This is a genomic window from Methylobacterium phyllosphaerae (assembly GCF_001936175.1).
GTDB classification, from domain to species: domain Bacteria; phylum Pseudomonadota; class Alphaproteobacteria; order Rhizobiales; family Beijerinckiaceae; genus Methylobacterium; species Methylobacterium fujisawaense.
Genome location: NZ_CP015367.1, coordinates 56743 through 112714 on the forward strand (window position 1 = coordinate 56743; position 55972 = coordinate 112714).

At 69.4% G+C, this 55972-nt stretch carries 54 protein-coding genes, 1 tRNA gene and 1 riboswitch (2 of these 56 running past the window's edge); of the genes, 22 read left to right on the top strand and 33 right to left on the bottom strand.

Annotated elements, in window-relative coordinates; translation table 11 throughout:
- A protein-coding gene (locus MCBMB27_RS00260) for a hypothetical protein (protein ID WP_075379605.1) crosses the window boundary here: on the bottom strand, positions 1-270 show its 5' portion. It extends 72 nt beyond the left edge of the window; 270 of the gene's 342 nt are visible here — the first part of the coding sequence; its start codon is at positions 268-270; the stop codon falls past the left edge of the window.
- A gap of 215 nt (positions 271-485) precedes the next feature.
- Here MCBMB27_RS00260 and MCBMB27_RS00265 point away from each other — a divergent pair, with 215 nt between their 5' ends.
- A complete protein-coding gene (locus tag MCBMB27_RS00265; protein WP_043383208.1) occupies positions 486-1379 on the top strand; it encodes an HpcH/HpaI aldolase/citrate lyase family protein in 894 nt (297 codons plus the stop codon).
- 92 nt (positions 1380-1471) lie between these two features.
- Here MCBMB27_RS00265 and MCBMB27_RS00270 read toward each other — a convergent pair whose 3' ends face one another.
- From MCBMB27_RS00270 to MCBMB27_RS00285, 4 genes are all read right to left on the bottom strand, one after another.
- Positions 1472-1747, bottom strand: a complete 276-nt coding sequence (locus MCBMB27_RS00270; protein WP_043351746.1) for a hypothetical protein — start codon at positions 1745-1747, stop codon at positions 1472-1474.
- Positions 1744-4041, bottom strand: a complete 2298-nt coding sequence (locus tag MCBMB27_RS00275; protein ID WP_075379606.1) for an FdhF/YdeP family oxidoreductase — start codon at positions 4039-4041, stop codon at positions 1744-1746. The genes MCBMB27_RS00270 and MCBMB27_RS00275 overlap by 4 nt, the downstream gene beginning before the upstream one ends.
- A 157-nt stretch (positions 4042-4198) precedes the next feature.
- Positions 4199-5275: a quinone-dependent dihydroorotate dehydrogenase gene (locus MCBMB27_RS00280; RefSeq protein WP_075379607.1), complete on the bottom strand. Its 1077-nt coding sequence runs from the start codon at positions 5273-5275 to the stop codon at positions 4199-4201.
- The gene (locus tag MCBMB27_RS00285) at positions 5272-5622 is read right to left on the bottom strand and encodes a DUF952 domain-containing protein (protein WP_043755651.1); all 351 of its coding nucleotides are present in this window, start codon (positions 5620-5622) and stop codon (positions 5272-5274) included. The genes MCBMB27_RS00280 and MCBMB27_RS00285 overlap by 4 nt, the downstream gene beginning before the upstream one ends.
- Positions 5623-5937: 315 nt before the next feature.
- Between MCBMB27_RS00285 and MCBMB27_RS00290 the strand changes: the two genes are divergently transcribed.
- From MCBMB27_RS00290 to MCBMB27_RS00300, 3 genes are all read left to right on the top strand, one after another.
- Positions 5938-6570, top strand: a complete 633-nt coding sequence (locus MCBMB27_RS00290) for a S24 family peptidase (RefSeq protein ID WP_043355978.1) — start codon at positions 5938-5940, stop codon at positions 6568-6570.
- A 96-nt stretch (positions 6571-6666) separates the two neighbouring features.
- The gene (locus tag MCBMB27_RS00295) at positions 6667-7764 is read left to right on the top strand and encodes a two-component system sensor histidine kinase NtrB (protein WP_043355979.1); all 1098 of its coding nucleotides are present in this window, start codon (positions 6667-6669) and stop codon (positions 7762-7764) included.
- Positions 7765-7984: 220 nt separating this feature from the next.
- Entirely contained in the window at positions 7985-8956 is a 972-nt protein-coding gene (locus MCBMB27_RS00300; protein WP_043383225.1) for a TIM44-like domain-containing protein, read from the top strand.
- Between the two features lie 47 nt (positions 8957-9003).
- Here the strand turns inward: MCBMB27_RS00300 and rsmA are convergent, their stop codons facing one another.
- From rsmA to lptF, 5 genes are all read right to left on the bottom strand, one after another.
- Positions 9004-9882 (bottom strand): 16S rRNA (adenine(1518)-N(6)/adenine(1519)-N(6))-dimethyltransferase RsmA, encoded by an 879-nt coding sequence (gene rsmA, locus MCBMB27_RS00305; protein WP_075379608.1) that lies wholly within the window; start codon positions 9880-9882, stop codon positions 9004-9006.
- A gap of 10 nt (positions 9883-9892) precedes the next feature.
- Complete coding sequence (gene pdxA, locus MCBMB27_RS00310) at positions 9893-11008, bottom strand: 4-hydroxythreonine-4-phosphate dehydrogenase PdxA (RefSeq protein ID WP_075379609.1); 1116 nt, start codon at positions 11006-11008, stop codon at positions 9893-9895.
- 120 nt (positions 11009-11128) lie between these two features.
- Positions 11129-13708, bottom strand: a complete 2580-nt coding sequence (locus tag MCBMB27_RS00315) for an LPS-assembly protein LptD (protein WP_051976088.1) — start codon at positions 13706-13708, stop codon at positions 11129-11131.
- 77 nt (positions 13709-13785) lie between these two features.
- Positions 13786-14874 carry an LPS export ABC transporter permease LptG gene (gene lptG / locus MCBMB27_RS00320; protein ID WP_043760753.1) on the bottom strand — a complete coding sequence of 363 codons (1089 nt, stop codon included), beginning with the start codon at positions 14872-14874 and terminating at the stop codon, positions 13786-13788.
- An 8-nt stretch (positions 14875-14882) separates the two neighbouring features.
- A complete protein-coding gene (gene lptF / locus MCBMB27_RS00325) occupies positions 14883-16043 on the bottom strand; it encodes an LPS export ABC transporter permease LptF (RefSeq protein ID WP_043383234.1) in 1161 nt (386 codons plus the stop codon).
- 287 nt (positions 16044-16330) lie between these two features.
- On the opposite strand from lptF, the gene MCBMB27_RS00330 reads away from it, so the two are divergent.
- From MCBMB27_RS00330 to msrP, 4 genes are all read left to right on the top strand, one after another.
- Complete coding sequence (locus tag MCBMB27_RS00330) at positions 16331-17842, top strand: leucyl aminopeptidase (RefSeq protein ID WP_075379610.1); 1512 nt, start codon at positions 16331-16333, stop codon at positions 17840-17842.
- 49 nt (positions 17843-17891) lie between these two features.
- Positions 17892-18626 (top strand): hypothetical protein, encoded by a 735-nt coding sequence (locus MCBMB27_RS00335; protein WP_075379611.1) that lies wholly within the window; start codon positions 17892-17894, stop codon positions 18624-18626.
- Positions 18627-18725: 99 nt separating this feature from the next.
- Positions 18726-20480, top strand: coding sequence for an AMP-binding protein (locus MCBMB27_RS00340; protein ID WP_170861836.1), 1755 nt, complete (start codon positions 18726-18728; stop codon positions 20478-20480).
- A 161-nt stretch (positions 20481-20641) separates the two neighbouring features.
- The gene (gene msrP, locus MCBMB27_RS00345) at positions 20642-21595 is read left to right on the top strand and encodes a protein-methionine-sulfoxide reductase catalytic subunit MsrP (RefSeq protein WP_043755665.1); all 954 of its coding nucleotides are present in this window, start codon (positions 20642-20644) and stop codon (positions 21593-21595) included.
- 124 nt (positions 21596-21719) lie between these two features.
- Here msrP and MCBMB27_RS00350 read toward each other — a convergent pair whose 3' ends face one another.
- From MCBMB27_RS00350 to carB, 11 genes are all read right to left on the bottom strand, one after another.
- Positions 21720-21980 (bottom strand): YARHG domain-containing protein, encoded by a 261-nt coding sequence (locus MCBMB27_RS00350; protein ID WP_043356002.1) that lies wholly within the window; start codon positions 21978-21980, stop codon positions 21720-21722.
- A gap of 42 nt (positions 21981-22022) precedes the next feature.
- A complete protein-coding gene (locus MCBMB27_RS00355) occupies positions 22023-22913 on the bottom strand; it encodes a LysR family transcriptional regulator (protein WP_043356004.1) in 891 nt (296 codons plus the stop codon).
- Between the two features lie 429 nt (positions 22914-23342).
- Complete coding sequence (locus MCBMB27_RS00360; protein WP_075379612.1) at positions 23343-24158, bottom strand: oxidoreductase; 816 nt, start codon at positions 24156-24158, stop codon at positions 23343-23345.
- Positions 24159-24268: 110 nt separating this feature from the next.
- A complete protein-coding gene (locus tag MCBMB27_RS00365; RefSeq protein WP_075379613.1) occupies positions 24269-24856 on the bottom strand; it encodes a TetR/AcrR family transcriptional regulator in 588 nt (195 codons plus the stop codon).
- Positions 24857-24957: 101 nt separating this feature from the next.
- The gene (locus MCBMB27_RS30790) at positions 24958-25083 is read right to left on the bottom strand and encodes a hypothetical protein (protein ID WP_257787397.1); all 126 of its coding nucleotides are present in this window, start codon (positions 25081-25083) and stop codon (positions 24958-24960) included.
- 402 nt (positions 25084-25485) lie between these two features.
- On the bottom strand, positions 25486-26490 hold the full coding sequence (gene trxB, locus MCBMB27_RS00370; protein WP_075379614.1) for a thioredoxin-disulfide reductase: 1005 nt from the start codon (positions 26488-26490) through the stop codon (positions 25486-25488).
- A 46-nt stretch (positions 26491-26536) separates the two neighbouring features.
- Positions 26537-26851 (bottom strand): hypothetical protein, encoded by a 315-nt coding sequence (locus tag MCBMB27_RS00375; protein ID WP_053610011.1) that lies wholly within the window; start codon positions 26849-26851, stop codon positions 26537-26539.
- 14 nt (positions 26852-26865) lie between these two features.
- Complete coding sequence (locus MCBMB27_RS00380; protein ID WP_053610010.1) at positions 26866-27915, bottom strand: mitochondrial fission ELM1 family protein; 1050 nt, start codon at positions 27913-27915, stop codon at positions 26866-26868.
- A 51-nt stretch (positions 27916-27966) separates the two neighbouring features.
- Positions 27967-28467 (bottom strand): hypothetical protein, encoded by a 501-nt coding sequence (locus MCBMB27_RS00385; RefSeq protein WP_075379615.1) that lies wholly within the window; start codon positions 28465-28467, stop codon positions 27967-27969.
- 3 nt (positions 28468-28470) lie between these two features.
- Positions 28471-28947 carry a transcription elongation factor GreA gene (gene greA / locus MCBMB27_RS00390; protein ID WP_170861838.1) on the bottom strand — a complete coding sequence of 159 codons (477 nt, stop codon included), beginning with the start codon at positions 28945-28947 and terminating at the stop codon, positions 28471-28473.
- Positions 28948-29037: 90 nt separating this feature from the next.
- Positions 29038-32511, bottom strand: a complete 3474-nt coding sequence (gene carB, locus MCBMB27_RS00395; RefSeq protein ID WP_053610009.1) for a carbamoyl-phosphate synthase large subunit — start codon at positions 32509-32511, stop codon at positions 29038-29040.
- A 307-nt stretch (positions 32512-32818) separates the two neighbouring features.
- On the opposite strand from carB, the gene MCBMB27_RS00400 reads away from it, so the two are divergent.
- Entirely contained in the window at positions 32819-33253 is a 435-nt protein-coding gene (locus MCBMB27_RS00400) for a pseudoazurin (RefSeq protein WP_043356028.1), read from the top strand.
- 35 nt (positions 33254-33288) lie between these two features.
- Here the strand turns inward: MCBMB27_RS00400 and MCBMB27_RS00405 are convergent, their stop codons facing one another.
- Both MCBMB27_RS00405 and carA read right to left on the bottom strand, forming a co-directional pair.
- Entirely contained in the window at positions 33289-33666 is a 378-nt protein-coding gene (locus MCBMB27_RS00405) for a hypothetical protein (protein ID WP_043356030.1), read from the bottom strand.
- A 162-nt stretch (positions 33667-33828) separates the two neighbouring features.
- Positions 33829-35061, bottom strand: a complete 1233-nt coding sequence (gene carA, locus MCBMB27_RS00410) for a glutamine-hydrolyzing carbamoyl-phosphate synthase small subunit (RefSeq protein ID WP_043383260.1) — start codon at positions 35059-35061, stop codon at positions 33829-33831.
- A gap of 192 nt (positions 35062-35253) precedes the next feature.
- Here carA and MCBMB27_RS00415 point away from each other — a divergent pair, with 192 nt between their 5' ends.
- The 4 genes from MCBMB27_RS00415 to MCBMB27_RS00430 all read left to right on the top strand — a co-directional run bounded on the left by MCBMB27_RS00415 (position 35254) and on the right by MCBMB27_RS00430 (position 41225).
- On the top strand, positions 35254-35715 hold the full coding sequence (locus MCBMB27_RS00415; RefSeq protein WP_043356034.1) for a GatB/YqeY domain-containing protein: 462 nt from the start codon (positions 35254-35256) through the stop codon (positions 35713-35715).
- Between the two features lie 100 nt (positions 35716-35815).
- Positions 35816-37708: a DNA primase gene (gene dnaG / locus MCBMB27_RS00420; RefSeq protein ID WP_075379616.1), complete on the top strand. Its 1893-nt coding sequence runs from the start codon at positions 35816-35818 to the stop codon at positions 37706-37708.
- Positions 37709-37906: 198 nt separating this feature from the next.
- Complete coding sequence (gene rpoD, locus MCBMB27_RS00425) at positions 37907-39889, top strand: RNA polymerase sigma factor RpoD (RefSeq protein WP_043356038.1); 1983 nt, start codon at positions 37907-37909, stop codon at positions 39887-39889.
- 76 nt (positions 39890-39965) lie between these two features.
- Entirely contained in the window at positions 39966-41225 is a 1260-nt protein-coding gene (locus MCBMB27_RS00430; protein WP_075379617.1) for an adenylate/guanylate cyclase domain-containing protein, read from the top strand.
- Positions 41226-41328: 103 nt separating this feature from the next.
- On the opposite strand, the gene MCBMB27_RS00435 is transcribed toward MCBMB27_RS00430, so the two are convergent.
- The gene (locus MCBMB27_RS00435; protein ID WP_236952858.1) at positions 41329-42450 is read right to left on the bottom strand and encodes a glycosyltransferase; all 1122 of its coding nucleotides are present in this window, start codon (positions 42448-42450) and stop codon (positions 41329-41331) included.
- 416 nt (positions 42451-42866) lie between these two features.
- Positions 42867-43376, bottom strand: coding sequence for a TIGR02281 family clan AA aspartic protease (locus MCBMB27_RS00440; protein WP_075379619.1), 510 nt, complete (start codon positions 43374-43376; stop codon positions 42867-42869).
- A gap of 233 nt (positions 43377-43609) precedes the next feature.
- Positions 43610-43738, top strand: a riboswitch (TPP riboswitch).
- 64 nt (positions 43739-43802) lie between these two features.
- On the opposite strand from MCBMB27_RS00440, the gene thiO reads away from it, so the two are divergent.
- From thiO to MCBMB27_RS00460, 4 genes are read left to right on the top strand one after another with little or no spacing between them, the layout of a single operon-like run.
- The gene (gene thiO, locus MCBMB27_RS00445) at positions 43803-45026 is read left to right on the top strand and encodes a glycine oxidase ThiO (protein ID WP_075379620.1); all 1224 of its coding nucleotides are present in this window, start codon (positions 43803-43805) and stop codon (positions 45024-45026) included.
- Positions 45023-45235 (top strand): sulfur carrier protein ThiS, encoded by a 213-nt coding sequence (thiS, locus tag MCBMB27_RS00450; protein WP_043356047.1) that lies wholly within the window; start codon positions 45023-45025, stop codon positions 45233-45235. The genes thiO and thiS overlap by 4 nt, the downstream gene beginning before the upstream one ends.
- A 2-nt stretch (positions 45236-45237) precedes the next feature.
- Complete coding sequence (gene thiG, locus MCBMB27_RS00455; RefSeq protein ID WP_043356050.1) at positions 45238-46041, top strand: thiazole synthase; 804 nt, start codon at positions 45238-45240, stop codon at positions 46039-46041.
- Complete coding sequence (locus MCBMB27_RS00460; RefSeq protein WP_075379621.1) at positions 46038-46682, top strand: thiamine phosphate synthase; 645 nt, start codon at positions 46038-46040, stop codon at positions 46680-46682. The genes thiG and MCBMB27_RS00460 overlap by 4 nt, the downstream gene beginning before the upstream one ends.
- A 153-nt stretch (positions 46683-46835) precedes the next feature.
- On the opposite strand, the gene MCBMB27_RS00465 is transcribed toward MCBMB27_RS00460, so the two are convergent.
- From MCBMB27_RS00465 to map, 6 genes are all read right to left on the bottom strand, one after another.
- The gene (locus MCBMB27_RS00465; RefSeq protein WP_075379622.1) at positions 46836-47588 is read right to left on the bottom strand and encodes a proteasome-type protease; all 753 of its coding nucleotides are present in this window, start codon (positions 47586-47588) and stop codon (positions 46836-46838) included.
- Positions 47589-47632: 44 nt separating this feature from the next.
- Positions 47633-48460 carry a transglutaminase family protein gene (locus MCBMB27_RS00470; RefSeq protein ID WP_043356055.1) on the bottom strand — a complete coding sequence of 276 codons (828 nt, stop codon included), beginning with the start codon at positions 48458-48460 and terminating at the stop codon, positions 47633-47635.
- A 21-nt stretch (positions 48461-48481) separates the two neighbouring features.
- Entirely contained in the window at positions 48482-49429 is a 948-nt protein-coding gene (locus MCBMB27_RS00475; RefSeq protein ID WP_043356057.1) for an alpha-E domain-containing protein, read from the bottom strand.
- A 65-nt stretch (positions 49430-49494) separates the two neighbouring features.
- Positions 49495-50928 (bottom strand): circularly permuted type 2 ATP-grasp protein, encoded by a 1434-nt coding sequence (locus MCBMB27_RS00480; protein WP_043383289.1) that lies wholly within the window; start codon positions 50926-50928, stop codon positions 49495-49497.
- A 96-nt stretch (positions 50929-51024) separates the two neighbouring features.
- Complete coding sequence (gene radC / locus MCBMB27_RS00485) at positions 51025-51738, bottom strand: RadC family protein (protein ID WP_051045073.1); 714 nt, start codon at positions 51736-51738, stop codon at positions 51025-51027.
- Positions 51739-51777: 39 nt separating this feature from the next.
- The gene (gene map, locus MCBMB27_RS00490) at positions 51778-52605 is read right to left on the bottom strand and encodes a type I methionyl aminopeptidase (RefSeq protein WP_043356063.1); all 828 of its coding nucleotides are present in this window, start codon (positions 52603-52605) and stop codon (positions 51778-51780) included.
- A 199-nt stretch (positions 52606-52804) separates the two neighbouring features.
- Here map and MCBMB27_RS00495 point away from each other — a divergent pair, with 199 nt between their 5' ends.
- The 5 genes from MCBMB27_RS00495 to MCBMB27_RS00510 all read left to right on the top strand — a co-directional run bounded on the left by MCBMB27_RS00495 (position 52805) and on the right by MCBMB27_RS00510 (position 55011).
- Complete coding sequence (locus MCBMB27_RS00495) at positions 52805-53062, top strand: zinc-finger domain-containing protein (protein WP_043356067.1); 258 nt, start codon at positions 52805-52807, stop codon at positions 53060-53062.
- 12 nt (positions 53063-53074) lie between these two features.
- Entirely contained in the window at positions 53075-54268 is a 1194-nt protein-coding gene (locus MCBMB27_RS00500) for an FAD-dependent monooxygenase (protein WP_075379623.1), read from the top strand.
- A gap of 33 nt (positions 54269-54301) precedes the next feature.
- Positions 54302-54388, top strand: a tRNA-Leu gene (locus MCBMB27_RS00505).
- Positions 54389-54440: 52 nt separating this feature from the next.
- Entirely contained in the window at positions 54441-54659 is a 219-nt protein-coding gene (locus MCBMB27_RS29340; RefSeq protein ID WP_124263037.1) for a hypothetical protein, read from the top strand.
- Positions 54660-54762: 103 nt separating this feature from the next.
- Positions 54763-55011, top strand: coding sequence for a flagellar protein (locus tag MCBMB27_RS00510; RefSeq protein WP_075379624.1), 249 nt, complete (start codon positions 54763-54765; stop codon positions 55009-55011).
- Here the strand turns inward: MCBMB27_RS00510 and MCBMB27_RS00515 are convergent.
- Both MCBMB27_RS00515 and MCBMB27_RS00520 read right to left on the bottom strand, forming a co-directional pair.
- Positions 55001-55699 carry a YoaK family protein gene (locus MCBMB27_RS00515; protein ID WP_075379625.1) on the bottom strand — a complete coding sequence of 233 codons (699 nt, stop codon included), beginning with the start codon at positions 55697-55699 and terminating at the stop codon, positions 55001-55003. The genes MCBMB27_RS00510 and MCBMB27_RS00515 overlap by 11 nt on opposite strands.
- Before the next feature lie 111 nt (positions 55700-55810).
- Positions 55811-55972 carry the end of a hypothetical protein gene (locus MCBMB27_RS00520; protein ID WP_043755691.1) on the bottom strand. It continues 210 nt past the right edge of the window, so 162 of the gene's 372 nt are visible here — the last part of the coding sequence; its start codon lies beyond the right edge, outside the window; it ends in the stop codon at positions 55811-55813.

The window sequence follows — 55972 nt, forward strand, 5'->3', positions numbered from 1 at the left end:
CATGACGGCCTCCGCCCGACGCGGGTAGGACCGGCGCGGCGCCGCGGAGCCGTAGCGGCGGCCCCGGCGGACATGGCGGCGCCCGCGCTCCGTCGAGTTCCCCACGAAGCCGCCGACCACGGCGCCCGCGACGGCACCGATCGGCCCGCCGACCAGCGCCCCCGCGACCGCGCCGGAGCCGACGCCGAGGGTGGTCCGGCTCTGGGCCCGGGCCGCCTCGGGTGCCGCCAATGTCCCGAGCAAGGCCAAGGTGACCAAGACTTTGCGCATCGTCGAGTTTCCGGTTTCCAAGAATTGGTTTCGTCCGGCCTTTAAGCGGCGGAACATGACCAAACCGCGGCTTCGATCTGCGCAGAGAGGCCGCGGTATCAAACCGCCCGGGAACTCACCGGCCCCGATCGTCAGGGTGTGGCGCGGCCGGTTTCGTGCTTTAGGGTGCAGTGCAACGACAGGAGGCCGCGCGACGGCCCAGGAGGGAGAAGCCGATGGCCACAACGACCGATCTGCGCCTGCGCCGGAGCGTGCTCTACATGCCCGGCTCGAACCAGCGGGCGCTCGACAAGGCCAAGACCCTGCCGGTGGACAGCATCATTCTCGACCTCGAGGATGCCGTCGGTCCGGAGGAAAAGGAGATCGCCCGGGAGCAGGTCTGCGCCGCCGTGAAGAGCGGCGCTTACGGCAGCCGCGAGCTGATCATCCGGGTCAACGCCCCGCAGACCCCCTGGGGTGAGGCCGATCTCCACGCCGCCATCGAAGCCAAGCCCGACGCGATCCTGATGCCGAAGGTCTCGTCGCCGGCGGTGCTAGAGAGCATCGCCGACCGGCTCGAATCCCTCGACGCCCCGGAGGGCATCGCGATCTGGGCGATGATCGAGACGCCGGCCTCGATCCTCAACATCCAGGAGATCGCACGGGCCAAGCGCGATCCGCGCAACCGCCTGACTTGCCTTGTGCTGGGCACCAACGACCTCGCCAAGGACACCTGGGCCAAGATCGTGCCCGGCCGCGTGCCGATGCTGCCCTGGATGATGATGGCGCTGGCCGCGGCCCGGTCGGAGGGCTTGGCCATCCTCGATGGCGTGTACAACGACATCGCCGATACCGAAGGCTGTCGCGAAGAGTGCCGTCAGGCCCGCGACCTGGGCTTCGACGGCAAGACGCTGATCCACCCGACGCAGCTGGAGCCCGCCAACACGTCCTTCGCCCCCACCGAGGAGGAGGTGCGCCGGGCCAAGCTGGTGATCGAGGCGTTCGAGCGCCCGGAATATGCCAAGCGCGGCGCGATCAAGCTGGAGGGTCGGCTCTACGAGCGGCAGCACCTCGGCGTGAACCGCCGGGCGGTCACCTGGGCCGAGGCGATCAAGGCGAAGGGGTTCTGAACCGTCTTCCAGCCCGCAGCGCCACCCTCTGCCGTGTCGCGCGGGCCTGGGTCATCGCGCGACCCTCGTGATGACGGGTCCGCACTTGTTCATCACGTGGCGCACCCGGCGGATTCGTAGCGCGTCCGCTGGGTGCGCCCGTCGCGCGCCGTGACCACGACGAGCCCCGCCTCCTCCAGGCCGACCAGCGACCGCAGCACGAGGGCGTGCTCCACCCCGAAGGTGCGGGCGAAGGCGCGGCTGTCGCCCGGCAGGCCGAGATCCAGCGCCGCCAGGAGACCCGCCGACAGCGGGTCGAGGCCGGGATGAGCGGCCGAAACCCGGTCGAGGGCGGCGACGAACGCCGCCTCGTCGGGGCCCTGGCTCACGCGGCCACGGGCGCCTGCAGGGTCACCAGCACGGATTTGGAGGTCGGCGTGTCGCTCTTCTCGCCGAAGGTCGAGAGGGGCACCAGCACGTTCAGCTCCGGATAGTAGCCGGCCAGCGATCCCCGCGGCATGTCGAAGGGCACGAGGCGGAAATTCTCCGCGCGGCGGGTGATGCCGTCGTCGTGCGTGCCCACGATGTCGACGCGCTCGCCGAGCCGGTCGCGGATCGCCGCGAGGTCGTCCGGATGGGCGAACAGGACGCGGCGCTCGCCGTAGACGCCGCGGTAGCGGTCATCCATCCCGTAGATCGTGGTGTTGTACTGGTCGTGGCTGCGGAACGTCTGCAGCACGAACGTGTCGCGGGCCTTCCGGGCGGCCTGATGTTCGGTTTCGGCCGGTAGGGCATCCGCCGAGAAATTGGCCCGGCCGGTGGCCGTCTCGAATACCCGCTCGGCGGCGAGGTTGCGCAGCATGAAGCCGCGGGGCTTGCGCACGCGGGTGTTGTAGCCGGTGAAGCCCGGGATCGTGGCGGCGATCGCCTCGCGGATCCGGTCGTAATCCGCGGCGAAGCCGGCCCAGTCGATGGCGGAGGCGCCGAGAGTCGCCTGCGCCATCCCGGCGATGATGGCGATCTCGGACCGCAGCTCCTTCGAGGCCGGCTTGTTGATGCCGCCCGACCCGTGGACCATGCTCATCGAATCTTCGACGGTCACGATCTGGATCTTGCCCACTTCGGTCCGGTCGATCTCGGTGCGGCCGAGGCAGGGCAGCAGGTAGCCGACCGCGCCGGGCACCAGATGGGCGTGGTTGAGTTTCGTGGCGATGTGGACGGTGAGCCGGCACGACGCCAGCGCCTGCGCCACCACCGGCGTGTCGGGCGTCGCCCGCAGGAAGTTGCCGCCGAGCCCGATGAAGGCCTTGGACGTGCCGTCCCGCATGGCGCGGATCGCCGCGAGCACGTTGTGGCCGTGCCGGCGCGGCATGGCGAGGCCGAAATGCTGCTCCAGGGCGTCCAGGAAGGACGCGGAGGGGCGCTCGTTGATGCCGACCGTGCGGTCGCCCTGCACGTTCGAGTGGCCTCGGACCGGGCACAGGCCCGCGCCGGGGCGGCCGATATGGCCGCGCAGGAACAGGAGGTTGGCGATCTCCCGGATCGTCGCCACCGAGTGCCGATGCTGGGTCACGCCCATCGCCCAGGTGGCGATGACCCGCTGCGCGCCGAGATAGACGTCCGCCATGGCGGCGATCTCGTCCATCGTGAGGCCGGACTGGTCGAGGATCGCGTCCCAGGAGGTCGCCTCAACGGCGGACCGATAGGCGTCGAGACCGGCGGTGTGGTGCTCCAGGAAGGCCTGGTCGAGGAGCGACGGCCGGCCGGCCGCCAGGGCCTCGGCGTCGCGGGCGAACACGATCTTGGCGATGCCCCGGAAGGCCGCCATGTCGCCGCCCGAGCGCGGCTGCAGATAGTGGCTGGCGATGGGGCGGCTCGAGCCGCGGAGCATCTCGACGGTGTTCTGCGGATCGGCGAACCGCTCCAGGCCGCGCTCGCGCACCGGATTGAGCACCACGACCTGGGCGCCGCGCTCGGCCGCCCGGCGCAGGTCGCCGAGCATCCGCGGATGGTTGGTCCCGGGATTCTGGCCGACGCAGAAGATCGCGTCCGCCTTCTCGAAATCCTCCAGCAGGACCGTGCCCTTGCCGATGCCGATCGCATCGATCAGCGCCACGCCGCTCGCCTCGTGGCACATGTTCGAGCAGTCGGGGAAATTGTTGGTCCCGTAGGCCCGGGCGAAGAGCTGGTACAGGTAGGCGGCCTCGTTGGAGGCGCGGCCCGAGGTGTAGAACTCGGACTGGTCCGGATGGTCGAGCCCGCGCAGGGTCGCGCCGATCTCCGCGAAGGCCGCGTCCCAGCTCACCGGCAGGTAGCGGTCGCTCGCCGCGTCGTAGCGCATCGGATGCGTCAGGCGGCCCTGGCCCTCGAGGGCGTAGTCGCTCCAGTCCCGCAGCTCGGTCAGCGTGTGCTTGGCGAAGAAGGACGGCTTCGTGCGCTTGTCGGTGGCCTCCCAGGAGACCGCCTTCACGCCGTTCTCGCAGAACTCGAAGGACGAGCCGTGCTCCGGGTCGCCCCAGGCGCAGCCGGGGCAGTCGAACCCGTCGGGCTGGTTGGCCTTCAACAGCGCGCGGGCGCCGGTGAGGGGCGCGCGGCTGCCGAGCAGGTGCTTGCCGCAGCTCTTCAGAGCACCCCAGCCGCCGGCGGCGGATGAGCGCTTGGAAGACCCTTCAGATTGGGCCATGAACCGTCCTGGATTGGCTGACGCGACGTGTCTCGCAGACGCGAGATAAGCGGCTCTCCAGGTCCCTCACAATGGCGTGCGGGCGCAGGCCCCTCATGCATGGGGCACAGGCTAAGCTCCCACTCCGCAAAGCCTTTCTAAACTGGCGCGTCCCCTCTCACGCGGTGCGGGCGAGTTCCGCGGCGTCCCGTCCGACCACCGTGGCGAGGCTGGTGACGCCGGCTCGGTCCATCTGCGCCAGCAGGCCCGCCTTGATGCGCTCGACCAGTCCCGGGCCCTCGTACACGAGCGCGGAGTAGAGCTGCACGAGACTGGCCCCGGCCCGGATCTTGGCCCAGGCGGCCTCCGCCGAATCTACGCCGCCGACGCCGATCAGCGGAATCGTGTCTCCGACCCGCAGGCGCGTCTGGGCCAGCATCCGGGTCGCCGGGCCGAAGAGCGGCCGGCCCGACAGCCCGCCGGTCTCCCGGGCGAGCCCCTGCTCGCGGAGGCTCGCCGGACGGGCCACGGTGGTGTTGGACACGACGAGGGCCTGAACGCCGCGCCGTTGCGCCGTTGCGCAGACCGCGTCGAGGGCGTCCAACGCCATGTCGGGGGCGATCTTCAGGAGGATCGCCGCGTCGGCACCCGCCGCGTCGCGGGCCTCGACCGTCCGGGCGAGCAGTTCGTCGAGGAAGGCCTCGCCCTGGAGGTCGCGCAGGCCCGGGGTGTTGGGCGAGGAGACATTGACGGTGACGAAATCGACCAGCGGCGCGAGGGCGGCGGTGCAGGCCGCGTAGTCGGCGAGGCGGTCGGTGGACTCCTTGTTGGCGCCGATGTTGACGCCGACGATCCCGGAGCGGCCTTTCCGGGCACGCAACCGGCCGGCCACCACCGACACCCCCTCGCTGTTGAGGCCGAAGCGGTTGATCACCGCCCGGTCGGCGGTCAGGCGGAACACCCGCGGCCGCGGGTTGCCGGGCTGCGGTCGCGGCACCACCCCACCCACCTCGACGAAGCCGAAGCCGAGGCTCAGCAACGCGTCGGGAACGCGCGCGCCCTTGTCGAAGCCGGCGGCGAGGCCGACCGGGTTGGGGAAACGGCGCCCGAGCAGGTCGACGGCGAGCCGCGGGTCGTCCGTCGGCGGGCCAGCCGCCGGAAGGAGCGCCAGGGCGCGCAGCGTCAGGTCGTGCGCGCGCTCCGCGTCAAGGCGATGGAGGAGCGGCCGGACGAGCGGGAAGGCGGCGTCGATCATGCCGGCAGGATCCCGGCCGGAAATGCGTGCCGCCCGTCGCCGTCCAGCGGCATTTCGTCCACCGCGACCACGGCCGAGAGCGGCAGCGGACCGTAGAGGTGCGGGAACAGGTCGCCCCCCCGGGAGGGCTCGTAGCGCAGGCCGTCGCCGAGCGCCTCGGCCTCGACCGCAACGAGGAGCAGGTCGTCCTGTCCGGCGAAGTGTCGGGCGGCCGTCTCGGCGACCTGGGCGGCCGTCGAGAAATGGATGAAGCCGTCCTGGCGATCGATCGGCGCCCCCGTGAATTGGCCCGCGGCCTCGGCCTCGCGCCACAGGGCACGCGGACAGATCTTGTAGATGAGCGGCATCGAAGCTCCCCGGAACCGACGCGTCGATAGAGGCGCCGGGCGCCGGCGGCAACACCGATGCGCTCTGCCGATTCGAGGAGCGATTGCAATCTGACGCCCGTAGTTCTACTTTCCTACAACTAGGCTGGACGTCACACAGCCCTGTCCGGACCGGCAGAGCGGATCCGGAAAGTAAATTGTCAAGTATCTCCGCGCGTACCCGGCGGGTTTTGAACGGACCCGGCGGACTAACCGTCTCCGTGCCCCCGAGGCAGCCGGATCCCGGCTGGTGAGACGGGGGTGCCGGCCCGCTGAGGGTGAGCCTCCGAGTCCGCGATGCTGTCGCACGAGCAGATCTGGAACGCCATCGACCGGCTCGCCGAGCGCCACGGCTACTCGGCCTCCGGGCTCGCCCGCCGCGCCGGCCTCGACGCCACGAGCTTCAACCGCTCGAAGCGCGTGGGCGCCGACGGCCGCAAGCGCTGGCCCTCCACGGAATCGGTGTCCAAGGTCCTGGCTGCGACCGGATCGAGCCTCGACGAGTTCCTGCGGCTCATCGAGGCGCGGGAGATTCCCGCCCGCACCATGGTTCCGCTGATCGGCCTGACGCAGGCCGGCGCCGGACGCCTGTTCACCGACGAGGGCATGCCCACCGGCGGCGCGGGCTGGGAGGAGATCGAGTTTCCGGATCTCGGCGAGGAGCGGGCCTTCGCGCTGGAGATCCAGGGCGATTCCATGCTGCCGCTGTTCCGGGACGGCGACGTGCTGATCGTGTCGCCCACGGCCAGCGTCCGCAAGGGCGACCGCGTCGTGGTCCGCCTGCATGGCGGCGAGGTCCTGGCCAAGGAGCTGAAGCGGCGCACGGCCCGGACCGTGGAGCTGGCCTCCCTGAACCCCGAACACGAGGACCGGGTCCTGAATCTCGGCGAGATCGCCTGGATGGCGCGGGTCATGTGGGTGCGCCAGTAGCTGGTGCTCGCGGCGGCCGGCGCTTGGCCGTGACGCCGTTCATCGCTATCGCTGGCCCGTCGCGGACCTTCCGCATCCGCTGAGCGCGAACGCAGCATGGTGCAGCCCGGGACGGATCACAGTGCGGCCAGGGGGGAGCCGCTCGGCGGCGAGGCCCGCTCGCTCCTCGACGCGCTGCCGACGCCCAGCCTCCTGCTCGATCCGCAGGGCCGTGTCCTCCACGCCAACCCGGCCCTGGAGCATCTCGCCGGGTATCCGGCCGAGCGGCTCGCCGCGCAGGGTCTGGACCTTATGCTGGCCCATCGCACGACGGCGCTCGATCCCGCCGGCCCCGCGAGTCAGGAATTCCTGGCCGCACGCGCGGACGGGACCACCTTCTGGGCCCATCTGGACACGGCGCCGCTTCCCGGCACCCGCAACCGCATCGGCCAGATCCTCGACGTCACGGCGCGCCGCGAGGCCGAGGGGGCGCTCGCCCTCTCCCGCCAGCGCGAGGCACTGGGGCTGCTGACCAACAGCGTGGCGCACGAGTTCAACAACTTCCTGCAGATCCTGATCGGCTACATCGACGGGCTGAAACGTCGCCTCGGAGACCGGCAGGAGCCGTTCATCCAGCGGGCGATCGCCCGCTCAGCCGACGCCACCGAGCGGGCGGCGATCCTGACCCGGCACCTGTTGGCCTATTCCCGACGCATCGCGCCCGACGTCCGGGCGGTGGACCTCGACGCGATCGTGGCGGATCTCGCAGGCCGCCTCGAGCCCGATCTGCCGCCGGGCATCCGTCTCACCGTCGCGGCGACGCCGGGCCTGCCCCGGGCGATCAGCAATCCGACCCAGATCGAGTTCGCCCTGCGGCATCTCGTCGCCAATGCCTGCGAGGCCATGCCGTCCGGGGGAACGCTGACTCTGTCGACCTTCCGGATCGATCCTGGCGACCGGTCCTTGCAGCAGCCGGGCCTCGGCAGCGTCGGGATCGCGGTCGGGGATACGGGGCTGGGCATGTCGCCCGAGATGCTCACCCGGGCCCTGGCGCCGTTTCAGACCAGTCACGAGGCGGGGCGCGGCGCGGGCCTCGCGATCGTGCATGGGCTGATGAAGCGCCAGAACGGCACCATCACCCTCGACAGCCGCAGCGGGGAGGGGACCCAGGTGCGCCTCGTCTTTCCGGCGGCTCCCGAGCGCACTCTTCACTGAGCCGCCGGGTCCGACGCGCGGCGCAACGCAACCCCGGGCAGCGGGCGTTCGGCGTGCCCGGCTCGGCCGGATCGCCGTTCACCGCGTCCATGGACGGGGGGCGCTCCCGTGGAAAACGTCATCCCGGCGCCGTCGGGCAGGACTAAAACCCGAGCCGGGCCGTTCCCATATCGTCACTGGCGCTCCGCGCTCTTCGGTTCTCGTCCTCTGAGGCGTGTACATGTTTACTGAGATTTCGCGCCGCCGGCGTGTGGCCGCCCTCCTGGCGCTGGCCGCTGCGCTGACCGTCGCGGCGCCCGTCGTGGAAGCCCGTCCGGGCGGCGGCGGATCGTTCGGATCCCGTGGCTCGCGCACCTACACGGCCCCCTCGGCCACGCCGACGGCCCCGGGTGGCGGCATGACCATGCAGCGTTCGCAGACCGCGCCGTCCCCCGGCATGGGCAGCCCCGGCATGCAGGCTCCGGCCGCGCCCGGCCGGCGGTTCGGCGGCGGCTTCTTCGCGGGCCTGCTGGGTGCCGGCCTGATCGGCGCACTCCTCGGCGGCGGCTTCTTCGGCGGCCTCGGTGGCCTCGCCTCGATGATCGGCCTGCTGTTCCAGGTCGGGCTCGTGGTGCTCGTGGTGATGCTGGCCCTGCGCTTCTTCCGCCGCCGGAACGAGCCGGCCGGCGCCGGTGCCCCCTATGCCCGCTCGTCGCTCAACGACGAGCCCGGCGCGCGCGGCCCGATGGGCGCTGCTCCGGCTGGTCCCGCCGCCGGCATGTTCGGCGGTGGCCAGCGGCCGCCGCAGACACGCCCGGTCCAGATCGGCCCGGCCGACTATCAGGCGTTCGAGCGGCTGCTCGGCGACGTTCAGGATGCCTATTCCCGCGAGGATCGGGTGACGCTGGGCAACCTGTCGACGCCCGAGATGGTCGGCTACTTCGATGAGGAGCTGCGCAACAACGCGGCCCGCGGCGTGGTGAACACGATCTCGGACGTGAAGCTGCTGCAGGGCGACCTTGCGGAAGCCTGGGGTGAGGATCGCACCGACTACGCCACCGTGGCGATGCGCTACGCCCTCAAGGACGTGATGGTGGAGCGGGCCAGCGGCCGCGTCGTCTCGACGGATACGTCCGAGGCGACGGAGCTCTGGACCTTCCTGCGCCAGCCCGGGCGCGGCTGGGTGCTCTCGGCGATCCAGCAGACCCGCTGATTGCGCCGCGCGCTCCGGCCTCCGGGCCGGAGCCGCCGTGCAGGCTTTCAAGCCGGCGCCGCCCCCGCGGTGCCGGCTTTTCTGCGCGCGTCCCACCGGTTCGCCAGATCGACGAAGCCTGCCACCGGGATTTCCTCGGCCCGCGCCGTCTCGACGAGCCCGGCCGCGGCCAGCAGGATGCCGGGCTCGGGCGTCAACGCCTTGAGGCTCTGACGCAGCATCTTCCGGCGTTGGCCGAAGGCCGCGCGGGTGACGGCTTCCAGCGCACCGGCGCGGCAGGGCAAAGGCTCCGCCCGCGGCACAAGCCGCACCACGCTCGACGTCACCTTCGGTGGCGGCACGAACGCCGAAGGGCTGACGTCGAACAGGATCTCGGCCTCGGTCCGCCAGCCGCAGAGCACGCCGAGCCGGCCGTAATCGGCCCGCTCCTCGGGACTGGCGACGATGCGCTCGGCGACTTCCCGCTGGAACATCAGCACGGCCTGATCCCACCAGGGCGGCCAGGCTTCACCGTCGAGCCAGCCGGTGAGCAGCGCCGTGCCGACATTGTAGGGCAGGTTGGCGACGATCCGGGCGGGACCATCGCCCACCAGCGGCCGCGGATCGAAGGCGAGGGCGTCGGCGTCGACCACCTCGAGGCGTCCCGGATAATGGGCGGCGATCTCGGCGAGCGCCGGCAGGGCGCGCGGGTCGCGCTCGATCGCCACGACGCGGGCGGCGCCCTCGGCGAGGAGCGCGCGCGTCAGGCCGCCCGGACCGGGGCCGACCTCCACCACGGTCACACCCGCGAGGGGACCCGCTGCCCGGGCGATCCGCCCGGTCAGGTTGAGGTCGTACAGGAAGTTCTGGCCGAGCGCCTTCTTCGGCTCCAGGCCGTGGCGGGCGACGACGTCGCGCAGCGGCGGAAGACCGTCCCCGGCGCTCATGATGGCTCCCTCACAGCTCGTCCTCGGCGTCGAAGTGGTGGGCGCCCGGGGATCGCGGCCGCCCGGCATAGACGCTGAACGGGATGATTTCGGCACCGCCCAACGGACCGCGTCGCACCGCCGCGTTGGCGGCCAGCCGATCAGCGAGGCGCAAAGCAGCCACGAGGCTGTCGGGCCGGGCGATGCCCTGACCGGCGATATCGAAGGCCGTGCCGTGGTCCGGTGAGGTCCGCACGAAGGGCAGGCCGAGGGTGACGTTCACGCCGTCGTCGAACGCGATGGTCTTGATCGGGATCAGGGCCTGGTCGTGCGTGGGCGCGAGGGCGACGTCGTAGGTGGTCCGGGCGCGGGCGTGGAACAGGGTGTCGGCCGGGAGCGGCCCGCGGATGTCGATGCCCTGTGCCCGCAGCCGCGCCACTGCGGGGGCGAGGACGTCGCGGTCTTCATGGCCGATCGTCCCAGCCTCGCCCGCATGCGGGTTGAGGCCCGCGAGGACGAGGCGCGGCTCCGGCAGACCGAACCGGTCGCGCAGGTCCCGAGCGACGATCAAGGCGGTCTCCTCGACGAGGTCCTGGGTGAGGAGAGCCGGCACGTCCTTCAGCGGCACGTGGATCGTCACCGGAACCACCGAGAGCTCCGGGCTCCAGATCATCATCACAGGCCTGGGCGGCGTCTGGCCGGGCGGCACCGAGAGGGCGGCCAGGAACTCGGTGTGGCCCGGATGGGCGAACCCCGTCCGGGTCAGCACGAACTTGGCGATGGGGTTGGTGACCACTGCGCTCGCGCGTCCGGCCTTCACGAACGCCACCGCCGCCGTGATCGACTCGATGGTCGCGCCGGCATTGACGGAATCGGGTACGCCCGGCTCGGCGGCGACGCGGGCGCCGCTCGGCAGCGACACCACCGGGAGGGCGCGCGGGAACACCTCGGCGGCGGTCTCGGGATCGACCTCGGCCACCGGAACGGGGCGGCCGAGGCGGTGGGCGAGGCGCTCGACGAAGTCCGGATCGGCCACGAGGAAGAACGGCGGCAGCGGCTCCGTGCCGCCCCGTCCGAGCCACGCGCTGAGCGCCAGCTCCGGACCGATGCCGGCAGGATCTCCGAGGGTGAGGGCGAGGGGCGGCATGGGCGGTCTATAGCGCCGGCGGGCCGCGGGCGCATCCTCGGCGCCACGGGTCCGAGCCGCCGGGGAGCGCGGGTCCACGGATAGTGGCTCCCGAGGCCCACAGACGCGGAGAGCGGGACTTTACCGCACCGAGGCGATGCCGTCCGCGGTGGTGGCGGTGCCGACGTTCTGGCGCAGATCCGCCTCACCCAGCGTCTTGAGTTCGACCCGCAGCAGGACGGTCTGGTTGCGCTCGCGGACGCCGGTGGCCGTCGCGATCGGGGAATTGATGTAGTTCAGCGAGACGGTGGTGCATTCGTCCTGATAGCCGCCGCCGAAGCTCGCCCCCGAGAGATAGAAGCGCCCCGGATTCTGGTAGATCGGCACGGTTCCGATCGGGTTCGCCAGATAGGAGCTCAGGGCATCCGTATAGGTGTTGCGCACGTCCAGGTAGTGCGTGAGGTCGACGAGCAGCGAGCCCGACACGAACCAGTTCGGCGTGATGTTGTAGGTCGCGGACGCCGTGACGCCTTCGCGATAATGGCTGTAGCCGAGCAGCGGCTGCGCCTCGTAGTAGGAATAGAAAGCCGACAGCGTCAGCGGCGCGAACGGCGCGAATCGTGCCGTCACGCCGGTCTCGAACCGCGCCACGTGGAAGTCGGCCTGGTTGAACCGGGCACGGCTGATGAACGTGATGTTCTGGTTCGGCGAGACCTGGAACCGGCCGACGAAGTCCGATCGCTGCGTCTCGAGCCCGGAATCCAGGCCGGTATTGGCGATGTCGCCGCGACGGAACGAGTTGACGCCCGCGAGCTGGATGGACTCGCCGAACAGCACGTTCGCGTACCAGCCGGACGGGGTCACGACGGAGTACTGGCCGCCGAGATTGGTGCGCACGCCGCCTTCGACCCGGTCGTAGCCCGAGAACTTGTCCCATTCGAACAGCGACGTGTCGTCGAAGACGAGGCTCTGCGCGTCCTCGTTCGGCAGGCGGCCGATCCGGGTCTCCGACGGGCGCGCGATGATCTGGCCGATCGGCTCCAGGGTGTGGACGCCGAGCGCGCCGAAATTGGCGACGAACGGGTAGCGGTAATCGAGGCCAATCGCCGGCATGACCCGGCCGGCGAAGCCGTCGTCGATCTTCGCCACCTGCGGCGCGAGATCGTTCTGGTAGCCGGAGAAGCTCGGATTGGTGAAGAACGCGTCCGTGCGCAGATACGCGAACGGCGTGAACTTCTGGCCCCAGTCGTCGATGAAGCTGCGGCGCCAGGACAGTTCCGCGGAGGCGCGGGTGTTGGTGCCGGCGAGCCCGTCGATCGCGCAGAGGCCGCGCTGGAAGACCGTGCAGGTCTGGTAGAGCGGGAAGCTGACGCCGTTGACGCTCGGCGAGAACAGGTAGCTCGAGGTCCGTGGCAGGCCCTGGTACTGCGTGGTCTCGCGGGTCAGGCTGGTGATGTTCGCCTGGAAGCGCACCTCGCCGCCGATCTCCGAGGGGCCGTTGACCCGCTTGTCGTAGTCGATCACCGGGGCGACGATCGGCTGCTGCTTCTGCCAGTCGAAGCTCGACAGGCCCTTGAAGTAGTAGCCCCGCGCCTCGAACCACGAGCGGTCGCCCTGGCCGATCAGGTACGCCGTCGAGGTCGCCTCACGGAAATAGTCCGTCGTGATGTTCTGGTTGCGGATCCGGTAATTGTCGAGGAACCACTTGTCGGTGACGCCGACGAGGTCCCAGCCCGTACGCCAGCGCGGGTTGATGTAGAACCGGCCCTGCGACTCCACCGAGCCGCGGAAATCGCGCTCGCCGGCGCCGAGGGGGCTCGGCAGGAAGGCCGAGGGCGTCGTCTGCGAGATGCCCGAAAGGCGGATGTTGTAGAAGCCGTTGTCGATCCGCTGGCGGAACTCGCCCTGCGCGAGCAGGCCCTGCCGGCTGAGCAGCGTCGGCGTCACCGTCAGATCGTAGTTCGGTGCCAGATTGATGAAGTAGGGAAGCGACACGCCGTTGCCGAGGGCGGTCGTCGTGATGAAGCGCGGCGTCAGGAAGCCGGTCTTGCGCTTCACCGTCGGATCTGGCGCCTCGAAATACGGCAGGTAGGCCACCGGGATCCCGGCGATCTCGAGCGTCGAGTCGTCGAAGTAGACCGTGTGGGTCTCGTTGTCGTGGATGATCTTCTTCGCCTTGATCTGCCACAGCGGCGGCGTCTCAGGGTTGTCCTTGCACGGCTCGCAGGCCGTGTAGCTGCCGGATTCGAAGCTCGTCTGCTCGCCGTTCAGGCGCTCGGCCCGGGGCGCAGAGAACCGGGTGCGCACGGTCTCGAACTTGCGCTGGACGGTCTGCTGGCCGCGGAAGGCATCCACGAAGCCGGTCTTGAAGTCGTCGGTGAGCTCCATGCGCGCGCCGGTCACGACGCCGCCATCGGCCTCGGTGAGGCGGACATTGCCCTCGGCGAAGACCCGGCCGGAAGTCCGGTCGTAGCGCACGCGGTCGGCCTGCAGGGTCCGGGGCCCGTAATGCAGCTCGGCGTTGCCCCGCGCCGTCACGGTGCCGTGGTCGTTGTCGTAGATCAGCTCGTCGGCCTCGACGAGGAGCTTGTCGCCGGGCTTGCCGGCCGTCACGGCGGGCAGGCCCTGGGCATGGGCGGACAGGCCCCCCGCCAGCGGCGCGGCGAGCGCCAGCACAGCTCGGAAACCAGCCTTCCGCAGGATGTCGGCGACCTTACGCAACGCGCGTCCCAACCCCTGTGACGTCTGCCGCCACCAACCTCAACACCCGTCTCCCGTCCCGCGAAGGCTCGCGGAAGTCAGCCGTCTTCCTGGTACAGAAGCGTGAGCGTACCGAGAAGACTGCCTACCACGGCCGGGAACCAGGCCGCCACCGGTGCGGCGACGAGTCCGGACGCCCCGAGCCCCTCCATGACCTGTCGGACCACGTAGAGAGCGAAGCCGGCCGCGACGCCACCGAGCACGAGTTTTCCGACACCACCAAAGCGGAAGAACCGTAAGGAAACGGTTGCGGCGACGATGACCATGGCCACGAACAGCACCGGCCTTGCCCACAGGACATCGTACTGGAGCCGGTATCGGGTGGCGTCCAAACCGGCCCGCTCGGTCCGCGCGATCGTTGTGGGAAGTTGCCAGAAAGGCACAGATTCGGGGGGCGTGAACCCCTGACGCACCTGTGCGGGGTCGAGGTTCGAGGCGATCAGGTAGGTGTCGAACGACTCAGGGGGCGTGTCCGGTGTGAGAACGCGCACATCGGAGAGTTCCCAGTAGCCGTCGTGCAGCGTGGCGCGGGCCGCGACGAGCTGCTCGGCGAACTTGCCGGCCGCGTCGAAGGTGAAGACCGACACGCCGGCGAGGGTGGTCGTGCCCTCGATGGCGGTCTCGGCGCGGAGGATCGCCTCGCCGTCGAGGCCCTTCTGGCGGATCCAGAGGTCCTTGCCCGAACTCGCCTTGGTGGATTTGGCGAAGATCTTCGCCTCGATCTCGGTGGAGCGCTGTTTCAGCAGCGCCGAGACCGGGTTGTAGACGCCGACGGCCAGCGCACCGAGGGTGAGGGCCACGAAGAAGCCGGGCTGCAGGAACTGCCAGGCCGAGATCCCGGCCGCCCGCGCGACCACCAGTTCCAGCTTGCGCGAGAGCTGGAGCAGGGCCGCCATGGAGCCGAACAGGATCGCGAAAGGCAGGACGCCCTCGGCCACCGCGGGGGTGCGATAGAGCGAGAGCTGCGCCATCAGCCCCGCGGAGGCGCCCTGGGCCTCGCCAGCGCGGCGGAGGAGCTCGACGAAGTCCAGGGTGTAGACCAGGGCGAACACGGTGACGAACACGCCGAGCACCGTGCGGAGGAACCGGGCGGCGAAATACCGCCCGAGGGTGGGGCCGATCAGCATCATCGGGTTCAGGCCGCCGGCGCCAGGCGCGGGCCGCGGAACAGGCCGCGCACGATGCGGGCCAGGGCGGCGTTGAATGCGCGGACCCGCGGTCCGAAGAAGATCAGGAGGCTCGACAGGACGATCGCCAGAAGCGGCACGCCGTAGACCGCCCCCACGGCCGCCGGGCTGCGCGCGGCGGCGCTGACCGCCGCGAAGCCGCCGATGCGCAGGGCCACCACGGCGAGGATTGCCCCGGCGACCGCGACGCCGCGCCCCTGCCGTGTCGTGCGTGGGTCGCCCAGCGCCGCGAAGGCGATGAAGACCAGGGCCAGCGGGTAGAGACAGGCGGAAAGCCGGTCGTGCAGCTCCGCCCGGAACCGGCCCTTCTGCAGCTTGTAGTAGCCTTCGGTCGTGTCGGGGAACAGGAGCTGCGCCGTCGATCGCTCCCGGGGCTTGTAGATCGTGTCGGAATCCGGGGGCGCGAAGGCGGCGAGGTCGATCGTGTAGCGCTCGAAGGTCAGGATCGACGAATCGCGGGAATCCTTCTGCTGCTGATGGACGCTGCCGTTCTCCAGGATCAGATAGCTCTGTCCATCGACGTCGGCCGCGTTGCCGCGCTCGGCGAGGTAGACCTTCGTCTTCCCGGCCTCACGCCGGTCCTGGATGAACAGCCCCTTCAGGGTGCCCCCCGGGCCGCGCTCGCGGAAGTGGAAGGTGATGCCGTTGTCGAGCTGGGTGAACTGCCCCTCCTTGACGACGTTCGCGATGAAGTCGCCGCGGACCCGGGTGATCACGTCGCGCAGCTCCTGGAAGCTCGCGGGCATCACCACCACCACCAGGAATCCCACCAGGAAGCTGACGAACAGCGCCAGGGTCAGGAAGGGGCGCAGGAGCGAGCGGGGCGGCATCCCGGCCGCCGACATGACGATCAGCTCGGAATCGCCGTTCAACTTGTTGAGGGCGTAGATCGTGCCGATGAACAGGGCGACGGGGGCGATCACCACCACGAGGGTCGGCAGGGACAGGCCCGTGACGAAGAGGAAGACCAGCAGCGTCTGGCCCTTGGCGGTCACGAGGTCGAGCTCGCGCAGGGCCTGCGTCAGCCAGATCGTGCCCGTCAGCCCGATCAGGCAGGCGAGGGTGGCGCCCAGGGCGATCCGAAAGATGTAGCGCTCGATCTGCCTCATCGGCCCGGCAGTCCCGCTTCAGCATCGTCCCGAAAGGTGGTGCCGGCTTTCGGGCAAAGACGATGCGAATCCAAAGCTCGAGGCCGTCGTGCCGGATCCTTCAAATCCGGCATGATGGTCCCATCCTCTTGCGCCCTCGGAGCGGCAGGGACCCGACAAAAGGGGCGATTCCAGGGCTGTCACGCCGCGTTGCGTTCTCCGTCTCAGCGGCTACACAGAGCGGATGGCCCGCGCCTCGGCGCGCGGGTACGTAGTACGGCTCCGGGAAAACGGGCAGGGCGACGGGTATGGCGGACGGTATCGAGATCGGTTTCGGTCCCCTGGAGCAGAGCGGCCAGGGCCCCGGCGGATCCGGCGATCTCGTGGTCTTCGTCGGCGACGACCTGTCGCTCGGATCGGCGGCCCGGGAAGTGCTCGGCGCCTCCGGGGCGGATCTCGTGGCCCGCGCCGCGGCCTCCGAGAAGTTCAAGGGCCGCGCGCTCAGCGCGCTGACGCTGCCGGCCCCTTCGGGCGTCGGCGCCGACCGCCTCGTGGTCGTGGGCCTCGGCTCCGAGAAGGATCGGGCCAAGACCGACTGGCCGGCGCTCGGCGGCTTCACCGCCGGCAAGGTGGCGGGGCGGACCGCCCGGGTCGTGCTCGACTGGCCCGGCACGACGGTCACGGCGACGCAGGCCGGCGAGTTCGCCTTCGGCGCGCGCCTGCGGACCTACGCGTTCGACCGCTACAAGACCAAGAAGAAGCCCGACGCCGACGACAAGTCCGTCACCGCGCTGACCCTGCTGCTCGCCGATCACGGCGCGGCCGCCCGCGAGGGCGAGGGCGCCCGGAGCCTGTCAGACGGCGTGATCCTGGCGCGCGACCTCGTGAACGAGCCGCCGAACGTGCTCTTCCCGGCGGAATTCGCTCGCCGCGCCTCGGAACTCGCCAAGCTCGGCGTCGAGATCGAGGTGCTGGAGCCGGCCCGGATGCGGGAGCTCGGCATGGGTGCGTTGCTCGCGGTGGCGCAGGGCTCGGCCCGCGAGCCGCGGATCGTGATCATGCGCTGGAACGGCGGCCCCGCGGCGGAGCCGCCCGTGGCCCTCATCGGCAAGGGCGTCGTGTTCGATTCCGGCGGCGTCTCGATCAAGCCCGGCGGCGGCATGGAGGACATGAAGGGCGACATGGGCGGCGCGGCCGCCGTGGTCGGTGCCCTGCATGCCCTCGCCGCGCGCAAGGCGCGCTGCAACGTGGTCGGCGCCATCGGCATCGTGGAGAACATGCCGGATGGCGGCTCCTACCGCCCCTCCGACATCCTGACCTCCATGTCCGGCCAGACCATCGAGGTGATCAACACCGACGCCGAGGGCCGGCTGGTGCTGGCCGACGTGATCACCCACGTCATCCGAAGCACCAAGCCGAAGGCGCTGGTCGATCTCGCGACGCTGACGGGCGCGATCATCGTGGCGCTGGGCCAGGACATCGCCGGCATGTTCTCGAACGACGACACGCTGGCGGGCAACATCCACGCCGCCGGCGAGGCGACCGGCGAGAAGGTCTGGCGGATGCCGATGATCCCGGCCTACGACAAGGCGATCGATTCCAAGTTCGCCGACATGAAGAACACCGGCGGCCGTCACGGCGGCGCCGCCACCGCGGCCTCGTTCATCAAGCGCTATGTCGAGGACGTGCCGTGGGCGCATCTCGACATCGCGGGCGTGGCGATGTCGTCGAACGCCAGCGAGATCAACCGCAGCTGGGGCGCGGGCTGGGGCGTGCGCCTCCTCGACCGGCTGATTCGCGACCATTACGAGGCCCGCTAAGGCGGCCGCGGCGGTCCAGACGCCGCGCGCCGGTCCGGGCAATCTCAGCATGGCCGCACACGCCAACGCCGCGCGCGATCGGGCCGATCCGGGTGACGGGACGTCCGGAGGCCGCGTCGGCGGCCTCCTCCTGGCAGCCGTCGGGCCGATTCTCGCTATGCTGGCCGCCCTGGCGCTCGTCGCCGTCACCGGCCTGAGCCAGCGTGGTTCCGTGCCGGAGGCCCTCGAGCCCTGGATCTTCGGCTACTTCATCGGCCGCTACCCGCTCTTCGCCTTCGCGCTGGTCTACGGGCTGGGGCATCTCGCGCGCGCGGCGGCGGAGCCGGGTCCCGCCTCCGTCCCGCGCCGGGTCCTGTTCGGCCTCGCGGGGGCGGCCGCCCTTCTCGCCGCCGGGCTCTATCCCACCTTCGGCGGCCTCATCCTGCGCGGTGCCTTCGCCACCGGCGGCATGGCGTTCCTCACGCATCAGCCCCTGTGGCTGGCTTTCGGACTCGGCGCCGCTGTGGGTGCCCTGCTGTTCGGCAGCGTCCTCGGGCTGTTCGCGGTCGCGGCCAACCGGCCCCTGCGGCCGCGCCTGCGCCGGATCGGCTTCGGAGCGCTCGCCTTCCTGGCCCTGTGGTTCGGCGCGATCCTGATCGGCCTCGCCGGCGACCTGGGCGTCGGCCCCTGGCCGCGCCGGGCGATGCGACCGGAGGAGGCCGCGCTCGCCGCGGGCCTGCTGATCGCCGCTGCTCTGCCCCACACCGCTCTGGCGACATTGCGCCGGCATCGTCGGGGCGTCTGAGCCCCCTGCCTTGCGGGCCGGCCTCCGTTCCCGCAGAGTCTGCGCGACAGGCGTAGCGAGACCCGGCCACCGAGAGTCGGGCCCGCGGGAGGCATCGCGATGCACGAGGCGAACGTGATCGAGCACGGCGCTCAAGCCGCTACGGCCGGCGCGTCGCCGGCCACGCCAAGCGGCGGGTCCTCCGACCGACCCTGGCTGGCCTCCTACCCGTCCCGGGTTCCGGCGGAGATCGACGTCGCGGCCCTCGGGACCCTGGTCGGCCTGTTCGAATCCAGCATGGCCGCCTTCGCCGACCGGCCGGCGATGCTGTGCTTCGGCTCGACCATGACCTACGCCACCCTCGGCCAGCAGGCGCGCGACCTCGCGGCCTGGCTGCGCGGACAGGGCCTGGCAAAGGGCGACCGCGTTGCGATCATGCTGCCGAACGTCCCGGCCTATGCGGTCGCGATCTTCGGCGTTCTCCTGGCGGGCGGGACGGTGGTCAACACCAACCCTCTCTACACACCCCGGGAATGTGCGCAGCAGATCAACGATTCCGGTGCGCGGATCCTGATCGTCCTGGAGAATTTCGGCGCCACGGTCGCGGCAGCCCTGCCGGACGTCGCCCTGGAGCGGGTCGTCCTCGTGGGCCCGGGCGACGGGCTCGGGCTCAAGGGCCACGTGATCACGCTCGCCAGCCGGCATGTGCGCAAGGCCGTGCCGCCGTTCCGCCTTCCGGAGGGCCTCGCGATCCCCTTCGCCACCGTCTTGCGCCGGGGCCGGTCGATGCCGCGGGCGACGGTCCGGGTCGAACCGGAGGACCTCGCCTTCCTGCAATATACCGGCGGCACCACGGGCATCGCCAAGGCGGCGATGCTGAGCCACCGCAACATCATGGCGAATGTCGAGCAGTCGCAGCTCTGGTTCAACTCGAAGGATCCGAGCGTCCCGCGCTGCGTGGTCACGGCCCTGCCGCTCTACCACATCTTCGCGCTCACGGCGTGCTTCTTCCAGTTCATGCGCAGCGGCGGATCCTGCCTCCTGATTCCCAATCCGCGCGACTGCGACGGCATGGTCAAGACGCTGAGCCGCACCCGCTTCACCCACCTGATGGGCGTGAACACCCTGTTCAACGTGCTGATCAACCACCCGAAGATCGGTACGGTGGATTTCGCCAACCTCGACTTCGTGGTCGGCGGCGGGACCGCCGTGCAGCGGGCGGTCGCCGAGCGCTGGAAGGCGCTGACCGGCAACACGATCATCGAGGGCTACGGCCTGTCCGAGACCTCCCCGGTCGTGTGCGTCAATCCGCACGGCATGCGGGATTTCTCCGGCACGATCGGCTACCCGCTGCCCTCCACCGAGGTCTCGATCCGCGACGTCGCCGGCGAACCGGTCCCGATCGGGCAGCCCGGCGAGATCTGCGTGCGCGGCCCGCAGGTGATGCGCGGCTACTGGAACCGACCGGAGGAGACGGCCCGGGCGATGACGGCGGACGGGTTCTTCCGGACGGGCGACGTGGCGATCCTGCAGGCGGACGGCCAGATCCGGATCGTCGACCGGATGAAGGACATGATCCTGGTCTCCGGCTTCAACGTCTATCCCAACGAGGTCGAGGACGTCCTGGCGGCCCACCCCGCCGTGCTCGAATGCGCGGTGGTCGGCGCACCGAGCGAGGAAACCGGCGAGATGGTGGTGGCCCACGTGGTCCTGAAGGATCCGTTGGTCTCCCCCGAGGCCCTGCGGGCGTATGCGCGCACCCAGCTCACCGGCTACAAGGTGCCCCGCCGCGTGGTGTTCCACGAGACGCTGCCCAAGACCAATGTCGGCAAGGTGCTGCGGCGGATGCTGCGCGACGAGACCCCGCCGGCCTGAGCCTCGGCCGATCGTCGGGCACCCGCCTGCGTCCAGGTGCCGCTCACCTGCGGCGTAACGCCGGGATGCGGGTCGCCGAAAGGTGAGGCTGCGGCGCTTGCGCCCCTGTCGGCTGCGGCCGATCTGTGGGTTGTGCGCGCAGGACATCCGAGGAGACGGCCATGTTGATCAAGCGCAAGCGCGGTTGGGAGATTCCGGAGCATCTGGCGACGCCGGAGGCCGTCTTCATCAACCGGCGGGCCCTGATCGGCGGTGCGGCCGGACTCGCGGCCGGCTCGCTCCTGGGCCCCCGTCAGGCCCTGGCGGCCGCAGGCGACCCGTCGCTCTATCCGGCGCCACAGAACCCGGCCTACACCCTCGACCGGCCCCTGACGCCCGAGCGCTTCAGCGCCGACTACAACAATTTCTACGAGTTCGGCACGTCGAAGACGGTGCTACCGGCAGCCAATGCCCTCAAGACGCAACCCTGGACCCTGAAGATCGACGGCCTCGTGGAGAAGCCGTTCGAGATCGGCGTCGACGACCTGATCCGGAAGGTGGGTCTGGAGGAGCGGCTCTACCGCCACCGCTGCGTCGAGGCGTGGTCCATGGCGGTGCCCTGGACAGGCTTCCCGCTGGCGAAGCTCGTGGCGCTCGCCAAGCCCGCCTCGGGCGCGAAGTACATCCGCTTCGAGACCTTCATGGACAAGGCGATGGCCCCCGGCCAGCGGGCCTTCTTCTATCCCTGGCCCTACACGGAGGGCCTGACATTGGCCGAGGCCGGCAACGACCTCGCCTTCATGGTGACGGGGGTCTACGGCAAGCCGCTGCCCAACCAGTTCGGGGCGCCGATCCGCGTCGCGGTGCCGTGGAAATACGGGTTCAAGTCGGCCAAGTCGCTGGTGAAGATCTCTTTCACCGCCGACCGGCCGAAGACCTTCTGGGAGGGGCTGCAGGCCTCCGAGTACGGCTTCTGGGCCAACGTGAACCCGGCCGTGCCGCATCCGCGCTGGAGCCAGGCCACGGAGCGGGTTCTGGGGACCGACCAGCGGGTGCCGACGCTGATTTACAACGGCTACGGCGAGCAGGTCGCCAGCCTCTACAAGGGCCTCGAAGGCGAACGGCTGTTCGTGTGAGGGGCTGCTCGGCGACACCCGCCGAGGCAAACCCGCCCGAGCCTCGCCCCACCGGGCGGGGCTTCAGTTCTTTGTCGTCACGCGTCTGTACGCGGTATCGGCGTCCACTGCGGCGGCGCGCACGCTAGCGCGGGCAGCCATGGGCGCGCTCGAAGGCCTGCAGCTCCGCCACCGTCGCCTGTTCCTGGCGCGAGAGCGGTATGCGGTCCATGGCGTCGTACCGGCAATCGGTATTGCCAAAGGTCCGGATCGCCCGTGGCGTGCTGAAACAATAGCCGGCCTGCTTGTAGATCAGGTTGCGCTGGTACCAAGCTTCCGCGCAGTCATCCGCCATCGCGTTGGTCGAACCCGCGACGAGGATCAGAGCGTAGAGGGCAGCGCGCATCGAATCGTCTCCGTGAGAAGACGCGACTCAAGCATCGGATGCTCAGTAGGTCCAGCGCTGCGCCTTGGAGACCAGGAAGTCGCGGAACGCCTGGACCCGGGCGACCGAGCGCATCTCCTCGGCATAGACGAGGTAGCTCTCGAGGCTCGGCATCTCGGTCTCGCGCAGCACCTGCACGAGTTGCTGGCCGCCATCCACCGCGTAGTCGGGCAGAATCCCGATCCCGGCTCCCGCCTCCATCGCGCGCTGGAGGGCGCCGATGTTGTTCACGGTCAGGTGGACCTGACGCCGGTCCCGGCCATCGCGGCCGGCATCCGCCAGCCAGTGGGCCGCGAGCAGGTACGACGGCTCGTTTCCGCCGAACGAGACAAGGCGATGATCGTCGAGTTCTTCGATGGTCTTGGGCTCGCCGAAGCGCTTGACGTAATCCGGGCTCGCGAAGGCATGGTAGTGCACGGTGAACAGCCGACGCTGGATCAGGTCCGGCTGGGCCGGCCGCCGCATGCGGATCGCCACATCGGCCTCGCGCATGGCGAGATCGAGTTCCTCGTTGGTGAGGATCAGCTCGATGCGCACGTCCGGGTAGAGGTCGAGAAACTCGCCCACGCGCTGCGACAGCCAGGACGTGCCGAGGCCCACCGTGGTGGTGACCTTGAGATCGCCGGTCGGACGCTCGGAGGTTTCCACGAGCCGGGCGCGGGTATTCTCCAGGCGCAGCTTCATGTCCCGGGCGGCGCGGAACAGGAGATCGCCCTGTTCGGTCAGCAGCAGGCCGCGGGCATGGCGGTGGAACAGAGGCGCCTTCAGCTCGCGCTCCAAGGCGCTGATCTGGCGGCTCACCGCCGATTGGCTGAGCCCGATATCGTCACCCGCCTTGGTGAAGCTCCCCGCCTCCGCGACGTTGAGGAAGATCCGGATCTTATCCCAGTCCAAGGCAAGAACCCCTACCAGCGCGCGCCCGCGGGTCGCGCCCGGGTCAGGATGGGCGCGAAGCGGCGGGCAGATCACCGGGCGAACTGCGCGGCGCCGAGGGCGGATGACCGCTCGCGGCACCGCGCGGGCATGCAATCGGTGCATCCCGGCGCAGTCAGCACTCCTATGCACACAGCGCATGATGCGACGCAAGCGGCGAAGGCGGGAAGTTGTTGAAATGGTGGGCGCTGCGGGCGAAGCGCCGCGGCCGGTGCCGCCGGCATTCCGCTGCGCCGGCCTGGACCGGGCTCTCGCCGATCGTGCGGCTGGCGAGGAATGTCTCGGCCTCCAACGCCGCCCGTCAGCCCATGCCGGCGGCGAAGAACGCCGTCTCGCCCGCTCTGTCCGGCGGCACCGCGCGCTGCCGTCCGAGCGGAGGTGCTCCCCCTGTCATTGCGGGAGCCGCATCTGCTTGCGGAAGCTTTTATCGAAGGCGCTTGCCGGCACGAAACGCCGCAGCAGGCTGACCCGCCGGGCCATCTTGCCGGCGGTGTACCGGCTCTTCGGTACCGCCGCGGTCGCCGCCGTCACGACCCTCTCGGCCACGATCCCCGGCGCATCGGCAACCACCATGACGTCGCGCATCAGCCGCTCCTGGCCGGCGCGCGCGGCGTCGTAGACGGCGAGCGGCGCATCCGGCGTGACGAGGTTCCGGTCGAAGGCCGTGCGGGTATAGGCGGGCTCGACGAGGACGACCCGGATGCCCTGGGTCCTGACCTCGTGGTCGAGGGATTCGGAATAGCCTTCCAGCGCATGCTTGCTCGCGGCGTAGAGCGCCATGTACGGGGCCGGGACGAGCCCAAAGGCCGAGCTGATGTTGACGATGCGACCGCCACCGCTTGCCCGCATCAGGGGCAGGACGGCGCGGGTCATGCGGATGGCGCCGAACAGATTGACGTCGAACAGGGCCTGAGCCTGCGCGGTGGTGGATTCCTCCGCGCCGCCGCTGATGCCGAAGCCGGCGTTGTTGACCAGCACATCGATCCGCCCCGTCCGGGCGAAGATCGCCTCGACAGCACCCGCGACCGAAGCGTCCGAGGTGATGTCGCAGGGCAGCATCGTGATGCCGCCTTCCACGACACGATCGACCGTTCGGCTTGTGCCGAACACCCGGTAGCCCGCGGCCTTCAAAGCTCTCGCTGTCTCGAGGCCGATGCCCGAAGCGGCCCCTGTCACGACCGCGATCCTGGTTTCGCTCTGCTGCACGATGGTCTCCTTCCGACGCGGCCTGCGTCGCAACCGCTCCCCATATAGATTATGATCATAATTTATAATGGCAAGGGGAAAGCGTGCCCTGTCGCCGCGGAGGCGCGCCCCTATCCGCTGTTGGAGGGTCCCGCCGCCGTATCCCGTTCGGGCGCTTCGGCACCCAGCGAGACGCGAGCCGCTCCGAGTATCTCCTCGGCCAGCGCTTCATCGTCGACCGCGCGGGCCAGGACTACGGCACCGACCAGCGTCGCGAGCGAGGACAGCGCACGCTGCCGCCTCTTCTGTTTCGGCGTCTTGGGCACGAGGGCCGCCATCAGGTCCACCATCCCGCGCACGCCTCGCGTGAAGCGGGACCGGACCGGGCTGTCCGGGGCTTCCCGTGCGACGTCGTTGGCGAGCGCGGCGACGGGACAGCCCATCCCGGGGGCGCGCACATGGGCGATCGACAGATAGTTGGACACGAGGCTGTCCAACTGTCCCCGTCCATTGTCGGTCAGCGCGGTCTCGAAGGCTTCAGCCGCCAGCGCGTCCTTGTTGGCGAATTGGCCATAGAAGCCGCCATGGGTGAGCCCCGCGGCACCCATGATGTCGGCGACGCCGACGCCATGGAGCCCCCGCTCACGAAACAGGGTCGCCGCGACCTCGACCACACGCTGGCGGTTAAGCTTGGCCTGCTCCTGCGAAACTCTCGGCATCCCCGGATCCTCAGTGCGCCGCGACCATGTTCAATTTAGATGTTTAGTATCATTTTTGAAGGGATCGGCTGTCGCGTTCTCTGCCCCAGCGCGGGCGGTAGCTATGCAATAGCTGGCGGACGTTTCGCCTCGATCGCGGTGCGTTCGGGGACGATCGGCGCGTGGATGTCCGGCGGAGGCTTGCCGTCGGGGACTTCACCCGGCACGCGGATGTCGGTCTCGAGCACCGCGTCCGCATTGCGGATCTCCAGGTTGGCGATCTGGGCGAGCGGCCTCGGATCGCTTCGAGACCTTCTTCCGACGCCCGCAGAACGTCCGCTTACCCACACCCGACGGCCGAAGCGGACTGACCGCCTCCGGCCAAGTTCGGTCCTCGGGGACCTGTCGGTGTCGTGGAGGCGAGGCACGCCGTTCCGGGAACGCTTCGAGCCGTAAAGGTCGGCTTGCGCGGTGCCGAGGAGCGTTTTGAGGCCGCTTCAGGCAAGAAAGGACGGGCTGGTACCCTGGGGCAAGAGCCAGAGGATGGGGCCGCCGGGCCATGCGCGCGCCAGGGTCGTGACCTCCAGCGCGTCGAAGCCCGGCGCCGCCACGTCAGTGCGGCGCTGGATGCAGGGCGCGCGTCCGCTCGCCTAGTCGTAGGCGCCGATCATCTCCGGCTCCTGTAACTCCTCGGTCCTGACCTTTGGGTCGGGGGAGTGCTCGGCGAGGAATTTCTCCGCCTCGAGTGCCGCCATGCAGCCCATGCCGGCGGCGACCACCGCCTGCCGGTAGACGAACTCGGCGCAATCGCCGGCGGCGTAGACGCCCTCGACGCTGGTCCGCGTCGTGCCCGGCACGATCTTGATGTAGCCGCCCTCCAGCAGTTCGAGTTGGCCAGCGAAGAGCTTCGTCGCCGGGTCGTGACCGATGGCGACGAAAAGGCCGTCTGCAGGCACGTCCCGCGTGGCGCCGCTGCCGGTGTCGCGCAACCGCACGCCGGTGACGGCCTTCACCGGCTCCCTTCGGCCGAGGGCCTCCTCGACCACATGGTTCCAGATGACCGCGATCTTCGGATGGGCGAACAGCCGATCCTGCAGGATCGGCTCCGCCCTGAAGCGGTCGCGCCTGTGGATGACGGTGACCTTAGAGGCCAGGTTGGCGAGGTACAGGGCTTCCTCGACGGCGGTGTTGCCGCCGCCGATCACGACGACCTCCTTGCCGCGATAGAAGAACCCGTCACACGTCGCGCAGGCCGACACGCCTGCCCCGTTGAACTCGATCTCGGAGGGCAGGCCGAGCCAGCGGGCCTGGGCGCCCGTGGCGGCGATCAGGGTATCGGCGACGTAGGTGTCGCCGCCATCCCCCTGGGCCACGAAGGGGCGCTGAGACAAGTCGACCGACACGATGGTGTCGGAGAGGATCCGGGTCCCGACGTGCTCGGCCTGCAGGCGCATCTGCTCCATCAGGTCGGGCCCCTGAACGGCGGTCGCGAAGCCCGGATAATTCTCCACGTCCGTGGTGATCGTCAGCTGGCCGCCGGGCTGGATGCCCGTCACCAGGATGGGCTTCATGTTGGCCCGGGCGGCGTAGATGCCCGCGGTGTAGCCGGCCGGTCCGGCCCCGATGATGAGGACCTTCGTCTTGTGAGTGGTCATGGCGAGCCTGGACGTAGCGAGGGAGCGGAGATGTCTTGAATGTGCTCTACGCCGCAGCTTCAAGCACGGGCCGCGGACGGTCGTCGTTCGCCGGGCAGGTGTTAGGATCCACACACATCCGGGACGCCAGCGGTTCGGAGATCGTCACGAGCACGTTCGGGATCTCGGTCCCGGCGGTGCCGGGCGTCTCGCTCCGGGAGCCACCGTGGCGCATGGGCAAAGACCCGTCGCCGATCGCCGTGGCCGGCTGAATGGGCGGCGCGGGGATGGGCTTCATGTCGGCCCGGGCGGCACAGAAGCCCACCGTGCCGGCGGCGTGCCCGGAGCCGACGATCACGCGTTTGGCGTACGTGTGGGCCATCTGTCTCGGCCTCCTCAGGCCGGTCCGGCCGCGCGTCGTGCGGCATAGACGTCGGCGAGCGCCTGAGCGATCACCGGCGTCGCATCGATCGGCTTGTACGTCAGCTCCGCCAACTGACCGGTGAACGGCCGCAGCGCTCCGGCGATGGCAAGCCCGGCGAACATCCGCCGATGCCGAATATAGGTGCGCGGCAGGTCGAACAGCAGGACCGGCGCGCCGGTCGCCACCGCTTCGCTGACCATGTTGGCCGAGTCGGAGGTGACCACGATCGCCTCGGCGAGCGCCAGCATGGCGACGTAGGGATTGTCGCCGGACCCGTCCCAGAGGAAGCCGCCGGTCTCTGCCGCAAGGGCCTTCACGGCTTCGCGGAGCGGGTTGGGCGTCCGGCGGGATATCGTCACCATGAGCCGGCAGCCCTGCGCCGCCAGCCCGCGCAGATCCTCCACGAGACGGACCATGTCGGTCTTGCGGTAGCTCAAATGCCGGCTGTCGCCGCCGACCAGGACCGCCACCCGCGGGCCGTCGAGGCGCGCGAGGCGCGGATCCGGGTGGGCCCGGGCGGCGGCCAGTCGCGCGGCCGTGACGAGATGCGGAGCCGTGAGGGTCGTGAAGACGTTCGGGCCGCGCAGGTCGTCGTAATCCGGCACCCAGATGAAGTCGGCGCTGTCTGCGCCCATCCGCGGATCCTTCAGGAAGGCCGTGAAGGTCCGGCCGCCCGTAGCGCGGCGCACCGCCCGCAGGTAGGGCACGGACCGGCGCCCGGACGCGATCAGGATGTCGGGGTAGGGGCCCGACAGGGCGCCGGCGCGCCGGCGCGGGCCCTCGCGGGGGTCGATCGGCCCCCACGGTGCCATCCACCCGAACGGTCCGGAGGCGGGCACCTTACGGGTCTCGAAGGCGAGCCCCAGGGTCTCGGCGATGCCGACGCACTGGTTCTCGTCGCCGGCCTTGCCGTCGGTGACGATCCAGGCGCGGGCGCGGGCGAGTTCGGGCAGGCGCCCGGGCCGCGAGTCCAAGCGGCTGAGCGGCGCGGTCTGCGACTCCGTCACGTCGATGCTTGCCATGCTCCTCACCGGAAACGCCCTACGCCGCGGGCCGGGGCGGACGGCCCTTCTCTAATCCCGCGGCAGGTCGCGGGCGAGCCACTGGGCATAAATGTCGGCGATCGCGGCCAGCCGGCGTTGCTCGAATTGCGGATCGTACCACGCGCCCCCGTAGCTGGACGGCGTCGCGGTCATCTGCGGATAGCGTCCCAGCACTTGGCCCTTGGGCCCGACCAGCAGGGCTTCGCCCTCCATGTAGTCGGTCTGGAAATTGCTGCCGAAGCCGGGCCGGTCGCCACTGCCGACATAGGGGCGCAGCGACAGACTGGTGACGACCACGACGAGGCGCGGCCCGCGGCCGCCGATGCGACCGGCGAAATTCTTCCGCAGGGCCGATGTGAGATCGGAAGCCAGCGCCTCGGCCTGCAGGCCTGCGCCCTTGTCCACGAGCGGCCGCACATCGACCCGGATGTCGGAGAAGACGGCGGTGGCGGGAAAATCGCCTGCCGCCGCGGATCCCGCGACGACACCGAGAATCAGGCCGGCAATCCAGCCCCAGGAACGCGGGCGCATGCCTCAGCCGCCGTACTGGACGGCGACGACCTCGTAGGACTTGCCGCCACCGGGGGTGGTGACTTCGACGGTGTCGCCGACGCCCTTGCCGATCAGGGCGCGGGCGATCGGAGACGTGATCGACACGCGCCCGGAGCGCACGTCGGCTTCCGGCTCGCCGACGATCTGGTAGGTCTTCTCCTCTTCCGTGTCCTCGTCGACGAGCTTCACGGTGGCGCCGAACTTGATCTTGTTGCCCGAGAGCTTGGTGACGTCGATGATCTCGGCCCGCGCGATCATGCTCTCCAGCTCCATCACGCGTCCCTCGTTATGGGACTGCGCCTCCTTGGCGGCGTGATATTCGGCATTTTCCGACAGGTCGCCCAGGGCACGGGCCTCGGCGATCGCCTGGATGATGCGCTGACGCTCCACCTGCTGCCGGTGCTTCAGCTCCTCTTCGAGGGCTGCGAAGCCGCGCACCGTGATCGGAACCTTGTCTATCGTCATCGTCTCGCGCCACAATGAAGAGGCCCGGCCGAGAGTGGAGCACTCTCTCCGGGCCACGAGATAAAGTCAGCGGAACCCTCAGGTTCAGGCCGCGAAGTATTCCTGCAACGCGCGGACCTTGAGATCGCCCTCTAGATAGGCCTTGATCCCCTCGGCCGCGGCCATCGCGCCGGCTAGAGTGGTGTAATACGGCACCTTATGCAAGAGGGCCGCACGCCGGAGCGAGCGCGAGTCCGAGAGGGCGCCGGCCCCCTCGGTGGTGTTCAGCACGAGGTGGATGCCGCCGTTCTTGATCGCGTCGACCACGTGCGGCCGGCCTTCGAGGACCTTGTTGATCCGCTCGGCCGGAACGCCGTTCTCGACCAGATAGCGCTGCGTGCCGCCCGTGGCCAGGATGGTGAAGCCGAGATCGGACAGGAGCTTCATGGTCGGCAGGATGCGGGCCTTGTCGGCATCCCGCACCGAGACGAACACGGCGCCCGCCTTCGGGACCTGCGTGCCCGAACCGAGCTGGCTCTTGGCGAAGGCCACGCCGAAGCTGGTATCGAGCCCGATCACCTCGCCGGTGGAGCGCATCTCCGGACCGAGGAGCACGTCGACGCCGGGGAAGCGGGCGAACGGGAAGACCGCTTCCTTGACGGCGATGTGCGGCAGGGTCTTCGGCTTCAGGCCGAAGGTGGACAGCGCCTCGCCCGCCATGAGCCGGGCCGCGATCTTGGCGATCGGTTCGCCGATGACCTTGGCGACGAACGGTACGGTGCGCGAGGCGCGCGGATTCACCTCCAGCACGTAGATGACGCCGTCCTTGATGGCGTACTGCACGTTCATCAGGCCGACGACGTTGAGCGCCAGCGCCATCGCCTTGGTCTGCCGCTCCAGCTCGTCCATGATCTCGGGCGAGAGGGAGCGCGGCGGCAGGGAGCAGGCCGAGTCGCCGGAATGGATGCCGGCCTCCTCGATGTGCTCCATGATGCCGGCGATGAACACGTCCTTGCCGTCGCAGACCGCGTCGACATCGACCTCGACCGCATCCGACAGGTAGCGGTCGAACAGGAGCGGGTTCTTGCCCAGCACCGTGTTGATCTGGCCGGTCTTGTCGTTCGGGTACCGGGCCTTGACCTCGGAGGGGATCAGGCTCGGCAGGGTATCGAGGAGGTAGTCGGCGAACTGCGTCTCGTCGCGGATGATCGCCATGGCGCGGCCGCCCAGCACGTAGCTCGGGCGCACCACGAAGGGCAGGCCGAGATCGGCCGCCACGAGCCGGCTCTGCTCCACCGAATAGGCGATGCCGTTCTTCGGCTGCTTCATCCCGAGCTTGTCCAGCAGCCGCTTGAACTGGTCGCGGTCCTCCGCGAGGTCGATGGCGTCGGGCGAGGTGCCGAGGATCGGCACCCCGGCGGCCTCAAGGGCCCGGGCGAGCTTCAGCGGGGTCTGGCCGCCGAACTGCACGATGACGCCGTGCAGCGTGCCGGCCTGCTTCTCGGTCTCGATGATCTCCAGCACGTCCTCGGCGGTGAGCGGCTCGAAATAGAGCCGGTCCGACGTGTCGTAGTCGGTGGAGACCGTCTCCGGGTTGCAGTTGACCATGATGGTCTCGTAGCCCACCTCCGACAGCGCGTAGCAGGCGTGGCAGCAGCAATAGTCGAACTCGATGCCCTGGCCGATCCGGTTCGGGCCGCCGCCGAGGATCACGACCTTCTTGCGGTCCGAGGGTTGCGCCTCGTCCACCACCGCGCCCGCGAAGGGTGCCACGTAGGTGGAGTACATGTAGGCGGTGGGCGACTTGAACTCGGCCGCGCAGGTGTCGATGCGCTTGAAGACCGGGCGCACGGACAGCGCACGCCGCGCCGCGCTGACCGCGGCCTCGTCGGTCTTGGCGAGGACGGCGAGGCGCGCATCCGAGAAACCGGCGGCCTTGAGCTGGCGGAAGGCGCCGGGGGTCTTCGGCAGGCCGTGCGCCTTCACCCGGTTCTCCAGGTCGATGATCGCCTGCAGCTGCTCCAGGAACCACGGATCGATCTTGCACGAGGCATAGACCTGCTCGTGGCTCACACCCAGCCGCAGGGCCTGCGCGACCTTGAGAAGCCGGTCCGGGGTCGGCGTGCCGATCGCCGCCTTGATGGCGTTGTGGTCGTCGCCCTTGCCGAGGCCCTCGATCTCGATGTCGTCGAGGCCGGTCAGCCCCGTCTCCAGGGAGCGCAGGGCCTTCTGGAGCGATTCGGCGAAGCAGCGGCCGATCGCCATGGCCTCGCCCACCGACTTCATGGCGGTGGTCAGCGTCGGCTCGGCGCCCGGGAACTTCTCGAAGGCGAAGCGCGGGATCTTGGTGACGACGTAGTCGATCGTCGGCTCGAACGAGGCCGGGGTCGCGCCGCCGGTGATGTCGTTGGCGATCTCGTCGAGCGTGTAGCCGACCGCGAGCTTGGCGGCGACCTTGGCGATCGGGAAGCCGGTGGCCTTCGAGGCCAGCGCCGAGGACCGCGACACCCGCGGATTCATCTCGATCACGATCATGCGCCCGTTCTCGGGGTTGATCGCGAACTGCACGTTGGAGCCGCCGGTCTCGACACCGATCTCGCGGAGCACCGCCAGCGATGCGTCGCGCATCACTTGGTATTCCTTGTCGGTGAGCGTCAGCGCCGGGGCGACGGTGATCGAATCGCCGGTATGGACGCCCATCGGGTCGATGTTCTCGATGGAGCAGACGATGATGCAGTTGTCGTTCTTATCTCGAACGACCTCCATCTCGTACTCCTTCCAGCCGAGCACGCTCTCCTCGATGAGCACCTCGTTGGTCGGAGACGCGTCGATGCCGCGCTCGACGATGTCGAGGAACTCCTCGCGGTTGTAGGCGATGCCGCCGCCGGTGCCGCCCATGGTGAAGGACGGGCGGATGATCGCCGGCAGGCCGACCTCGGCCAGCGCCATCAGCGCCTGCCCGATCGCATGCTCGCCGTAGCGCTTGCGCCGGTCGGTCTCGCCCGCGGCCCAGCTCTTCTCGAAGGCGGCCAGCGCCTTCTGCCGCGCCTCCTGCTCCGCGTTGGCGGCTTCGATGCGGGCGATCTCGGCGAGGTAGGCCTGCCGGTCGGCCTTCTTGGCCGTTGAGGCGTTGGCCAGCGCCGATTTCGGGGTGTCGAGCCCGATCTTGGTCATAGCGTCGCGGAACAGGCTCCTGTCCTCGGCCTTGTCGATCGCCTCCGCGGTGGCGCCGATCATCTGCACGCCGTACTTCGCCAGCACGCCCATCTTCTGGAGCGACAGGGCGCAGTTCAGCGCCGTCTGGCCGCCCATCGTCGGGAGGATCGCGTCGGGGCGCTCCTTCTCGATGATCTTGGCGACGATCTCGGGGGTGATCGGCTCGACATAGGTCGCGTCCGCCATGTCCGGATCGGTCATGATGGTCGCGGGGTTCGAGTTCACCAGGACGATCCGGTAGCCCTCTTCGCGCAGCGCCTTGCAGGCCTGGGTGCCGGAGTAATCGAACTCGCAGGCCTGTCCGATGATGATCGGACCCGCACCGATGATCAGGATCGAGGAGATGTCGGTGCGTTTGGGCATCTGCGGCCTTGTCGGGCCAAGCGCGCCCGATCGGGCAGGGCTGACTTCAGCCCTGCTCCCGGACGCGCGTGGCGGGATTGTCGTTGAGCCCCGCGTTTACACGGGCCACGGGCGCATTGGAAGGCCGGGACAACCGCGCATCCTCACGGTGCGTTCGACGCATGGATGCGACGCCGGTCGGCCGAATTGGAGTTCTTATAAATGAACGCCCGCGCGGGAAGATTTCTTGCTGGGTTCCGGAGCGATTTGTAGGCCTCGATCGATCGGCAGATCCGTCGATCGATACCACAACGAGTCGAGACCGAAGATGCTCTGGCCAGCCCCTATTTCCGCAATGCTTCTGATCGGATCGATCCTGGGCGCGAACGCTTCGGAAGTCGCCATAAAGACCTTGAACAGCGGTCCGGGCGGGATGATGGTCTTCGACCCGGCCTACGTGAAAATCCAGCCCGGCGACACGGTGCGGTTCGTGCCGGCCGACAAGGGGCACAATGCCGAGCTTATCAAGGGCATGGCACCCGAGGGGGCAGCGCCGTTCAAGACGGTGGTCGGCAAGGAGGAGACCGTGACCTTCGACAAGCCCGGCCTCTACGGAATCAAGTGCTCGCCGCACTACATCATGGGCATGGTCGGCCTGGTCCAGGTCGGCGACAAGCCCGACAATCTGGAGGCGGCCAAGGCGGTCCCGCAGAACAAGCTGGCCGCCAAGCGCTTCGAACCGCTGTTCGCGAAGGTCGAGTAGGCAAACGGGGTGGCGCCAGGCCGCCCCGTCCCGACTCAGAGGCCGGCGTGAAGCGCCGCGACGGCCCGGTCGATCGAGAGATAGAAAACCCCGAAGGCCACCACGGCGGCGGCCGCGAACTCGACGGCGACGTTCGAGAGCGTCTGCGCGCGGCGCAGCGCCTCGCGGCCGAAGTAGAGAGAAACCCAGGCGAGGGCGAGGACCGCCGGCAAGGCGAACAGGTAGGACACCGTGCTCTCGACGCGGTCGAGCCCGCCCGTCGGATCGATGAGGGCTCGGATGTTGCGCACCCAGGGGGCATAGAAGGCGGCATAGACGGCGGTCAGCCAGGACAGACCCACGGCGACGCCAAGGTGGAACGTGAAACTGCGATGCAGGCGGGAGAAATCGTCGCGCGCCTCGTCGATGGTCATCCGGCAATCCCCTGCGACGGGCCGAATGCGCGGGACGCGGATGCGCCGCCGTTCAGGGGCCGTCGTGGGCTCTCTTAAGCTGCCCGATCTGGCGGATTTTATGGCCCCGCCGCGGCCCGATTGGGATCGGGCCGCGGGAGCAACGCGGGCTCGGATCCGGTCTTAGGCGCCCTTGGCGGTCTCCGGCGTGCCGGAGCGCATCAGCGTCACGAAACGCTCGAACAGGTAGTGGCTGTCGCGCGGGCCCGGGGAGGCTTCCGGGTGGTGCTGCACCGAGAAGGCCGGGCGGTCGGTGAGCGTCAGGCCGCAATTCGAGCCGTCGAACAGCGACACGTGGGTTTCCACGGCCGTCTCCGGCAGGCTGTTCGGATCGACCGCGAAGCCGTGGTTCATCGAGACGATCTCGACCTTGCCGGTGGTCTTGTCCTTCACCGGATGGTTCGCGCCGTGGTGGCCCTGGCCCATCTTCACGGTCCGGCCGCCGAGGGCGAGGCCCATGAGCTGGTGGCCGAGACAGATGCCGAAGGTCGGCACCTTCGCGTCCAGGAGCTTGCGAATCACCGGGACCGCATAGGCGCCGGTCGCCGCCGGATCGCCGGGGCCGTTCGACAGGAACACGCCGTCCGGCTTCAGCGCCAGGATTTCCTCCGCCGCGGTGGTGGCCGGAACCACGGTGACATCGCAACCGGCCTGGGCGAGGAGGCGCAGGATGTTGCGCTTCACGCCGTAATCGATGGCCACGACCTTGAGGCCCTCGCCGGGCGCGCGCTTGCCGTAGCCGTTGCCGAGCGCCCACACGGTCTCCGACCATTCAGACGGTGCGCGGCTGGTCACCGGCGGCACGAGGTCGAGCCCTTCCATGGGGGCGAGGGCCGCCGCTCGGGCCTTCAGGGCCTCGCGGTCGAACTTGCCCTCGGGATCGTTGGCGATCACCGCGTTCGGCATGCCCTGGTCGCGGATGCGGGCGGTGAGCGCCCGGGTGTCGACGCCGGTGATGCCGACGATGCCACGGGCCTTGAGCCAGCCGTCGAGATGCGACGACGAGCGCCAGTTCGACGGCTTCGTCACCGCCGAGGCGATCACCGTGCCGCGCACGCCCGAGGCCGGTGCCGCCTCCAGGCTCTCCAGATCCTCGTCGTTGGTGCCGACATTGCCGATATGCGGGAAGGTGAAGGTGACGATCTGGCCGGCATAGGAGGGGTCCGTCAGGATCTCCTGGTAGCCGGTCATCGCGGTGTTGAAGCAGACCTCGCCGTCGGCCACGCCGGTCTGACCGATGCCGAAGCCCTCCAGGATGGTGCCGTCAGCCAGCACCAGCAGAGCTGTCGCGACGGGCTCGGCCCAGGGCTCGGGCGCCCGAGTCTCGGGGGCATGCGCGGCGGCGTCTTGCAGCATGGGCTGAGTCTCGCTTATGTCCGGCCGAAGGCGGGCACCGGGTTGCGGCGCTCTCGGCTTGCAGCATGATCGTGTGCGGCGCTCTTAGCGAGCGGCCCGCGATGGGGTCAATGTGGTCCCGGCGCCCGCAGGGCTCAACACCCGCAAACCGCAGGCCAGTCCCCCGCTTCGACCGTTGGAAGGTTCACCGAGATGCTGCGCGCGCGCTTCACCACCGAGATGAAGGAGGCCATGAAGGCCGGCGACAAGGAAAGGCTCGCCACCGTCCGCATGATCCAGGCCGCCCTCAAGGACAAGGATATCGAGGCGCGGGGTCTCGGCAAGGAGCCGGCCTCCGACGAGGAGATCCTGTCGCTGCTCCAGAAGATGATCAAGCAGCGCACCGAATCGGCGTCGGTCTACGAGCAGGGCGGCCGCCCGGAACTCGCCGCCAACGAGCGCGCCGAGATCGCCATCATCGAGAGCTTCCTGCCGAAGCAGATGGACGAGGCCGAGATGAAGGCGGCCGTCGAGGCGGCGATCGTCGAGACCGGCGCGGCCGGGCCCAAGGACATGGGCAAGGTGATCGGCGCCCTGAAGGGGACCTTCGCGGGCAGGATGGATTTCGGCAAGGCGAGCGGTCTGGTGAAGGCGGCGCTGGCCGCGAAGGGCTGAGCCTCTCCCCGCAATCCTCCACCGGATTTCGAGCGCGTGAGGGACTCCGTTACGCCTCACGCGCTATAGGTGCGGGTTCACGCAACCCATCCCAGGCCCCGTGCGCTATCCGCCCCACATCCTGGAAGAGATCCGCTCCCGGCTGCCGGCCTCGTCGGTGGTCGGCCGCCGCGTGCAGTTGAAGAAGGCCGGCCGCGAGTGGCGCGGCCTGTCGCCGTTCAACGCCGAGAAGACGCCGTCCTTCTACGTGAACGACCAGAAGCAGTTCTATCACTGCTTCTCGTCCTCCAAGCACGGCGACATCTTCACCTTCCTCATGGAGACGGAGGGTCTCAGCTTCCCCGAGGCGGTCGAGCGGCTGGCGGGCGAGGCCGGCGTCAGCCTGCCGGCCCCCACCGAGGACAACCGCGCCAGCGAACGCAAGCGCGCCGGGGCGATCGAGGTCATGGAGATGGCCGCGCGCTGGTTCGAGGACCGGCTTCGGGCGGGCCAGGGCAGCGAGGCCCGCGCCTATCTCGAACGCCGCGGGCTCAAGGACGAGACGCAGCGAGCCTTCCGCCTCGGCTACGCGCCGAACGATCGCTACGCCCTGCGCGACCACCTCGCCGGGCAGGGGGTCGACAAGGCGCTGATGGTCGAACTCGGCCTCATCGCGGCCGGGGAGGGCGTCTCGGTCCCGTACGATTATTTCCGCGACCGGGTGATGTTCCCGATCACCGACACACGCGGCCGGGTCGTGGCCTTCGGCGGGCGGGCCCTCGCCAAGGAGGTGCGCGCCAAGTACCTGAACTCCCCCGAGACGCCGCTCTTCCATAAGGGCCGCACGCTCTACAACCTCCACGGCGCGCGGAAGGCCGCGCACGAGCGCGGGTCGATCATCGCGGTCGAGGGCTACGTCGACGTCATCGCCATGACGCTCGCCGGCCATCCCGAGACCGTGGCGCCCCTCGGCACCGCGCTGACGGAGGATCAGCTCGGCCTGCTCTGGCGCCATGCCGACGAGCCGATTCTCTGCTTCGACGGCGACAAGGCCGGCCAGCGGGCGGCCTTCCGGGCCCTCGACATCGCGCTCCCGCTCCTCGCGCCCGGCCGCTCGCTCCGAATCGCGCTGCTGCCCGGCGGCCAGGATCCCGACGACCTGCTGCGGTCGGGCGGCCCGGCGGCCATCGATCAGGTGCTGACGGCGGCGTTGCCGCTCTCCGAGCTGCTGTGGCGGCGCGCCCTCGAAGCGGGGCCGGTCGACACGCCCGAGCGGCGCGCCGGCCTGACGCAGACCCTGCGCACCACCGTCGCGACGATCCGCGACGAGACCGTGCGGCGCTATTACCGCGACGATATCGAAGAGCGCCTGCGGAGCCTGTCACCCCGCAGCGCGCGAGCCGCCGCCGGCGGGGCTCCGCGCGGACGCCCGCGTTTCACCCGGCCCGGCGAGCCCGTTTCGCCGCGCATCACCGGGAGTCCGAGCCCCTCCATGACGGCCTCGGCAGGCTTCACGGGCGCCGCTTCGGTGCGCGAGGCGGTCATCGTGGGCACCCTGCTCGCCCATCCCGAGATGATCGCGGAGTTCGGCGAAGAGACCGCCGATCTCGATTTCGAGGATCCGGATGCGCGAGGGATTCTATCTGTCCTCCTGGCCTGCGCCGCCGAGGACGAGCATCCGGTGCCGGAAGTGTTGCAGAATCGCATCAATCGCGCCGGACTTGCTGCGGCTGCTGACAGAATCCTCGCCCTGGCCCGCTCTCGGGACCGCACGACCCTGGCCCCGCACGCCGATCCCGCACACCGCGCAGACGCCCTGAGACAGGCGATGATCTTGCACCGGCAGGCAGGAGCGCTACATAGCGAACTTCGCGAAGCACGGCAGGCGTTTGAAGACGATCCGACCGATGCCGGATGGGCATGGCTCTGCGAAGTGAAGGCGAGGCTGGAAACCGTCATCGCCGCCGAGGCGGAGGCCGACGCACCGGTGTCGAGCGACTCGACGGCCGCGTGATCCCTGTGTCATGGCGGTGGCGGCGGACGGAGTCTCGCCATAGTTAACAATCGGTCAAGCCTCAGGCTTGCATACGGAAACCGACGACTCAAGGCGACTGGAGCAATCCGGCGCCGATCTCATACAGCGGCGCCGACGGCGTGGAGCGGCCCCATCGGGGCCTCCGCAACGCGCCGCGTGCGAAACAATAGGCTGATCATGGCGACGAAGGCAACGGAACGGGACGAGACGGACGCTGCCCCCGAGCAGCAGACCGACGGGCCGCTCCTCGACCTGACGGATGCTTCGGTCAAGCGGATGGTGAAGCTCGCCAAGAAGCGCGGCTACGTGACCTACGAGGAGGTCAACGAGGTTCTGCCTGAGGGCCAGTCCGATCCGGACCAGCTCGAGGACGTGCTGTCGCAGCTCTCCGAGATGGGCATCAACGTCGTCGAGGCCGAGGAGACCGACGAGGCGGCCGGCGAGAAGGCCGCCGAAGGCGAGGAAGAGGAGGCCGAAGGCGGCGAGGTCGCCGAGGTCGCGCCGGCGCGCGCCGTCACCGTCGCCACGACCACCAAGGAGCCGACCGACCGGACCGACGATCCGGTGCGGATGTACCTGCGCGAGATGGGCTCGGTGGAGCTCCTGTCCCGCGAGGGCGAGATCGCCATCGCCAAGCGCATCGAGGCCGGGCGCGAGGCGATGATCGCGGGGCTCTGCGAGAGCCCGCTGACCTTCCAGGCGATCATCATCTGGCGGGACGAGCTCGTGGAGGGCAAGGTCCTCCTGCGCGACATCATCGATCTCGAGGCGACCTACGCGGGGCCGGACGGCAAGAACGCGCCGCAGCTCGGCGAAGGCGAGGAAGGATCCGAGGACGGCGAGCCGCCGGCGCCCCCGGAGGGCGGCGACGACGAGGACGACCTCGAGAACAACGTCTCGCTGGCCGCCATGGAAGCCGAGATCAAGCCGCGGGTCCTAGAGACCTTCGACGCGATCGCCGCGAACTATCGCAAGCTGCGCAAGTTCCAGATCGAGGGCACCGAGCGCAAGGCGGCGGGCGAGCAGAACACCCCGGCCCAGAACCAGAAGCAGGCCGAGCTGAAGGACATCGTCGTCGCCGACGTGAAGTCCCTGTCGCTGAACAACAACCGCATCGAGGCGCTGGTCGGTCAGCTCTACTCGATCAACAAGCAGCTGATCGGCCACGAGGGCCGGCTGATGCGCTTCGCCGAGAGCCACGGCGTGGCCCGCGACGAGTTCCTGCGCCACTATCAGGGTTACGAACTCGATCCGAACTGGATGGAGCGCGTCGGCACGCTGGGCGGCAAGGGCTGGAAGAACCTGGTCGAGCGCGGCTCGAAGCAGGTGGCGGAGCTGCGCGCGCAGATCCTCGATCTCGCCTCCGAGACGGGCTTGGAGATCGGCGAGTACCGCCGGATCGTCAACATGGTCCAGAAGGGCGAGCGCGAAGCCCGGCAGGCCAAGAAGGAGATGATCGAGGCGAACCTGCGCCTCGTGATATCCATCGCCAAGAAGTACACGAACCGCGGCCTGCAGTTCCTGGACCTGATCCAAGAGGGCAACATCGGCCTGATGAAGGCCGTGGACAAGTTCGAGTACCGGCGCGGCTACAAGTTCTCGACCTATGCCACGTGGTGGATCCGGCAGGCGATCACCCGGTCGATCGCCGATCAGGCCCGCACGATCCGCATCCCGGTGCACATGATCGAGACGATCAACAAGATCGTCCGGACCTCGCGCCAGATGCTGCACGAGATCGGCCGCGAGCCGACCCCGGAAGAGCTGGCCGAAAAGCTGGCCATGCCGCTGGAGAAGGTCCGCAAGGTCCTGAAGATCGCCAAGGAGCCGATCTCCCTCGAGACGCCCATCGGCGACGAGGAGGACAGCCACCTCGGCGACTTCATCGAGGACAAGAACGTCGTCCTGCCGATCGACGCGGCGATCCAGTCGAATCTGCGCGAGACCACGACCCGGGTACTCGCCTCGCTCACGCCCCGCGAGGAGCGTGTGCTGCGCATGCGCTTCGGCATCGGGATGAACACCGATCACACCCTCGAGGAGGTCGGCCAGCAATTCTCGGTGACCCGCGAGCGCATCCGTCAGATCGAGGCCAAGGCACTGCGCAAGCTGAAGCACCCGTCGCGCAGCCGGAAGCTCAGGAGCTTCCTGGACAACTGAGCCCACGCCGCGGATTACGCGGCGCTTTCCCGTCGACCGCGTTGCTTCGGCGCTGCGCGGCATCCACTCTGGCGCCATGCTCGAACGCCGCCCGCCACCGCCCGGATCCCCGACGGCCTTCGCGGACGGATCGGAGGCTGACGACGTGCCCTTCGGCGCGCTCCAGCCCTCCGTCGGCATCCGCGATTGGCTGCTCGGCGAGGGGGCGCGGATGCCCAACGCCGAGGAGATGCTCACCGGACTCGCAGAGCGTCTGATCGCCGTCGGCGTACCGGTGGACCGGGCATCGACGGCCATCGACACCCTGCATTCGGAATATGCCGGCGTTGGCCGGATCTGGACCCGGGACGGCGGCACCACCGTGCGGCTGTTCCCGCACGGCGCCCGCTCGACGGACGCCTATCTCAACAGCCCGTTCCATACGGTCCACGCCACCGGCGATTGGCTGATCCTCGACCTGTCCAAGACGCCGGACGACGCCTACGCGATCGTTCCGGACCTGAAGGCCGGCGGCTACACCCACTACGTGGTGGCGCCGTTGTTCTTCACGAACGGCACCCAGAACGGCATCACCTTCGCCACGCGGGCCCCTGAGGGGTTCCGGGACGACGACATCGCGATCCTGCGCTTCGTCATGCCGGCGCTGGCGGCCGTGATGGAGATGCGCGTCCTCAACAAGCAGCTCGACCACGTCCTGCGTCTCTATGTCGGCGACGAGCCGCACCGGGCGATCCTGGCCGGCGACATCCGCCGCGGACAGGTGACGCGGATCCGCTCGGCGATCCTGTTCGCCGATATGCGCGACTACACCCGGACCTCCGCCGACATGACGCCCGAGGAGGCCGTCGGCCTGCTCAACGTGTTCTTCGACTGCCTCGTGCCGCCGATCGAGCGGGAGGGCGGCGAGGTCCTGAAGTATCTTGGCGACGGTCTGCTGGCGATCTTCCGGGAGTCCGGTGACGACCTCGGCGGCGCGGCCAAGGGTGCGCTCACGGCGGCCCAGCACGCCCTGGCGGCCCTCGACGAAGCGAACGCCCTGCACCAGTTCCCGGTACCGGTGGCCGCGGGCATCGCGCTCCACCACGGCGAGGCCGCCTACGGCAATGTCGGGTCCGGCTCCCGCCTCGACTTCACGGTGATCGGCCGCGACGTGAACCTCGCGAGCCGCATCGCGCAGCTGAATCGCACCCTCGGCGAGCCGCTGCTGATGTCCAAGCCCTTCGTGGACTTCCTCTGGGGGGATCCGATCCCGCTGGGCGAGCACCGGCTCAACGGGTTCGACGAGCCCATGGCGGTCTTCCGGCCAAAGTTCCTGCGCCCGCGCAAATCCAGCTGAGCCCCTCTCCGATCGCGTCCTCGATCGGCTCTCGGCGTCAGGAAGCCGTCCCACCCGTCCGCCGTGAACCCTGCCCCGCAACCGATCCGTGCGCCGCTCGGACTCACCACTTCGGCACGAACGGCAGAGTGTAGGGGTTGTGCCGGCAACCCCAGACCGGGTCGATCATCCTCGCCATCACCGCCCGGGCCAAGGCGCCGGCATGTATGGCCACCTCCTTCGGGACATGCCTCCGTTCGAGGATCTTCAGGCAGGCATGTCCGCACGCGCTGTACTGGCCGATATGGTACGCGTTGATGGCGAACTCTTCGAGTATGCCGTATTCGTAGACCCACGGATTCAGGGAAATCCCCTCGCTCGGAAGTTCGAGTGCCAGGCCCGCCTCCGCGTATCGATATCCGTCCGCGAAGCGCTTCCTCAACCGGCAGAACCGACTGGCCCCGTGGCGCGCTTCCGCCCGCGCGGGGCGGACGGAGGTCGCGCGCTCGTAGAGCTGCAACACCCTGTCCTCCGGCTCATCGAGGCGCTCCGCGTTCACGGCGGCCATCAGCAGACTGTAATAGACCTCCTCGTCCCATCCGCCCAGCTCTGCTCGCTTCAGAAAGGATTCGAGAGCTTTCCTGTATTCTCCAGCAGCATTATAGGTTGTCCCGAGGTACATCGTGTATCGGGCGATCATGTGTGGATCGGTCTCGACCTCCAACGCCTTCTTGAGAACGGCGATATCCCGCGCATCCGCCGTGGTGTCGCGGTGACGGGCGCCGTCATCACCCCGGCGCATCGCGAGGGGAAGGACCGGTGTCTCGGAGACGCCGGGGCAGCTGAGAAATTCGTGCAGGACGCCCCGGTAGCGCCAGTTTTCCCGGCATCTGACCAACTGGGTGCGCCAGTATCGCGTCTGCTCGTCGATGATCTCGAACCGATAGCCGGGCGCACGCAACTTCGGCATCGTGAAGTCGGTCGGGATGACCAGCTCATCATCCGCGTCGATGATCAGAGCGTACTGCGCGTGACGCCGTGCGAGTTTCAGGGCCTCGTTCCGATTAAAGGCAAAATCGACCCAGGGGCGCTCGACCAGGGCCCCCGGTATGTCCGCGAGCGCGGCACGGACAATATCCTGTGTTCCATCCGTCGATCCAGTGTCAACGATGATCCAATGATCGATGATCGGACGAACGGAGTCGATGCACCGACGGATCACGTGGGCTTCGTTCTTCACGATCATCGATAAGCAGATCGTGGATTCGCGATTCTTCATCTTGAAGCCGCCCCGTCATGCACTCACGCCTTGAACGCGCAGTCATCACGGCTCCTAGCACCACATCAGCGCATTGACAAAACGACCGATTGCTCCATGATCATTCTGATTGATCGGCGTATTTTCAGCTTTATCGGGGTCAAACTCAGAAATATCTAAACACAATAACATAAGATCTATAAATCAACCGGGAAGGATTGAATTATTAAACCGGTCGGGGACGATCCATCATCGGGCCGCCCGTGGCCTGCGCACCGAATATTTTCCGCGCAGGATCGGACGCGTGATCGACCTGGTCCCGCAGCCGATCCCGGGGAGACGGGCCGCGCCAGCCGCCGTTGGCGCACCGCGACCCCAGAGATCGGCATGGGCGTTCGGGCGTTTCAGCCCCTCAGAGTCATCGTGCTGCCAGAGACGCCGAAATCGCGCAGGCGTCTGAGGAATGACATGCCCAGCAGGCTGGTGGACAGGAGCCCGCGCGGGATCACGACCGCATCGACGTCTCGCACCGTGATCGATCCGATCTGCACGATCGCGATCCGGATCGGCGCCACGCGAACCGTCCCGTTCGCGGTGTTCCAGACGCGCGTGAAATCGGACGCAGCGACCTGGATCCCGATCCGCGCGGCGTCCTCCTCGGAGAACGCGCAGGCGCTCGCCCCGGTATCCACCATCATCGGCAGTGAACGGCCGTCCAGCAGAGCGTTGACGAAGAAATGGCCGTTGCGGCCAGCCTGGAGGGCCACACCGGCGGCGGCACGGCCTGCGAGATCCGGCTCCTGCGGCGGTGCGACGGCGAGCGCGACCGGCGCCGCCCGCATGCCGTCGCGCACCTTCAGGACGGCCGTGACGCCGAGAAAGCCGAGCATGCAGATCAACAGGATTGTGCGCACGCAAATTCGCCCGTGACGTGGAGTGCCGGCGCCCGGAGAAGGTCCGGGATCCCGGCGATCAGATCCCAGACGCGTGAAGGGATGGTGCGCGCCGCCTATCGCGACCGCTGTCCGCGCGCCGATTCCGGTCCGCTTGGTGTCTGGACTGTCACCGCGACCCGCGGATTGTCACGGGAATGATGCAGAGGCGGCGGCGCGGGGTTGACCGACACAAGCCGTGACGCCACATCTGCGTCTGTTCCAGGGAGATCCCCGGCAAGGGGCTGAGAAACCGCTGGCACGTCCCTTAGGACCTGCGGCGCGGAAATCCTTCGAACCTGATCCGGCTCATACCGGCGTAGGGATTGGACCGCGGCCGCCCGAAAGGCAGGCCACAGCTTCTGGTAGAAGCGCACGGCCCGCTCCCCGCGACGGCAATCCGCGGAGATGCCTGTGCCCTTCGACCGACCTGCCTCACCGATCGGCAGCCGCCGCAATCCCGAGGGCGTCGTCGCGCCCGCCGTCCTGCCGGCGCGGACCGCCGTCGCCGTCATCGGCGGCGGGCTGATCGGTCTGTCGATCGCGTGGCGGCTCGCGCGGGCCGGCCGCACGGTGACCGTGCTGGAGCGGGAGACGATCGGCGCGGGCGCGAGCCTCGCGGCCACCGGCATGCTGGCTCCGGCCGCCGAGCACGAGCCCGGCTCGGACCCGCTTCTGCCGCTCGCCCTGGACTCGCTCCGGCTCTGGCCCGGCTTCCGCGACGCCCTTGAGGCCGAGTCCGGCCGAACCATCGACTATCGGGCGGACGGCACCCTGGTGCTGGCGGTCGGCCGCGACGAGGTCGAACGCCTGCGCTTCCGCTACGACCTGCAGCGCCGCTCGGGACTCGACGCCACCTGGCTGCCGGGCAGCGAGGTGCGGCGCCTGGAGCCCGGCCTGCGCCCCTCCGTCACCGCCGGGATCCACTGCCCGCTGGACCATCAGGTCGATCCCCGTCTGGTCATGGAGGCCCTCACCGAGGCTTGTCGTCGGGCCGGCGTGATCCTGGTGGAGCGGACCGCCGTCACCACCCTCGACTGGTCGGGCGGCCGCGTGACCGGGATCCGCGCCGGCGACCGCGTCGTCGCCGCGGAGACCGTCATCCTGGCTTCCGGCGCCTGGAGCGGGGAGGGCGGTCTGCTCCCCGACGCGCTCGCCCTTCCGGTCCGTCCGCTGAAGGGCCAGTCCCTGGCGCTGCGCACCACCGCCCGCACCGGCACCCTCGCGCGGATGGTCTGGACCGAGCAGGTCCACATGGCGCCGAAGAGCGACGGCCAGCTCATCGTCGGCGCGACCGTGGAGGATTGCGGCTTCCGGCCCGGCGTTACCGCGGGCGGGCTCTACGCGCTGCTGGAGGGCGCCCGCCGGGTGCTGCCCGGTATCGAGGAGATGGAAGTCGAGGCCGTCTGGAGCGGCTACCGCCCGACCTCGGACGACGACGCGCCGATCCTCGACACCATCGCACCGGGCCTCGTCGCCGCCACGGGGCATCACCGCAACGGCTACCTGCTCGCCCCGATCACCGCCGAGGCGATCGCCGCGCTGGTGTTGCACGGCGCGCTGCCCGAGGTCGCCCGTCCCTTCACCCGCCTGCGCTTCGGCCAGCCGGACGCGCTGAGGGCCTCGGCATGAAGCTCGTCGTCAACGGTGAGCCGCGCGACTGCGCGGCCGAGACGGTGGACGCGCTGTTCCGCCTCGAGGCCGCGGAGAGCGGCATCGAGAGCCCGCAGGGCGTCGCCATCGCGCTGAACGGCCGGGTGCTGCGCCGCCGCGACTGGGGGGAAACCCGGATCGCGGAGGGCGACCGCGTCGAGATCGTTCGCGCCATGCAGGGAGGTTGAGCATGGATCAGACCCATACGCCGCTGCGTCCCGAAGGTGGGGATGACAGCCTGACCATCGCCGGCGTGAGCCTATCGTCGCGACTGTTCATCGGCACCGCCGGCTATCCGACGCAGGCGATCATGCGCGACGCCGTCCAGGCGAGCGGCGCCGACGTGGTCACCGCCTCGATCCGCAGGGTCTCGCTGCAGGGCCACGGCTCGGACACGGTCAAGATCCTGAAGGGCAAGCGCTTCCTGCCGAATACCGCCGGCTGCGAGACGGCCCGCGACGCGATCATGACCGCCGAACTCGCCCGTGAGGCGCTCGACACCAACTGGATCAAGGTCGAGGTGATCGGTGACCGGGAGACGCTCTACCCGGACGTGATGGAGCTGATCGAGGCCTGCCGCCATCTCGTCGATGACGGCTTCGTGGTGCTGCCCTACTGCAACGACGACCCGATCGTATGCCAGCGCCTGGAGGATATCGGCTGCGCCGCCGTGATGCCCATGGGCTCACTGATCGGGTCCGGGATGGGCATCGCCAACCCGGCCAATCTCGAACTGATCTGCCGCCGGGCGAAGGTGCCGGTCGTGGTCGATGCCGGGATCGGCACCGCCTCGGATGCGGTGATCGCCATGGAACTCGGCGCCGCCGCCTGCCTGATCAACACCGCGGTGGCCAAGGCCGACGATCCCGTGCGCATGGCCCGCGCCATGGGCCGGGCGGTGGAGGCCGGACGCGACGCGTATTGCGCCGGGCGCATTCCCCGCCGCGGCCGGGCCGAGCCATCGAGCCCGCAGCTCGGCCTCGTCGGCTCGTGAGGGCACTGCCGTCGCCGCTGCTCGCGGTGACGGACCGGCACGGGCATCCACGGCCGCTCGCCGAGACGGTGCAGGCGATCCTCGATGGCGGCGGACGCTGGATCTGGTTCCGGGATCGCGATCTGGAGACGGACGCCCGTCGGCGCCTCGGCGAGGCCGTGGCAGAGCGCGTGCGGGCCGCGAAAGGCGTCCTGACGGTCGGCGGTGACGTCGCGTTGGCGCGCGCCCTCGGGGCCGACGGCGTCCATCTCGGCGGCGGCTCGGGACCGGAGGCCATCGCGGCGGCACGGGCGGCGCTGGGAGAGCGGGCGCTGATCGGCGTGTCGGCCCATGCGGCGCACGAGGTTGCCCAGGCGGCGTCGGCCGGTGCCGATTACGCCACCCTCAGCCCGATCTATGCGACCGCCAGCAAGCCGGGCTACGGCCCGGCGCTCGGCCTCGCGGGGCTCGCGGCGGCCTGCGATCGCGAGCTTCCGATCGTGGCGCTCGGCGGTCTCGACGCGGACCGAATCGGCGGATGCCGGGCCGCCGGGGCGGCGGCGGTCGCCGTCATGGGTGGGCTGATGCGAGCGCGCGAGCCGGCCGAGGCCGCGCAGGCCGTCCTGAAAGCCTGGAGCTCGGCCGATCGCGCCCCCGTGTGAGGGGCGCCACCCGGTCGGCGCACGGGCCTCGCGACCGGCACGGACCCGGGGCCCTTTGCTCCGCTCGGGACGACGGGCGGGGCGATATCAACCGCAAGTCCGCGCGGACACGGCGCCGGATCGAATCCTCGCGCAAGTCCTAACGCGCAAGCCCTATTTGTCCGCCGGCCCGTAAGGCGGCCGCGGGATGGCCCGATGCGCGGCCCGGAGCGCCGCCGACCAGCGCTCGCGCAGGTCGTGGAAGTAGCCCTCACCAGCCTCGATCCGGTGATTCACTTCCAGCGTCAGCGCGTTCCGGCGAACCAGGGCGATGTCGATCGGCAGCCCCACGCCGAGATTCGACCGCATGGTCGAATCCATCGAGACGAGGCTGACCTTCAGGGCGTCGTACAGCTCGGTCGTGTATCTCACCGCCCGGTCGAGGATCGGCTTGCCGTACTTGTGCTCGCCGATCTGAAGGAAGGGCGCATCGGTGCTGCACTCGATGAAATTGCCGGCCGAATAGATCAGGTACAGACGCATCTCGCCATTCCCGATCTGGCCGCCGAACAGCAGCGAGATCGAGAACCGGATGCTGGCCGCCTCGAACCCGTCCTTCTCGATCGCCCGCACCCGTCGGATGGCCCGGCCGATCAGCTGCGCGGCCTGGAACATGGTCGGCGCTTCGACGAGCTTCTGCGGCGGCTCGTCGTCCTCCTCGCCGGGCACGCCCTCCTGAAGCATGCTGAGAACAGACTGGGTGATCGAGAGATTACCGGCCGAGGCGAGCATCATCACCCGCTCGCCCGGTACGTTGAAATGGTGCAGCTTTCGGTAGGTCGAGATATCGTCGAGCCCCGCATTGGTGCGGGTGTCGGCGACCATCACCAGCCCTTCCTCGACCAGGACACCGACGCAGTAGGTCATCGTCTTCGGGTTCTCCTACGGCCGGCGGACCGGTGTCTGAACGATCAGGATTGGGCGGCGGTCCTGCCTTGCTCGACCCGGAGCTTCACGTCCAGTGTTTCGGTGCCACCCCCCGTGCGGCTGCCGCGGATCGGGGCCGCGCCGAGATAGTCCAGGCCCGTTGCGACGCGGATGTAATTGTCCGAGGGGCTGACGTCGTAGCACGGATCGAACGCCACCCAGCCGAGATCCGGCACCAGGGCCTCGACCCAGCCATGGGGCGCCTCGACATCCGCCTGCCCGTCGTCCCGGGCCCGGTAACCGGCCACGTAGCGGGCCGGGATGCCGATGTGGCGGGCGGCGGCAAGGAAGACGTGGGCGAGATCCTGGCAGACGCCGCTCCCGGCCGCGAAGGCCTTGGCGGCTGGAACCGCGCTGGAGGCGGGGCCGGGCTCGTAGGTCACCGCGCCGCGGACGGCGCCCATCAGCCTGTGGAGGAGAGCCAGAACCGCACCGTCGCCCTCCGCGGCGACGCGTTCCGCGAAGGCGTGCAGCTCGGGGCTCGCCGCGCACAGATCCGTGTCGCGCAGGAAGAACTGATCCGGCAGGCGCTCCACAGTGCCGCGCACGACACCGTTCGTGTCATCGGTATCGACCTCGCCGGTCACGCGGATGGTGAGGGCATCGGCCGGCTCGTCCGGCGTGAACCAATGGACGACATTGCCGAACCCGTCCTCGCGGGCGGTGAGCCGCCCGTCGATGGTGGTGTCGATCCGCCACGTGCGGACGTATTGGCCGTCATGATCCCGGGGCGTCAGCCTCAGGACCTGCACGAGCCCGCGGGCCGGCTGCTCGTAGGTGTAGATGGTCTCGTGAACCACGCGGATGCGCATGCGCTGTCCTGTCCGTCTCGTTCAGCCGACCAGATACTGCTTGGCGATCGCCTCGCCCACCCTGTTGTTCTCGGCAATGAACGCTTCGACGAATTCGTGCAGCCCTGAGGCGAAGACTCGGTTGATATCCTCGCCTTCCAGTTTCGCCAGCATGTTGCCGGCGAGCCGCTGGCTCGGGCCCCGGCGCCCGTAGGCGTCGGCGATGAGATCCAGATACTCGACGATCACGCCGTAGCAGTTGGCGAAGGAGCGCGGCATCTGCTTGTTGAGCATCAGCAGGTCGGCCACCAGCAGCGGCTTGACGCTCTCGCGATACACCCAGTGATAGGCATTGAACGCCGAGACTTCGCGCAGGATCGTGGTCCACTGGAAGTAGTCGAGGCTGCCGCCCACCGTCTCGTCGTGCGGCAGCAGGATCTGGTACTTCACGTCGAGGATGCGGGCGGTGTTGTCGGCCCGCTCGATCGCCGTGCCGAGCCGTGTGAACCAGAAGGCGTCGTTGCGCAGCATCGTCCGGAAGGCCGAGCCATCGAAGGTCAGCGAGACGGTCTTCACCCAGTCGAGGAAGCGGCCGAATTCGTCGCGGTTGAGGTCCTTGCCGGCGTAGTTGCGCAGCTCCAGCCACGCGCCGTTGATCGCGTCCCACATCTCGGTGGTGAGCGCCGTGCGCACCGAGCGGGCATTCTCGCGGGCCGCCTCGATGCAGGAGCGGATCGAGGACGGGTTGTGCGGGCTGAAGGCCAGAAAATCGCAGACCGTGTCGGCGTTCACCGCACTGTAGTGCGTCTTGAACGCGTCCGGGTCGCCGGCCGAGGCGAGGGCGGATTCCCACTCGTTGCTCCCGCCGCCGCCGTAGCTCGTCGGCAGCGAGGCGAAACGGTGGGCCGCATCGAGGATACGGGCGACGAAGTCGGCCCGCTCCACGTAGCGCGAGAGCCAGAAGAGATTGTCGGCAGTCCTGGAAAGCATCGGTCTTCAGCCAAGTCGTGCGGACCACGGTGTCCGCGCCTCGGAACGTCCGGACGTCGCGGACCTTAGGCGTCGAGCACCCAGGTGTCCTTCGTGCCACCGCCCTGGCTGGAATTGACCACCAGGGACCCTTCCTTCAGCGCCACCCGGGTCAGACCGCCCGGCACGATCCGGATCTTGTCCGCCCCGCACAGCACGAAAGGCCTCAGGTCGACGTGACGGGGCGCAACGCCGGAGGCCACGAAGGTCGGGCAGGTGGAGAGCGAGAGAGTCGGCTGGGCGATGAACCCGTCGGGCGCGTGCTTGAGCTTTCGGGCGAAGTCGTCCAGCTCGCGCTTGCTGGCGTGCGGGCCGACCAGCATGCCGTAGCCGCCCGAACCGTTGACTTCCTTCACCACCAACTCGGAGAGGTTGTCCATCACGTACGCGAAGGCGTCCTTCTCGCGGCAGCGATAGGTCGGCACGTTGTGCAGGATCGGCTCCTCGCCGGTGAAGAATTTCACGATCTCCGGCATGTAGCTGTAGACGGCCTTGTCGTCCGAGATGCCGGTGCCGACCGCGTTCGCCAAGGTGACGGAGCCGCGCTCGTAGGCGTTCATCAGGCCGGGCACGCCGAGCACCGAATCGGGCCGGAAGACCAGCGGGTCGAGGAAATCGTCGTCGAGGCGGCGGTAGATCACATCGACCTTTCGCGGCCCCTCGGTGGTGCGCATGTAGACCACGTCGTCCTTGGTGAAGAGGTCGGATGCCTCCACCAGCTCGACGCCGAGCTTGTCGGCCAGGAACGAGTGTTCGTAGAACGCGGAATTGTACCGGCCGGGCGTCAGCAGCACGACCGTGGGGTCCCGGGTCGTCGAGCCCGGCGCGAGGCTGCGCAGGGTTGCGAGCAGGGAGTCCGGGTAGTTCTCCACCGGCGCGACCCGGTGCTTGGAGAACAGGTCCGGGAACAGGCGCAGCATCACCTCCCGGTTCTCCAGCATGTAGGAGACGCCCGACGGGATCCGGGCATTGTCCTCCAGGACGAAGAAGTCGTTCTCGCCGGTCCGCACGATGTCGATGCCGGCGATGTGGACGTAGAGGTCGTGGGGGACCCGGAAGGACCGCATCTCCATGCGGTAATGGGCGTTCCGGTAGACGAGATCGGCCGGGATGATGCCGGCCTTGATGCACTCCTGGGCGCCGTAGATATCCTTCAGGAACAGGTTGATGGCGGTGACCCGCTGCTTCAGCCCACGCTCCAGGAAGGCCCATTCCGGCTTGGTGATCACCCGGGGAATGATATCGAACGGGATCAGGCGCTCGGTCGACTCGTTGTCGCCGTAGACCGCGAAGGTGATGCCGATCCGTCGGAAGAGCAGCTCGGCCTGGCTGCGACGGGTGTTGAAATGCTCGGGTGGCGTGGATTCCAGCCAGGCCTTGAGCTGGCCATAGGCGTCACGGACGGCAGCCGGATCGGATGCGCCGATCCCGTTCATCTCGTCGAAGGCCGTCACCGCCATCTCACTCCTCCCGTACGCTCCCGCTTCTGAGGCAAGAGGCGCGCCATTCATTCATGGCTATATCCGCAGGCGATAACGCTCAAGGCGGCCGGAGGATCAGATGAGCTTCAGGCCTTTCAGGCTAGCGTGACCGTTGCGGCCGAGGATCACGTGATCGTGCACCACGATCTTCAGCGGCGCCAGGACGGTCACGATCTCGCGGGTCATCGCCACGTCGGCGGCGGACGGGGCCGGATCGCCGGACGGATGATTGTGGGCCAGGATGATCGCGGTCGCCGACAGTTCCAGCGCCCGGCGGGCGACCTCGCGGGGATAGACCGGTGTGTGGTCGACGGTGCCGCGCCCCTGCACCTCGTCCGCGATGAGGTGGTTGCGCTTGTCGAGGAACAGGATGCGGAATTCCTCGCGCGGCGCGAACGCCATGGTGGCGCGCAGGTACTCATGCAGCGCGCTCCATGATGCCAGAAGCGCGCGCTCGCGGATCGCACCGCGGGCAAGCCGCCGGCCCGCCGCCTCGATCACCTTGAGGTCCGAGGCGACCCCGGCGCTCACCCCTTCCACCTCCAGGAGCCGCGCCGGCTCGGCGCTGACCACCTCGGCGAAGCTGCCGAACCGGGCGACCAGCGCCTTGGCGAGCGGCTTCACGTCGCGCCGCGGGATCGCCCGGAACAGGACGAGTTCCAGCAATTCGTAATCGGGGAGCGCGTCGCCGCCGACCGTCGCGAACTTCTCCCGCAGGCGGTCCCGGTGGCCGTGGTAGTGCGGCGGCTCCTTCTCCACGGACGACGGGACGGCACTGTCAGCGAACAGCCCCGCCTCACCCTCGTCCGGCCCCGGCGCCACGGCCGGTCAGGCCGCCGGGTTGACGGGCTGGTGCAGCCCCTTCGGCGAGACCGTGAAGATCTCGACGCCGGTCTCGGTGACGCCGACGGTGTGCTCGAACTGGGCGGAGAGCGAACGGTCGCGGGTCACGGCGGTCCAGCCGTCGCCCAGCACCTTCACGGCGGGGCGCCCGAGATTGATCATCGGCTCGATGGTGAAGAACTGGCCGGGCTTGAACGGCACGTCGTAGCTCGCCTCGACGTAGTGCAGGATCGTGGGCGCGTCGTGATAGGTGCGTCCGAGCCCGTGTCCGCAGAAGTCGCGCACCACCGAGCAGCGCTCACTCTCGGCAAAGGATTGGATCGCCCGGCCGATGTCGTTGGTCGAGCCGCCGGGCTTCACCGCCGCGACGCCGCGCATCAGCGCCTCGTAGGTGATCTCGCACAGGCGCTGGGCCTTGCGCGGCACCTCGCCGACATAGGCCATGCGGCTCGAATCACCGTGCCAGCCGTCGAGGATCAGGCAGATGTCGAGGTTGACGATATCGCCCTCGCGCAGGGGCTTGTCGTTGGGGATGCCGTGGCAGACCACGTGGTTGATCGAGGTGCAGATCGACTTCGGATAGCCGCGATAGAGCAGCGAGGCCGGATAGGCGCCGTGATCCATGGCGAAGGTGTAGGCGAGCTTGTCGAGTTCCTCGGTGGTGACGCCGGGCTGCGTCGCCTCCATGAGCAGGTCGAGGGCCTCGGCGGTGAGGCGCCCGGCCCGGCGCATGCCCTCGAAGCCCTCGGGACCGTGAATCGGCGGTTCCGGGGCGCGGCGCGCACCCTGCGCACTGGCCTGTTCCTGCTGCATGGTCGGGACTTTTTCGCGGCGTCGTCAATCGGGCGTCGCTCTATGTACGGTGCGGCGCGCTGGAGGCCAAGCCGCGTCCGATGCAGGAGGAGCGAGGCTTGCGCCGGCTGCGGGGCTGGCGGCATAAGCGGCCGCGAGGCGCCCGGGCGCGCGCGGGCAGATTCGCCGCGCGATCGGTCACGGGGCAGGCGAGGGCCGGATGGCAGGCAAGGCGGTACCGCACTTCCACAACGAGCCGGGCGTGCCGGTGATCACCGTGGGCGTGAAGGAGTTCATGTGCATCGGCGCGCTGCCGCCGTTCGACCACCCGCACGTGTTCCTCGACATGGGCGCCGACAACGAGATCATCTGCCAGTACTGCTCGACGCTCTATCGCTACCGGGCCGGCCTGAAGGCCGACGAGGCGGAGCCGCAGGCCTGCGTGTGGCGGGACGACGCCAAGCTCGCGGCGGAGTAGGCGCCGCCCCCCGTGCCCTCTGACAGGCCATCTCTGCGGATCGGGATCGTCGGTGCCGGGATCGGCGGGCTGACGGCGGCTTTGGCGTTGTCGGATGCCGGCCATGCCGTGACGGTGATCGAGCGCCGGACCGGCTTTAGCGAGGTCGGGGCCGGGATTCAGATCTCGCCCAATGCGAGCCGGGTTCTGGCCGGCCTCGGTCTCTCGGCCGCCCTGCGCCGGGCGGCGAGCGAGCCGCCGTCGGTGGAGATCCGGGCCCTCGACAGCGGCCGCCGCATCGGCAGCGTGGCGCTCGGCGCGCAGGCGCAGGCGCGCTTCGGCGCGCCCTACTACGTCATCCACCGCGCAGACCTGCAGACCCTGCTCCTCGACGCGCTGCGCAGTCGTTCGGCGATCCGACTGATGATGGGCCGCACCGTGACGGCCGTCGCCCAGACACCGTCCGAGGCCGCCCTCACCGTCGAGGGCGCGAGCGGTGCCCAGGATGTCGCCTTCGACCTCGCGATCGGTGCGGACGGGATTCGGTCGCGCCTGCGCGCCAATCTCGATTCGGCGCCGCTTCGCCCGGGCCAAGCCGCAGCGTGGCGGGCGCTGATCCCCATGGAGGCGGTACCGGAGGAGTTGCGCGGCGCCGCGACCGGGCTCTGGCTCGGCCGCGGCCGGCACGTGGTGCATTACCCGGTGCGGGACGGCCAGTTCCTCAACGTCGTGGCGGTCGTTCCCGAGGCGGTGAGCGACGAGGGCTGGGGCCGCCTCGGGGAGCCGGCCGTCCTGCGCGGGCATCTGCGCGGCTGTGCCGGGCCGCTGCGCGACCTTCTGAGCCTTCCGGATTCCTGGCTGGTCTGGTCGCTCGCCGACCGGGCCGTGGCGCGTCCGCTCGCTCGCGACCGGGTCGCGCTGATCGGCGACGCCGCCCATCCGGTCCTACCCTACCTCGCGCAGGGGGCGGCCCTGGCGATCGAGGATTCCGCAGTCCTGACGCGTGCCCTCGCGGACCATGCGGATGTGCCGGCGGCGCTCGCCGCATTCTCGGGCGCGCGGACCGGCCGGGTGCGACGCGTCCAGAAGGCGGCACGGAGCAACGGCCGCACCTATCATGCCGGCGGCGTGGTGGCGCTCGTGCGCAACGCCGTGATCGCCCGGCTCGGCCCGGACGGCATGCGCGACCGCTACGCCTGGCTCTACGGCTGGACGCCCCCCGCTTGATCGGGCCCGCCGCCCCCGCTACCGAGGGCGCATGCGGACGTGGCGGAACCGGTAGACGCACGAGACTTAAAATCTTGCGGCCGCAAGGCCGTGCGGGTTCGAGTCCCGCCGTCCGCACCACCCCGCCATCGCGACGCGCCCGTCCGTGCGGTCGCAACCGGTTCGCAGCCCCGTGAAACCCAGCCCGCGCACCGCCCGTCGGACCGGGGCGCCGGAGGAGAATGGCGTGGTCTACGTGCTCATCATCATGCTGGCCGGCTCGGGCTCCGCGATCGGATCGGTCGAGTTCAACAGCAAGCAGGCCTGCGAGGCCGCCGCGAAGCAGATCGCCGAAGCGGAGCGGCCCTATGGCGGGGCCTCCCCGGTCACCGTGTGTGCGCCGCGGGGTTGAGACGCCTGCGGCGCGGGTCGGCCGGGATCGGTCGCATTTGAGCGATCACCGAAACCGGCTCTTGTCGTCTCCCTGCCAGGATCGCCCGCGGGGAGATTCCGACATGATCGACGCCCTTCAGACCGCCACGACCGGCATGACCCGGGCCACCGACCGGCTCGGGACGGCGGCCGAGACCATCGCGGCGAGCGGTGCCCCGGTCGGCGACACGGCTCTGCCGCCCGCCGCCCAGGTGGATCTCACGAGTGCCGCCGCGGATCTGGTCGGGTCCAAATCGGCCTTCGCGCTCAATGCCGCGGTGGCGCGCACCGCCGACCGCATGATGGGCCAGCTTCTCGATATCAGCGCCTGAGGGCGGGCAGGGCGAGGCAGGCCAGGATCGCGGCCGCCGCGAACAGCAGCGCCACGCCGACGAGCCGATACGCGACCACACCCACCAAGCCGCCGCCCAGGAAGGCGCCGACGGTCAGCAGATACAGCCGCAGCCGCGCCGGATCATGCGGCTTCAGCCGATCGGACGCGGATGCGTCGCGGTCCAGCCAACGCGCGAGCTCGATCCCGATATCGGTGATCATGCCGGTCACGTGCGTGGTCCGCACCCGCGCCTCGGAGATCTTGGTCACCGCCGCATTCTGCAAGCCCAGGATGAAGCTCAGGCCGAGGACCAGGGTGTGGCTCCGAACCGGCTCGGCAAGCGGCAGGACGAGCAGGCCCACGGCGACGAGGAGGAGCGCCTCCGCGCAGACGCTGTAGGCATATGCGCCGGGACCGGCCTTCCGGCGGCGGCGCCGGATCATCAACGTCGAGGTCGTTGCCCCGAGCACGAACAGGACCACGAGCAGGCAGGCCTGCGCGGCGAGGACGAGATCGCCCGTGCCTGTGCGGTCGGAGATCGCCGAGACGTTCCCGGTCATGTTCGAGGCGTAGAGGCCGACGGCGTAGAACCCGGCGGTGTTCAGCGCGCCGGCCACCCCCGCGAGCGACAGGGCGAGCGCCCTGTCGGCCGCCGGGCTGCGCGTCTCGCCTTCGTGGATCAGCATGGAAGCGTCGGTTGAGTGTCGGAGGCCGAATCGGCCCGATGCCGCCGCCGTCTTAAGCCACGCGCCCGGGCGCCGTCACGGCACCCGGAGCGCCCCTGGGCTCACTAAAACTCACCAGCCGCGATAACCGTAGCCGCCATCCCAGTCACCGTGCCAGTGGCGGGCGGGGCCGTAGCCGACAGGAACCCGCTCGTACGTCACGGTCCGGCGTGTGGCGTAGACCGGCGCATCCTCCTCGTAGACGCGGTAGACCGGGGCCGGCCGTACCGCCAC

Bases quoted from the DNA above. Each gene is read 5' to 3' on its own strand.
- MCBMB27_RS00330 (WP_075379610.1), top strand. From the start codon at position 16,331: ATGGCGGACGGTATCGAGATCGGTTTCGGTCCCCTGGAGCAGAGCGGC.
- MCBMB27_RS00400 (WP_043356028.1), top strand. From the start codon at position 32,819: ATGCTCTGGCCAGCCCCTATTTCCGCAATGCTTCTGATCGGATCGATC.
- MCBMB27_RS00275 (WP_075379606.1), bottom strand. From the start codon at position 4,041: ATGGCCCAATCTGAAGGGTCTTCCAAGCGCTCATCCGCCGCCGGCGGC.
- lptF (WP_043383234.1), bottom strand. From the start codon at position 16,043: ATGAGGCAGATCGAGCGCTACATCTTTCGGATCGCCCTGGGCGCCACC.
- MCBMB27_RS00335 (WP_075379611.1), top strand. From the start codon at position 17,892: ATGGCCGCACACGCCAACGCCGCGCGCGATCGGGCCGATCCGGGTGAC.
- MCBMB27_RS00285 (WP_043755651.1), bottom strand. From the start codon at position 5,622: ATGCCGCTCATCTACAAGATCTGTCCGCGTGCCCTGTGGCGCGAGGCC.
- MCBMB27_RS00495 (WP_043356067.1), top strand. From the start codon at position 52,805: ATGGCAGGCAAGGCGGTACCGCACTTCCACAACGAGCCGGGCGTGCCG.
- pdxA (WP_075379609.1), bottom strand. From the start codon at position 11,008: ATGCCGCCCCTCGCCCTCACCCTCGGAGATCCTGCCGGCATCGGTCCG.
- rsmA (WP_075379608.1), bottom strand. From the start codon at position 9,882: ATGAGCGCCGGGGACGGTCTTCCGCCGCTGCGCGACGTCGTCGCCCGC.
- MCBMB27_RS00405 (WP_043356030.1), bottom strand. From the start codon at position 33,666: ATGACCATCGACGAGGCGCGCGACGATTTCTCCCGCCTGCATCGCAGT.
- carB (WP_053610009.1), bottom strand. From the start codon at position 32,511: ATGCCCAAACGCACCGACATCTCCTCGATCCTGATCATCGGTGCGGGT.
- carA (WP_043383260.1), bottom strand. From the start codon at position 35,061: ATGCTGCAAGACGCCGCCGCGCATGCCCCCGAGACTCGGGCGCCCGAG.
- thiO (WP_075379620.1), top strand. From the start codon at position 43,803: ATGCCTGTGCCCTTCGACCGACCTGCCTCACCGATCGGCAGCCGCCGC.
- MCBMB27_RS00290 (WP_043355978.1), top strand. From the start codon at position 5,938: ATGCTGTCGCACGAGCAGATCTGGAACGCCATCGACCGGCTCGCCGAG.
- MCBMB27_RS00375 (WP_053610011.1), bottom strand. From the start codon at position 26,851: ATGGCCCACACGTACGCCAAACGCGTGATCGTCGGCTCCGGGCACGCC.
- MCBMB27_RS00475 (WP_043356057.1), bottom strand. From the start codon at position 49,429: ATGCTTTCCAGGACTGCCGACAATCTCTTCTGGCTCTCGCGCTACGTG.
- msrP (WP_043755665.1), top strand. From the start codon at position 20,642: ATGTTGATCAAGCGCAAGCGCGGTTGGGAGATTCCGGAGCATCTGGCG.
- MCBMB27_RS00465 (WP_075379622.1), bottom strand. From the start codon at position 47,588: ATGACCTACTGCGTCGGTGTCCTGGTCGAGGAAGGGCTGGTGATGGTC.
- MCBMB27_RS00480 (WP_043383289.1), bottom strand. From the start codon at position 50,928: ATGGCGGTGACGGCCTTCGACGAGATGAACGGGATCGGCGCATCCGAT.
- MCBMB27_RS00415 (WP_043356034.1), top strand. From the start codon at position 35,254: ATGCTGCGCGCGCGCTTCACCACCGAGATGAAGGAGGCCATGAAGGCC.
- MCBMB27_RS00365 (WP_075379613.1), bottom strand. From the start codon at position 24,856: ATGCCGAGAGTTTCGCAGGAGCAGGCCAAGCTTAACCGCCAGCGTGTG.
- lptG (WP_043760753.1), bottom strand. From the start codon at position 14,874: ATGCTGATCGGCCCCACCCTCGGGCGGTATTTCGCCGCCCGGTTCCTC.
- thiS (WP_043356047.1), top strand. From the start codon at position 45,023: ATGAAGCTCGTCGTCAACGGTGAGCCGCGCGACTGCGCGGCCGAGACG.
- trxB (WP_075379614.1), bottom strand. From the start codon at position 26,490: ATGACCACTCACAAGACGAAGGTCCTCATCATCGGGGCCGGACCGGCC.
- MCBMB27_RS00470 (WP_043356055.1), bottom strand. From the start codon at position 48,460: ATGCGCATCCGCGTGGTTCACGAGACCATCTACACCTACGAGCAGCCG.
- MCBMB27_RS00350 (WP_043356002.1), bottom strand. From the start codon at position 21,980: ATGCGCGCTGCCCTCTACGCTCTGATCCTCGTCGCGGGTTCGACCAAC.
- MCBMB27_RS00265 (WP_043383208.1), top strand. From the start codon at position 486: ATGGCCACAACGACCGATCTGCGCCTGCGCCGGAGCGTGCTCTACATG.
- MCBMB27_RS00510 (WP_075379624.1), top strand. From the start codon at position 54,763: ATGATCGACGCCCTTCAGACCGCCACGACCGGCATGACCCGGGCCACC.
- MCBMB27_RS00280 (WP_075379607.1), bottom strand. From the start codon at position 5,275: ATGATCGACGCCGCCTTCCCGCTCGTCCGGCCGCTCCTCCATCGCCTT.
- MCBMB27_RS00340 (WP_170861836.1), top strand. From the start codon at position 18,726: ATGCACGAGGCGAACGTGATCGAGCACGGCGCTCAAGCCGCTACGGCC.
- MCBMB27_RS00385 (WP_075379615.1), bottom strand. From the start codon at position 28,467: ATGCGCCCGCGTTCCTGGGGCTGGATTGCCGGCCTGATTCTCGGTGTC.
- thiG (WP_043356050.1), top strand. From the start codon at position 45,238: ATGGATCAGACCCATACGCCGCTGCGTCCCGAAGGTGGGGATGACAGC.
- MCBMB27_RS00295 (WP_043355979.1), top strand. From the start codon at position 6,667: ATGGTGCAGCCCGGGACGGATCACAGTGCGGCCAGGGGGGAGCCGCTC.
- rpoD (WP_043356038.1), top strand. From the start codon at position 37,907: ATGGCGACGAAGGCAACGGAACGGGACGAGACGGACGCTGCCCCCGAG.
- MCBMB27_RS00430 (WP_075379617.1), top strand. From the start codon at position 39,966: ATGCTCGAACGCCGCCCGCCACCGCCCGGATCCCCGACGGCCTTCGCG.
- MCBMB27_RS00300 (WP_043383225.1), top strand. From the start codon at position 7,985: ATGTTTACTGAGATTTCGCGCCGCCGGCGTGTGGCCGCCCTCCTGGCG.
- MCBMB27_RS00435 (WP_236952858.1), bottom strand. From the start codon at position 42,450: ATGATCGTGAAGAACGAAGCCCACGTGATCCGTCGGTGCATCGACTCC.
- MCBMB27_RS00515 (WP_075379625.1), bottom strand. From the start codon at position 55,699: ATGCTGATCCACGAAGGCGAGACGCGCAGCCCGGCGGCCGACAGGGCG.
- map (WP_043356063.1), bottom strand. From the start codon at position 52,605: ATGCAGCAGGAACAGGCCAGTGCGCAGGGTGCGCGCCGCGCCCCGGAA.
- MCBMB27_RS00380 (WP_053610010.1), bottom strand. From the start codon at position 27,915: ATGGCAAGCATCGACGTGACGGAGTCGCAGACCGCGCCGCTCAGCCGC.